The 56,396-nt window shown below is 72.2% G+C and carries 50 protein-coding genes (2 of these 50 only partly in view); 23 read left to right on the forward strand and 27 right to left on the reverse strand.

Features of this window, described 5'->3' with window-relative positions; genetic code table 11:
* The 3 genes from aceB to ACWCWD_RS25555 all read left to right on the forward strand — a co-directional run.
* Positions 1 to 519 carry the end of a malate synthase A gene (aceB, locus tag ACWCWD_RS25545; RefSeq protein ID WP_450775997.1) on the forward strand. Its footprint begins 1,101 nt before the window's first position, so 519 of the gene's 1,620 nt are visible here — the last part of the coding sequence; the start codon falls outside the window, past its left edge; the stop codon is at positions 517 to 519.
* A 151-nt stretch (positions 520 to 670) separates the two neighbouring features.
* Entirely contained in the window at positions 671 to 1,276 is a 606-nt protein-coding gene (locus ACWCWD_RS25550; protein WP_450776109.1) for an RNA polymerase sigma factor, read from the forward strand.
* Positions 1,273 to 2,403, forward strand: a complete 1,131-nt coding sequence (locus ACWCWD_RS25555) for a CU044_5270 family protein (protein ID WP_450775999.1) — start codon at positions 1,273 to 1,275, stop codon at positions 2,401 to 2,403. Before ACWCWD_RS25550 ends, ACWCWD_RS25555 begins: the two co-directional genes overlap by 4 nt.
* A 10-nt stretch (positions 2,404 to 2,413) precedes the next feature.
* Here ACWCWD_RS25555 and ACWCWD_RS25560 read toward each other — a convergent pair whose 3' ends face one another.
* Positions 2,414 to 2,896 (reverse strand): ATP-binding protein, encoded by a 483-nt coding sequence (locus ACWCWD_RS25560; RefSeq protein ID WP_450776001.1) that lies wholly within the window; start codon positions 2,894 to 2,896, stop codon positions 2,414 to 2,416.
* 141 nt (positions 2,897 to 3,037) lie between these two features.
* Here ACWCWD_RS25560 and ACWCWD_RS25565 point away from each other — a divergent pair, with 141 nt between their 5' ends.
* Positions 3,038 to 3,871: a helix-turn-helix domain-containing protein gene (locus tag ACWCWD_RS25565; RefSeq protein WP_450776003.1), complete on the forward strand. Its 834-nt coding sequence runs from the start codon at positions 3,038 to 3,040 to the stop codon at positions 3,869 to 3,871.
* Positions 3,868 to 4,077: a DUF397 domain-containing protein gene (locus ACWCWD_RS25570; RefSeq protein ID WP_450776005.1), complete on the forward strand. Its 210-nt coding sequence runs from the start codon at positions 3,868 to 3,870 to the stop codon at positions 4,075 to 4,077. The genes ACWCWD_RS25565 and ACWCWD_RS25570 overlap by 4 nt, the downstream gene beginning before the upstream one ends.
* Before the next feature lie 126 nt (positions 4,078 to 4,203).
* On the opposite strand, the gene ACWCWD_RS25575 is transcribed toward ACWCWD_RS25570, so the two are convergent.
* The 5 genes from ACWCWD_RS25575 to ACWCWD_RS25595 form a co-directional block, all read right to left on the reverse strand.
* Positions 4,204 to 5,943 (reverse strand): FG-GAP repeat domain-containing protein, encoded by a 1,740-nt coding sequence (locus ACWCWD_RS25575; RefSeq protein WP_450776007.1) that lies wholly within the window; start codon positions 5,941 to 5,943, stop codon positions 4,204 to 4,206.
* A 462-nt stretch (positions 5,944 to 6,405) separates the two neighbouring features.
* Positions 6,406 to 7,926: a YfcC family protein gene (locus tag ACWCWD_RS25580; RefSeq protein ID WP_450776111.1), complete on the reverse strand. Its 1,521-nt coding sequence runs from the start codon at positions 7,924 to 7,926 to the stop codon at positions 6,406 to 6,408.
* Positions 7,927 to 7,934: 8 nt separating this feature from the next.
* Positions 7,935 to 9,293 carry a M20/M25/M40 family metallo-hydrolase gene (locus ACWCWD_RS25585; RefSeq protein ID WP_450776009.1) on the reverse strand — a complete coding sequence of 453 codons (1,359 nt, stop codon included), beginning with the start codon at positions 9,291 to 9,293 and terminating at the stop codon, positions 7,935 to 7,937.
* Between the two features lie 203 nt (positions 9,294 to 9,496).
* On the reverse strand, positions 9,497 to 10,507 hold the full coding sequence (locus ACWCWD_RS25590) for a fibronectin type III domain-containing protein (RefSeq protein WP_450776011.1): 1,011 nt from the start codon (positions 10,505 to 10,507) through the stop codon (positions 9,497 to 9,499).
* 222 nt (positions 10,508 to 10,729) lie between these two features.
* Entirely contained in the window at positions 10,730 to 11,164 is a 435-nt protein-coding gene (locus ACWCWD_RS25595; protein ID WP_450776013.1) for a hypothetical protein, read from the reverse strand.
* A gap of 279 nt (positions 11,165 to 11,443) precedes the next feature.
* Between ACWCWD_RS25595 and argG the strand changes: the two genes are divergently transcribed.
* Complete coding sequence (gene argG, locus ACWCWD_RS25600; RefSeq protein ID WP_450776015.1) at positions 11,444 to 12,889, forward strand: argininosuccinate synthase; 1,446 nt, start codon at positions 11,444 to 11,446, stop codon at positions 12,887 to 12,889.
* A 126-nt stretch (positions 12,890 to 13,015) separates the two neighbouring features.
* Here argG and ACWCWD_RS25605 read toward each other — a convergent pair whose 3' ends face one another.
* The gene (locus ACWCWD_RS25605) at positions 13,016 to 13,699 is read right to left on the reverse strand and encodes an alpha/beta fold hydrolase (protein WP_450776017.1); all 684 of its coding nucleotides are present in this window, start codon (positions 13,697 to 13,699) and stop codon (positions 13,016 to 13,018) included.
* A 65-nt stretch (positions 13,700 to 13,764) separates the two neighbouring features.
* Here ACWCWD_RS25605 and ACWCWD_RS25610 point away from each other — a divergent pair, with 65 nt between their 5' ends.
* Positions 13,765 to 14,592, forward strand: coding sequence for a chitosanase (locus tag ACWCWD_RS25610; RefSeq protein ID WP_450776019.1), 828 nt, complete (start codon positions 13,765 to 13,767; stop codon positions 14,590 to 14,592).
* Positions 14,593 to 15,303: 711 nt separating this feature from the next.
* The gene (locus tag ACWCWD_RS25615) at positions 15,304 to 16,062 is read left to right on the forward strand and encodes a chitosanase (RefSeq protein ID WP_450776113.1); all 759 of its coding nucleotides are present in this window, start codon (positions 15,304 to 15,306) and stop codon (positions 16,060 to 16,062) included.
* A 61-nt stretch (positions 16,063 to 16,123) separates the two neighbouring features.
* On the opposite strand, the gene ACWCWD_RS25620 is transcribed toward ACWCWD_RS25615, so the two are convergent.
* The 6 genes from ACWCWD_RS25620 to ACWCWD_RS25645 all read right to left on the reverse strand — a co-directional run bounded on the left by ACWCWD_RS25620 (position 16,124) and on the right by ACWCWD_RS25645 (position 20,527).
* Positions 16,124 to 17,512, reverse strand: coding sequence for an 8-oxoguanine deaminase (locus ACWCWD_RS25620; protein WP_450776021.1), 1,389 nt, complete (start codon positions 17,510 to 17,512; stop codon positions 16,124 to 16,126).
* 67 nt (positions 17,513 to 17,579) lie between these two features.
* Positions 17,580 to 18,548, reverse strand: coding sequence for a factor-independent urate hydroxylase (gene pucL / locus ACWCWD_RS25625; RefSeq protein WP_450776023.1), 969 nt, complete (start codon positions 18,546 to 18,548; stop codon positions 17,580 to 17,582).
* A 223-nt stretch (positions 18,549 to 18,771) separates the two neighbouring features.
* On the reverse strand, positions 18,772 to 19,152 hold the full coding sequence (uraH, locus tag ACWCWD_RS25630) for a hydroxyisourate hydrolase (protein WP_450776115.1): 381 nt from the start codon (positions 19,150 to 19,152) through the stop codon (positions 18,772 to 18,774).
* A 5-nt stretch (positions 19,153 to 19,157) separates the two neighbouring features.
* Positions 19,158 to 19,667 carry a 2-oxo-4-hydroxy-4-carboxy-5-ureidoimidazoline decarboxylase gene (gene uraD / locus ACWCWD_RS25635; protein ID WP_450776025.1) on the reverse strand — a complete coding sequence of 170 codons (510 nt, stop codon included), beginning with the start codon at positions 19,665 to 19,667 and terminating at the stop codon, positions 19,158 to 19,160.
* Between the two features lie 159 nt (positions 19,668 to 19,826).
* Positions 19,827 to 20,138 (reverse strand): helix-turn-helix domain-containing protein, encoded by a 312-nt coding sequence (locus ACWCWD_RS25640; protein ID WP_327180220.1) that lies wholly within the window; start codon positions 20,136 to 20,138, stop codon positions 19,827 to 19,829.
* Between the two features lie 134 nt (positions 20,139 to 20,272).
* Positions 20,273 to 20,527 (reverse strand): hypothetical protein, encoded by a 255-nt coding sequence (locus tag ACWCWD_RS25645; protein ID WP_450776027.1) that lies wholly within the window; start codon positions 20,525 to 20,527, stop codon positions 20,273 to 20,275.
* Between the two features lie 301 nt (positions 20,528 to 20,828).
* Between ACWCWD_RS25645 and ACWCWD_RS25650 the strand changes: the two genes are divergently transcribed.
* The 3 genes from ACWCWD_RS25650 (at position 20,829) to ACWCWD_RS25660 (ending at position 22,659) form a co-directional block, all read left to right on the forward strand.
* The gene (locus tag ACWCWD_RS25650; protein WP_450776029.1) at positions 20,829 to 21,641 is read left to right on the forward strand and encodes a hypothetical protein; all 813 of its coding nucleotides are present in this window, start codon (positions 20,829 to 20,831) and stop codon (positions 21,639 to 21,641) included.
* Between the two features lie 112 nt (positions 21,642 to 21,753).
* A complete protein-coding gene (locus ACWCWD_RS25655) occupies positions 21,754 to 22,377 on the forward strand; it encodes a GNAT family N-acetyltransferase (protein ID WP_450776031.1) in 624 nt (207 codons plus the stop codon).
* Positions 22,378 to 22,386: 9 nt separating this feature from the next.
* The gene (locus tag ACWCWD_RS25660; RefSeq protein ID WP_450776123.1) at positions 22,387 to 22,659 is read left to right on the forward strand and encodes a hypothetical protein; all 273 of its coding nucleotides are present in this window, start codon (positions 22,387 to 22,389) and stop codon (positions 22,657 to 22,659) included.
* A gap of 47 nt (positions 22,660 to 22,706) precedes the next feature.
* Here the strand turns inward: ACWCWD_RS25660 and ACWCWD_RS25665 are convergent, their stop codons facing one another.
* Positions 22,707 to 24,401: an AMP-binding protein gene (locus tag ACWCWD_RS25665; protein ID WP_450776033.1), complete on the reverse strand. Its 1,695-nt coding sequence runs from the start codon at positions 24,399 to 24,401 to the stop codon at positions 22,707 to 22,709.
* A gap of 91 nt (positions 24,402 to 24,492) precedes the next feature.
* Positions 24,493 to 25,659, reverse strand: a complete 1,167-nt coding sequence (locus tag ACWCWD_RS25670; protein WP_450776035.1) for a winged helix DNA-binding domain-containing protein — start codon at positions 25,657 to 25,659, stop codon at positions 24,493 to 24,495.
* Between the two features lie 181 nt (positions 25,660 to 25,840).
* On the opposite strand from ACWCWD_RS25670, the gene ACWCWD_RS25675 reads away from it, so the two are divergent.
* The gene (locus ACWCWD_RS25675; protein ID WP_450776037.1) at positions 25,841 to 26,206 is read left to right on the forward strand and encodes a hypothetical protein; all 366 of its coding nucleotides are present in this window, start codon (positions 25,841 to 25,843) and stop codon (positions 26,204 to 26,206) included.
* 134 nt (positions 26,207 to 26,340) lie between these two features.
* Positions 26,341 to 27,213, forward strand: a complete 873-nt coding sequence (locus tag ACWCWD_RS25680; RefSeq protein ID WP_450776039.1) for a DMT family transporter — start codon at positions 26,341 to 26,343, stop codon at positions 27,211 to 27,213.
* Between the two features lie 107 nt (positions 27,214 to 27,320).
* Here ACWCWD_RS25680 and ACWCWD_RS25685 read toward each other — a convergent pair whose 3' ends face one another.
* Entirely contained in the window at positions 27,321 to 28,847 is a 1,527-nt protein-coding gene (locus ACWCWD_RS25685; RefSeq protein ID WP_450776041.1) for an MFS transporter, read from the reverse strand.
* A gap of 268 nt (positions 28,848 to 29,115) precedes the next feature.
* On the opposite strand from ACWCWD_RS25685, the gene ACWCWD_RS25690 reads away from it, so the two are divergent.
* Both ACWCWD_RS25690 and ACWCWD_RS25695 read left to right on the forward strand, forming a co-directional pair.
* Entirely contained in the window at positions 29,116 to 31,611 is a 2,496-nt protein-coding gene (locus tag ACWCWD_RS25690; protein ID WP_450776043.1) for an endonuclease/exonuclease/phosphatase family protein, read from the forward strand.
* A gap of 190 nt (positions 31,612 to 31,801) precedes the next feature.
* Positions 31,802 to 32,398 (forward strand): hypothetical protein, encoded by a 597-nt coding sequence (locus ACWCWD_RS25695; RefSeq protein WP_450776045.1) that lies wholly within the window; start codon positions 31,802 to 31,804, stop codon positions 32,396 to 32,398.
* Positions 32,399 to 32,437: 39 nt separating this feature from the next.
* Here ACWCWD_RS25695 and ACWCWD_RS25700 read toward each other — a convergent pair whose 3' ends face one another.
* The 3 genes from ACWCWD_RS25700 to ACWCWD_RS25710 are packed head-to-tail and all read right to left on the reverse strand — an operon-like array spanning position 32,438 to position 34,963.
* The gene (locus ACWCWD_RS25700; protein ID WP_450776047.1) at positions 32,438 to 33,442 is read right to left on the reverse strand and encodes an alpha/beta fold hydrolase; all 1,005 of its coding nucleotides are present in this window, start codon (positions 33,440 to 33,442) and stop codon (positions 32,438 to 32,440) included.
* A 19-nt stretch (positions 33,443 to 33,461) separates the two neighbouring features.
* On the reverse strand, positions 33,462 to 34,733 hold the full coding sequence (locus tag ACWCWD_RS25705; protein WP_450776049.1) for a beta-ketoacyl-[acyl-carrier-protein] synthase family protein: 1,272 nt from the start codon (positions 34,731 to 34,733) through the stop codon (positions 33,462 to 33,464).
* Complete coding sequence (locus tag ACWCWD_RS25710; protein ID WP_450776051.1) at positions 34,730 to 34,963, reverse strand: acyl carrier protein; 234 nt, start codon at positions 34,961 to 34,963, stop codon at positions 34,730 to 34,732. Before ACWCWD_RS25710 ends, ACWCWD_RS25705 begins: the two co-directional genes overlap by 4 nt.
* 276 nt (positions 34,964 to 35,239) lie before the next feature.
* On the opposite strand from ACWCWD_RS25710, the gene ACWCWD_RS25715 reads away from it, so the two are divergent.
* The 3 genes from ACWCWD_RS25715 to ACWCWD_RS25725 all read left to right on the forward strand — a co-directional run bounded on the left by ACWCWD_RS25715 (position 35,240) and on the right by ACWCWD_RS25725 (position 38,740).
* Positions 35,240 to 35,971: a nitroreductase family protein gene (locus ACWCWD_RS25715; RefSeq protein WP_450776053.1), complete on the forward strand. Its 732-nt coding sequence runs from the start codon at positions 35,240 to 35,242 to the stop codon at positions 35,969 to 35,971.
* A gap of 225 nt (positions 35,972 to 36,196) precedes the next feature.
* Complete coding sequence (locus ACWCWD_RS25720; RefSeq protein WP_450776055.1) at positions 36,197 to 37,759, forward strand: peptidoglycan-binding protein; 1,563 nt, start codon at positions 36,197 to 36,199, stop codon at positions 37,757 to 37,759.
* A 189-nt stretch (positions 37,760 to 37,948) separates the two neighbouring features.
* Complete coding sequence (locus tag ACWCWD_RS25725) at positions 37,949 to 38,740, forward strand: class I SAM-dependent methyltransferase (RefSeq protein WP_450776057.1); 792 nt, start codon at positions 37,949 to 37,951, stop codon at positions 38,738 to 38,740.
* 158 nt (positions 38,741 to 38,898) lie between these two features.
* On the opposite strand, the gene ACWCWD_RS25730 is transcribed toward ACWCWD_RS25725, so the two are convergent.
* The 5 genes from ACWCWD_RS25730 to ACWCWD_RS25750 all read right to left on the reverse strand — a co-directional run bounded on the left by ACWCWD_RS25730 (position 38,899) and on the right by ACWCWD_RS25750 (position 47,944).
* Entirely contained in the window at positions 38,899 to 42,582 is a 3,684-nt protein-coding gene (locus ACWCWD_RS25730; RefSeq protein ID WP_450776117.1) for a S8 family serine peptidase, read from the reverse strand.
* Between the two features lie 170 nt (positions 42,583 to 42,752).
* Positions 42,753 to 43,973, reverse strand: a complete 1,221-nt coding sequence (locus ACWCWD_RS25735; protein WP_450776059.1) for an XdhC family protein — start codon at positions 43,971 to 43,973, stop codon at positions 42,753 to 42,755.
* A gap of 97 nt (positions 43,974 to 44,070) precedes the next feature.
* Positions 44,071 to 46,470, reverse strand: a complete 2,400-nt coding sequence (gene pucD / locus ACWCWD_RS25740) for a xanthine dehydrogenase subunit D (protein WP_450776061.1) — start codon at positions 46,468 to 46,470, stop codon at positions 44,071 to 44,073.
* Positions 46,471 to 46,472: 2 nt separating this feature from the next.
* Positions 46,473 to 47,054 (reverse strand): (2Fe-2S)-binding protein, encoded by a 582-nt coding sequence (locus ACWCWD_RS25745; RefSeq protein ID WP_450776063.1) that lies wholly within the window; start codon positions 47,052 to 47,054, stop codon positions 46,473 to 46,475.
* 2 nt (positions 47,055 to 47,056) lie between these two features.
* On the reverse strand, positions 47,057 to 47,944 hold the full coding sequence (locus ACWCWD_RS25750) for an FAD binding domain-containing protein (protein WP_450776065.1): 888 nt from the start codon (positions 47,942 to 47,944) through the stop codon (positions 47,057 to 47,059).
* 332 nt (positions 47,945 to 48,276) lie between these two features.
* Between ACWCWD_RS25750 and ACWCWD_RS25755 the strand changes: the two genes are divergently transcribed.
* Both ACWCWD_RS25755 and ACWCWD_RS25760 read left to right on the forward strand, forming a co-directional pair.
* Positions 48,277 to 50,019 carry a PucR family transcriptional regulator gene (locus ACWCWD_RS25755; protein WP_450776067.1) on the forward strand — a complete coding sequence of 581 codons (1,743 nt, stop codon included), beginning with the start codon at positions 48,277 to 48,279 and terminating at the stop codon, positions 50,017 to 50,019.
* Between the two features lie 173 nt (positions 50,020 to 50,192).
* Entirely contained in the window at positions 50,193 to 50,978 is a 786-nt protein-coding gene (locus ACWCWD_RS25760; protein WP_450776069.1) for a hypothetical protein, read from the forward strand.
* Between the two features lie 65 nt (positions 50,979 to 51,043).
* Here the strand turns inward: ACWCWD_RS25760 and ACWCWD_RS25765 are convergent, their stop codons facing one another.
* Complete coding sequence (locus ACWCWD_RS25765; RefSeq protein WP_450776070.1) at positions 51,044 to 51,910, reverse strand: GntR family transcriptional regulator; 867 nt, start codon at positions 51,908 to 51,910, stop codon at positions 51,044 to 51,046.
* A 142-nt stretch (positions 51,911 to 52,052) separates the two neighbouring features.
* Between ACWCWD_RS25765 and ACWCWD_RS25770 the strand changes: the two genes are divergently transcribed.
* Together ACWCWD_RS25770 and ACWCWD_RS25775 are read left to right on the forward strand one after the other, a co-directional pair.
* The gene (locus ACWCWD_RS25770; RefSeq protein ID WP_450776072.1) at positions 52,053 to 52,904 is read left to right on the forward strand and encodes a (2Fe-2S)-binding protein; all 852 of its coding nucleotides are present in this window, start codon (positions 52,053 to 52,055) and stop codon (positions 52,902 to 52,904) included.
* Positions 52,905 to 53,097: 193 nt separating this feature from the next.
* A complete protein-coding gene (locus tag ACWCWD_RS25775) occupies positions 53,098 to 54,192 on the forward strand; it encodes a DUF2637 domain-containing protein (RefSeq protein WP_450776074.1) in 1,095 nt (364 codons plus the stop codon).
* A gap of 50 nt (positions 54,193 to 54,242) precedes the next feature.
* Here ACWCWD_RS25775 and ACWCWD_RS25780 read toward each other — a convergent pair whose 3' ends face one another.
* On the reverse strand, positions 54,243 to 54,596 hold the full coding sequence (locus ACWCWD_RS25780; RefSeq protein WP_450776119.1) for an ATP-binding protein: 354 nt from the start codon (positions 54,594 to 54,596) through the stop codon (positions 54,243 to 54,245).
* A 292-nt stretch (positions 54,597 to 54,888) separates the two neighbouring features.
* On the opposite strand from ACWCWD_RS25780, the gene ACWCWD_RS25785 reads away from it, so the two are divergent.
* Positions 54,889 to 55,350, forward strand: coding sequence for a ribonuclease domain-containing protein (locus ACWCWD_RS25785; protein WP_450776076.1), 462 nt, complete (start codon positions 54,889 to 54,891; stop codon positions 55,348 to 55,350).
* Positions 55,351 to 55,447: 97 nt separating this feature from the next.
* On the opposite strand, the gene ACWCWD_RS25790 is transcribed toward ACWCWD_RS25785, so the two are convergent.
* Positions 55,448 to 56,396, reverse strand: partial view of a pyruvate dehydrogenase gene (locus ACWCWD_RS25790; RefSeq protein ID WP_450776078.1) — the 3' portion only. 794 nt of this gene lie beyond the right edge of the window; the window shows 949 of its 1,743 coding nt (coding positions 795-1,743); its start codon lies off the right edge, out of view — the gene reads right to left on this strand; the stop codon is at positions 55,448 to 55,450.

The following is a 56,396-nucleotide window of genomic DNA, read 5'->3' on the forward strand; positions in this document are numbered from 1 at the left end:
GGCTCCTGGGTCGCCCACCCGGACCTGGTCCCGATCGCCCTCGCCTCCTTCGACGCGGTGCTGGGCGAGAAGCCGAACCAGAAGGACCGGCTCCGCGAGGACGTCTCGGTGGCGGCGGGCGACCTGATCGCCGTCGACAGCCTGGACGCCCGCCCCACGTACGAGGGTTGGCGCAACGCCGTGGCGGTCGGCATCCGTTACATCGAGGCGTGGCTGCGCGGCACGGGTGCTGTAGCCATCTTCGGCCTCATGGAGGACGCGGCCACGGCGGAGATCTCCCGCTCGCAGATCTGGCAGTGGATCAACGCGGACGTGGTCTTCGAGAACGGCGAACACGCCACCGCCGATCTGGCCCGTAAGGTCGCCGCCGAGGAGCTCGCCGCCGTCCGCGCCGAGATCGGCGAGGAGGCGTTCGCGTCCGGCCGCTGGCAGCAGGCCCACGACCTGCTGCTCCAGGTGGCGCTGGACACCGACTACACGGACTTCCTCACCCTGCCCGCGTACGAGCAGCTGCGCTGAGCCGCGTACCGCTCCCACCCGGCCGCCCCCGGCGCACCACGCCGGGGGCGGTCGCGCGCGTGCGCGTGGCGAGTCGGCATGACCCAGGTCACAGGAACCCGGCCCGTGCCGCGGAGAGATGACAGGTGTGAGGGAACAAGAAGACGACGACCTGCGCCGACGCGTACGCGCGGGTGAACGCGAGGCGTTCGCCGAGCTGTACGAGGCGTGCGCGCCACAGGTCCACCGGCACGCGCTGCGGCTGACGGGCGACCGCTCGGCCGCCGAGGACATCATGTCGGAGACCTTTCTGACCGCCTGGCGCCGACGGGAAACCGTGACGGAGGAGGGTGGTCCGCTGCTCCCCTGGCTCCTCGGCATCGCCACCCACAAGTGCGAGAACGCCCGGCGCGGAGCCCGCCGCCGCATCGCCTTCCTCGCCCGCGGGCCGAGGCCCGAAGTCGTGCCCGACTTCGCCCCGGAGACGGTGGACCGCCTCGACGACACGCGTCGGCTGCGGGCGGTCCAGGACGCGCTGGGGAGACTGCGCCGGCACGAGCGGGAGGTGCTCTCCCTGTGCGTGTGGTCCGGCCTCGACTACGGGCAGGCGGCGCAAGCCCTCGGCGTGCCGGTCGGGACGGTCCGCTCGCGCCTCTCGCGCGCCCGCAAGAGGCTGGCCCGGCTCGTCGAGGAAGAGCGGGAACCACGCGGCGCCCGCGGAGAGGTGACAGGTACGGCCGCACTCGCGGCCCTGCCCGTACGGGAGGAGACCCGATGAGCCAGAACCACGACGACACCGGCCTGTCCCAGGACCGGCGCGGGGTCCGGGAGTTGCCGGACGCGGACGCCCGGGAGATCGCCCGGCTGATGCCGGCCCCGGACGTCGACGCGCTCTCCCCCGAGCGGCACCGTCACCACAAGGAACTGCTCATGAACCTCATCGACCACGACACGGCCGAACAGGCCGGCACCACCGCGACCGAGACCGGAACCACCGGGTCCGCCCGGCCCGCCCTTCGCCGTCTCCTCCGCCCCGCCGTGCTCGTACCGCTGTCCGCGTGCGCTCTCGTCGGGGTGGTGGTCGCCACCCTCGCCGTCGCCCCGGGCCCGGACCGGCCCACCGCGTCCGCCTCGCCCACCGCCGACGCCACCGGCCGTGGCGGTCCGGCGCTGCTGCACCGCATCTCCGCGGTGGCGCTGCGCACCGGCGTCCCCGCCGTCCGCGACGACCAGTTCCTCTACACCCGCTCCACGGTCCGGGGTGCGGACCTGACCAGCGGAAAGGCGGTGGTCGGACCGCTGGAGGAGCGCGAGGAGTGGGCCGCCCAGGACCCGCGCCCGCTGCGGAAGCTCGGTCTGGTCCGCACCGGTGGGGAGACGTTCTCCGTCAACGCGGAGCTGGGTGACACGGAGGGCACCGCCGCCGGGCTCAGCCGTCCCACCTACGCCTGGCTCGGCACGCTCCCGACCGACCCCGAGCGGCTGCTGACGTATCTGTACGCGCACACTCCCGATTCCCCGGACCAGGAGCGCGCCCAGGCCGTCTTCGACCGGATCGGCGAGCTGCTGACCGCGGTGATGCCGGCTCCCACCGCCGCCGCCCTGTACGAGGCCGCCGCCAGACTCCCGGGTGTCGTCGAAGCCCCGCAGGCCGCCGACGCCCTCGGGCGGCACGGGCTCGGCATCGCCCGCGAGGACACCCGCTACGGCACCCGCACCGAGTGGGTCTTCGACCGGACCGACCTCTCCTTCCTCGGTTCGCGCAGCTATCTCACCGAGGACACCTCGTACGGGGAGGCCGGGACCCTCCTTTCCAGCCTCGCGCGGACCGGCTGGGGCGTGGTCGACCGGGCGGGCGAGCTGCCGTCGAAGGCGGCGGGAGGGAAGGACACCGAGCAGAGCTGACACCGCCCGGTCAGGCGGTGCCGGACGGGCTCTTCTCCCCGTACGCCTCCGCCCACACCGTCTTGCCGGGCGCACCCGAGCGGGGCAGGACGCCCCAGCGTTCCGCGAGCCGGGAGACGAGGAGGAGCCCCCGGCCCGACTCCTCGTCGAGGGCCGGCTCGCGCGGATCGCCGGGTGACGGACACCGCTCGGTACGGGTGTCCGTCACCTCGATCCGCAGGGTGCCGCCCTCCCCTTCGGTGAGCCGCACGTGGAAGTCCCGTCCCGCCACCCGCCCGTGCCGCACCGCGTTCGCCGTCAACTCGGCGGCGATCAGCGACAGGGTGTCGTTCGTCTCCGAGCCCCAGGGGTGGCCCCACTCGTGGAGCCGGAGCGACACGAGACGGCGGGAGAGACGGGCGCCGCGCGGTGTCGAGGTGAACCGCATGGCGAACTCCCGCACCGGGGCGCAGGTTTCAACCAATCCCACGGGAGAGGTAATTGCTTCGTTCATGAGGAAAACCCTCGTGCCCTCCCCCTACCGTTGACCAGGAGTGACGCGCTGACGGCCCGGGGCTGTACGCGACGGCACGCACCCTGTACACGCGATGGAGCGTGAAGCGGCAGGGCGGGAAAGCGACCGTGGAGGCAGGTCATGCCGGAAGAGCAGCAACCGCATGAGGCGCACGAGAGCGGGACGGGCATCCTGGCCGTCTTCGGGCGCCAGTTGAAACTCCTCCGCGTGGCCGCCGGTATCGACCGGGCCCAGCTAGGCGCCCTCACGGGCTACTCCGCGTCCACCATCGCCGCGTTCGAGCAGGGGCGGCGGGTGCCCCCGCCGAAGTTCATCGACCAGGCGGACGACATCCTGCGGGCTCACGGCCTGCTGAGCACCAGCAAGCAGGAAGTGGCCCGAGCCCAGTATCCGGCCTTCTTCCGGGATGCCGCCAGGATCGAGGCGGAGGCGGCGGAGCTCTCCGTGTACGACACCGTAGTGATCAACGGCCTCCTGCAGACGGAGGAGTACACCCGTGCGCTGCTGAAAGAGCGGCGCCCGCTGCTCGACGAGGCCACCATCGACCAGCGGGTCGCCGCACGGCAGGCGCGTCAGGAGATCTTTCCTCGCTGGCCCGCCCCACTGCTCAGTTTCGTCATGGAGGAGTACGTCGTCACCCGGGGGCTGGGAGGCCGCGAGGTGCGGCGAGGGCAGCTGGAACATCTGCTGCTGATTGGGCAGAAGCGCAATGTCGAGATCCAGGTGATGCCTGCGGACCGGGAGGACAACGCGGGCGTGGACGGCCCGTTCACCGTCCTCACCCCTCAACACGGCGAGCCGGTCGGCTATCTCGAAGTGCAGGGCCGGAGCACACTGGTGACGGAGCGCAGAGAGGTCCGCGCCCTGGCGGCCCGCTATGGGATCATCCGAGCCCAGGCCCTCACCCCGCGTGAGTCCCTGGCCTTCATCGAGAAACAGCTGGGAGAGGTATGAACGTCCACGTCACCACAGGCGGTTCCGACGCGGAGCTGCGCTGGTTCAAGAGCAGCCACAGCGGCGCCGAGGGCGGGCAATGCCTTGAGGTGGCCACCTCCCCCGGCACCGTCCACGTACGCGACTCCAAGCAGCACACCGGCCCCACCCTCACCCTGACCCCGGACGTCTGGGCCGCGTTCGTCGCGGAAGCCGCACGCGGCTGACCCCCATAGCCGCGTGCCCGTACCCGCGCGCCCGGTCGGAAAAAGCCGTCCGCCCGGCTCCCCGCTGGTGTGCGGGGGCCGGGCGGACGGGTTGCGGCGCTCGGGGCGCCGCGGGTGGGTCAGCGATCAGACCAGGTCGGGGTACTGGTTCCAGCCCCCGGTGCCGATCTGGACGCGGGCCTTGAACGGGGTCTTGGCGACTCCGGTGCCCGCGTAGAAGAACAGCTGGCCCTTGGAGTTGGACGCCAGGAGGTCGGCGATGCCGTCCCCGTTGATGTCGCCCGGGGCGGCGAGGTTGGAGTACTGGCTCCAGCCGGTGCCGCCGATCTGGATGCGGGTGCCGAGCGGCGTGGACGACTTGCCGGTGCCGGGGTAGAAGAACAGCCCGGCGGAGCTGCGGGCGATGACGTCCGCACGGCCGTCGCGGTTGAGGTCACCGGCGCCGACCAGCTTGTTGTACTGGCTCCAGCCGCTGCCGCCGACCTGGACCCGGCCCTTCATGGAGAGGCCGTCGCCGTTGCCCGCGTAGAAGTACAGCGCGGTGGAGCTGCGGGCGATCAGGTCGCTCTTGCCGTCACCGTTCAGGTCACCGGGGCCGACGACCAGGTTGTACGACTTCGAACCGGCCGCGAGATCGGTGTCGTTCTCCGCGTACGTGGCCGTGTTGTACAGGTGGCCGTCGTACGTGCTGTGCGCGATCAGGTCGGAGCTTCCGTCCGACCGGAGCGAGACACTGTGGGTGAGACGGCTCTCGGAGCGGGTCCAGCCCGATCCGATCAGGTACTTCGCCGACAGCTTCCCGAGTCCGGTGCCGTCGTAGTAGTACAGGGTGCCGTTGCTGGTGCGGGCGAAGACCCCGGACTTGCCGTAGGCGGCGTTGTTGCCGGCCCCGGCCAGCTGCGAGACCGTGTTCCAGCCGGGGCCGGAAAGCACGCGGGCCTGGAAGAATCCGGTGCCCTTGCCGTCGTAGAAGTACAGCTTGCCGTCGTAGCCCCGGGCCGCGAGGTCCGCGGTGCCGTTGCCGTTGTAGTCGGTGCCGCCGGTGATCTGGTTGTACTGCGCCCAGCCGGTGCCCCCGATCTGGAACTGGGTCTTGAACGGGTACCCGGTGACCTTGCCGTTGCCGGGATACACGTAGACCCCGGTGGCGTTGCGGGTCACCAGGTCGGCGATGCCGTCGCCGGTGAGGTCGTCCGCGCCGACCAGCTGGTCGAACTGGCTCCAGCCGGTGCCGCCGACCTGGATGCCCTTGCCGAAGTTCTTGCCCGTACCCGGGAAGAGGAACAGTCCGGCGGTGCTGCGGGCGAGCAGGTCGGGCGCGCCGTCACCGTTCAGGTCACCGGGGACGACGAGCTTGTTGTACGCCTGCCAGCCGCTGCTGAGCGTGGTGTACGAGCTGAGGCCGCCGTCGACGGCCGCGTTGGCTCCGCTGTAGAGCCGGAGCGATCCGGTGGGCGTCACCACCAGCAGGTCGGCCTTGCCGTCGCCGGTCATGTCGCCGGGCAGCAGCAGGTCCTTGACCTGGGCGGTCTCGCCGGAGAGGACGTCGGCGTAACCGTTGCCCCAGTCCGTGTAGACGTCTCCCCAGCCCTCACGGTAGGCGAGGTCTCCGGCGCCGTCACCGTCGAAGTCGGCGCGCTGGGCGGCCGAGGAGTCGACGGCGGCGGAACGGGCCATCAAGTTGCGCGGCTGGGGAGCCACGGCGTTCTCACGGCCCGGCACCGTGAAGGTGGGGCGCGCGGAGGACGCGTGCGGCACGGTCACCGTGCCCGGGGTCGCGGCGTCGTTCCCTGCCGCGTGTGCGGTGATCGTCATCGAACCGCTGACCAGCAGACCGGCGCAGACGACCGCTGCCGATGTGGCCATCCTCCGGGTCCGCCGGGACCCGGGTATTGCGGGGTTGGGCATTCTGCCTCCTGTGGAAAAAGACGACTCCACGGGGAGCGGCGCGCATGCCGGTGCCGAGCCGCACGTGTGCGGTCTCGGATGAATGGCGTCCGTCGACGTGCCTTCGGTATCGGTCATGACACCGGCGCACGGCATGACGGAGCAGAATCCCCCCACCAGAGGTGGCGCCCCTCCCCAGGGTCGTGGATTAGATCTATCTCCAGAAGGGCTCGTCCGGCAAGTCCGTTGTCCGGCCGGTACCGGTTACTGACGCTTCCTTGATCCGGCGCCGCCCGGGCGCCGGCGGGAAAACGAGTCGTGGAGAGGGAAAGAAGATGGCGTGAAACCGACGTGTACGCGCGACGGCGGAACGGTGCACCGGCCGTACGGCCCGGCCACGGATGGCTGGGGCCGGGTGTGTTCGGGCACCCGCGGGACCCGTCAGGTCCACACCGCGCCCAGCGCGACGAATCCGCAGATCAGCACGAAGAGAATGGCCAGCAGCGGCCAGACGAAGCGCAGGTACTTGTCGTAGCCGATCTTCGCCAGCGCGATTCCGCCGATGGTGACGGCGGTCGTCGGCACCCAGAGGTTCATCCAGCCGCTCGCCGCCTGCCAGGCGGTGACCACCACGGCGCGCGAGACGCCCGCGAAGTCGGCGAGGGGCGCGAGGATCGGCATGGCGAGGGTGGCGTGCCCGGAGGTGGAGGGGATCAGGAACGCCAGCGGCAGGTTGACGATGAACACGACGACGGCGAAGAGGCCGGACGAGACCCCGGAGACCGCTCCCTCGATGGAGTGCAGCACCGTGTCGGTGATCCGCGAGTTGTTCATGATGACGGTGACCCCGCGCGCCAGCACGATGACGAGCGCGGGCGAGATGAAGTCCGCCGCGCCCTGCACGATCGTCGCGCTCAGCCTCTGTTCGCCGAACCGGGCGACCACGCCGACGACCACCGCGGCGACGATGAAGAGCGCGGCCAGTTGCGGGAAGGACCAGCCGAGTTCGAAGCCGTACGGAGTGGCGTCGGCGTCCCCGCTGATGGCGCTGGACCACGGCACCACGGAGAAGATCATGAAGGCGAAGGTGAGTCCGACCAGCACCAGGACGATCTGGTGCAGCGGGGTCAACGCAGGCGGTTCCTCGGTTTCCGCCGCCGACTGCTCGCGGTCGCCGGGCAGGAAGCCGGAGAGGGAGCGGGCGGGGTCCTTGCGGACCCGGGAGGCGTACCGGACGACGTAGGCGATGGTCACGGCCGTCAGGACGATCCACATGACGCCGCGCAGCACGATGCCGTCGCCGAGGGAGATGTCCGCGGCGGACGAGGCGACGCCGGTGGCGAAGGGGTTGACGGTGGAGCAGAGCACCCCGATGCCCGCGCCGAGGATGATCGTGCCGGTCGCGACCATGCGGTCGTAGCCGAGGGCGAGCATCAGCGGGACGATCAGCCCGTAGAAGCCGAGGGTCTCCTCGGCGAAGCCCTCCACCGTGCCGAGCAGCGAGAAGACCACCATGACGCCGACGATGAGCAGCGCGCCGCGCTCGCGCAGCCGGTGGGCGAGGCGGCCGATGCCCCGGTCGAGGGCCCCGGTGGCGAAGACGACGGTGATGAACGCGCCGATCGCGATGACGAAGAGGAAGACGCCCGCGCTGCCGTACAGCTCGCCGGTCAGATCGGGCCCGACCTGGCCGGTCTTCGTGTCCCGGATTCCGTAGAGGCCGTTGACGGGCGAGAGGAAGAGGTCGTCGAGCCGGTCGACGAAGCTCTGGTCGGAGGGGACCCGGTGGTAGGTGCCCTGGACGGGGGCGCCGTCGGCGTTGCGGTCGTACGCCCCGGAGGGGATGAGGAAGGCGAGCGCCCAGACGGCGAGGGTCACCAGGGCGAGGATCGTGAGCGCGCTCGGGAAGGTGAACTTCCGCTTCTCCGGGTGGTCCTCTCCGGGAGTGGCACCGCCCGTCACCTGGGTGCTCACGCCGTGCCTCCGGCCCGGTGGCCGGCCGCGAACTCCCGCAGGAAGGCGGCTTCGGCGATCACCGCCGACCTGAGCTCGGAGAAGAGGACGCGTTCGTTCGGGGCGTGCAGGTTGCACATGTTGTCCTGGGCTCCGAAGAGGAGCACCTCGGCTCCGGGCACGGCTCTGGCCAGGCCGTTCACCAGGGGGATGGAGCCACCGCTCGCGATGTACGCGGGCTCCTCGCCCCACCCTTCGCGCAGGGCGGTGAGGGCCGCACGGTAGGCCGGGCCGTCGGTGCGGGCCTCGTATCCGGGGCCGGTGTCTCCGGCGGTGACGGTCAGCGCGATACCGAACGGGCGGAGTGCCTCCAGGTGGGTGACGAGGAGCCCGCGTGCCTCCTTCGGATCCTGAAGCGGGTGGAACCGGAGGTTCAGCTTGGCGCGCGCGTAGGGCACGACGGCCGAGGCCGCGTGGTCGACGCTCGGGGCGTCGATCCCGATCACGGTGATGGCCGGTCCGCTCCAGAGCCGTTCGCCGAGGCTGCCGGATCCGGTCAGCGGCACGCCGTCCAGCACCCCGGCCAGGGAGCGGAACTCCTCCTCGGTGAAGGTGGTGCCGGTCCACTCCTCGCGCCGCAGGCCCTCGACCGCCACGTCGCCGTGCACGTCGTGCAGGGTGGCGAGCGCCGTGAGCAGCGCCAGCAGGGCGTCGGGGGCGGCTCCGCCGAATTCGCCGCTGTGCCGGGGCTCGGCGAGGGTACGTACTTCGACCACGACCTCCGCCGCGCCCCGCAGTCCGGTGGTGAGGGTGGGGCTGCCGGGTCGGATGTTGCCGAGGTCGGCGATGACCATGGCGTCGCAGGCGAAGCGGTCCGGGTCGGTGGGCGGGTACTCGTCGAAGGCGCTGCCGTACTCCTCCTGCCCCTCCAGGACGATCTTCAGCCCGACCGGGGGCACGCCGCCGAACGCCCGCAGCACGCCGAGGTGGACGATGACGTTCGCCTTGTCGTCGGCGACGCCCCGGGCCCTGAGGCCGGTTCCGTCGTCGAGGGGGGTGGGCTCGAAGGGCGGCGACCGCCAGAGACCGGGGTCGCCGGGCGGCTGGACGTCGTAGTGGCCGTAGAGGAGGACGGTGGGCGCGTCGGGGGTGGGTGGCGGAACCTCCGCCACGATGACCGGCGCGGTGTCGGGGAGGTCGAGGCGGTCGATCCGTGTGACGCCGGCTCCTCGCAGCAGTTCCACCAGGAGGGCGTGGGCCTCCTGGACGGGTTCGGGCGGGAAGCCGGGGAAGGCGATGGACGCGATGGCCGTCAGCCTTTCCAGGTCGGCGGTCAGACCGTCCATCAGCGCGTCGACCCGGGTGCTCAGGTCCATGGTGCACACCCCTGTTCCTCATGTACTCGCGTACTCGCGTCCGAGGTTCCGGGTCGTGTCCGTGTCGTCCCCCCGCTGTGCGCCCGGCGGGCGTCGCGGGGTGCGGGGATCGCGCGGACACGCCCCAGGGATCAATGGACCACAGGGCGGGCGCTCCCGCGCGTCCGCGACGCCGGGTGCCGCAGGCGGCGTCCGTCCGCCCGTCAGCCGCCGAGGACGAGGGTGCGCTGCGCGGAGAAGTCGCCCCACGTGCCATCGGGGAGCTTGGCCCGGATCTTGACGGAGTGCCGGGTGCCCTTCGGTTCGGTGAGCGTCAGCTCGTAGGTGGCGCGGCCCTTCGGAGGCGTACCGCCCCAGACGATGGTCGTGGTGAACTTCCCGTCCAGGTAGAGCTCGTACGCGGGAATCTCCCCGCCCACCCGCGGCTGGTCCCAGGAGAGTGCGGCGGTGTAGTCGCCGGGCCCGCCCTTCGTCTCCGCGCGCAGACCGGTGGGGGCGGTGCTCGCGGGGGCGCCGGGGGCGGATGTGGTGGTGACGTCGACGGAACGGCTGTCGGCGGAGGACTTGTCCGAGGCGTCGCGGGCGCGGACCGTGAAGGTGTAGACCGTGCCGGGGCGCAGGCCGGTGAGCCGGGCGCTGGTCACGGTGCCGGAGACGCTGTGGATGCGGGAGTCCTCCTGGTAGACGTCGTAGGAGGAGACGCGGACGTCGTCCGTCGAGGCCTTCCAGGAGAGGGTCACGCTGTCGGTGCCGACGGCGGCGGCGCGCGGCGACCCGGGGACGGAGGGCGCCGCCCGGTCGTCGGGCGGCGTGGGCTGGGTGGTGGCCGCTACGCCGGGGCCGGGCGCGGAGAGGTTGCCGGCCGCGTCGCGGGCCCGGACGGTGAAGGTGTAGGCGGTGGACGCGGTGAGCCCGCCGACGTCGATCATGTGCGTGGCCGCGGGGACGGTCTTCGCCGGGGTGCCGTCGCGGTAGACCTCGTATCCGGTGACCGCCTTGTCGTCGGAGGACGGCTCCCACATGACGTGCACGGAGGTGGAGCTGCTCACCTGGGCGGTCACGTCCTGCGGGGTGGTGGGCGCCTCGGTGTCGGCTGCGGCGGCGGGACCGCCGCCGCAGCCGGTGAGCAGAGCGAGGAGGAGTACGGCGGAGCAGGTCGACACGACACGCGTGGGGGGCAGGTGCACGGCGCTGCCGCCTTTCGTCCGGGGCATTGGTCCAGACCTGTATGGCACGGCGCACGGGCGGGCCACAAGGGGACTGCGCGGAACCTTCCGCAATGTGCGGATGTGCACCTCCCCCGGCTTGCACCGGGCCACGCGCATGTGGTTATGGAGCCCTGGATTCCGCCTCGACGACCCGGTGGATGCGGCGGGGCGCCCGGGCCACCGGCCCCGGAGCCGTACGAGCGCCCCGCCGCGGTCACCGGCGACCCATCAGCAGGCGATGGCGTACCAGACCGGGGTCCAGTTGACCGTCGTCGACTGATAGGCCGTGGAGGAGAAGAGGTAGTTCTGGTTCTTGTCGTAGAAGTAGGCGACGGTACCGGGGGTCTGGTTGTTGATGAGGGGGCCGCTGCCGGTGAGGTTGGGGAGCTGGTAGAGGGTGTTGCACTTGGTGTAGGCGAAGCTGTTGCCGTTGGAGCCCTGCCCGCACACGTAGGTGTAGGAACAGGACAGCGCCGCGGCGGCGGACTTCACCACGGCGGGCGACTCCACCGCGTGCTGCCGGGCACCCGCGAGCGCCTTCGCCGCGAGGGCGGACTCGTCGGGCCGGGCGGAGGCCGACGCCGGCCCCATCAGCCCGAAGAGCGAGCCGGCGACGAGCGTCGCGGCGGCCAGCAGGGTCGCGGCGGTCTTCCGTACTGCCATGAGCGGTCTCCCTGGATCTCCCGCCCCGAAGAGACGGGTACGAGGTGGCTTCCACTTCCGCCCCCTGGCGCCTCGCCCCTTCGACAGGAACCGAGGGGACACCGGGGGGCGACGCGAGACCTACCCCCGAGCCGATCCAGTAACCTTGCGTGACGACACGGTCACTCCAAGGAGTTTTTGGTGACACTCTGCTCGCCGTGACCCCATCGAGTGCACCGAGTGAGCTACGACTCGGCCGACCGGGTTGCATGAACATGCATCGAAGTGCATACTTTTCCTATGTCTAAGGTAATGACCTCTCTGCCCGTCGGGGAACGCGTCGGCATCGCCTTCTCGGGCGGTCTCGACACCTCCGTCGCGGTCGCGTGGATGCGCGACAAGGGCGCGGCGCCGTGCACGTACACCGCCGACATCGGCCAGTACGACGAACCCGACATCGCCTCCGTGCCCGGGCGCGCCCACGCCTACGGGGCGGAGATCGCCCGGCTGGTCGACTGCCGGGCCGCCCTCGTCGAGGAAGGGCTCGCCGCACTGACCTGCGGGGCCTTCCACATCCGTTCCGGCGGGCGCGCGTACTTCAACACCACCCCGCTCGGCCGGGCGGTCACGGGCACCATGCTCGTGCGCGCCATGCTGGAGGACAACGTCCAGATCTGGGGCGACGGCTCCACCTTCAAGGGCAACGACATCGAGCGGTTCTACCGCTACGGCCTGCTGGCCAACCCGTCGCTGCGCATCTACAAGCCCTGGCTGGACGCCGACTTCGTCACCGAGCTCGGTGGTCGCAAGGAGATGTCCGAGTGGCTGCTCGCCCACGGGCTGCCCTACCGGGACAGCACGGAGAAGGCGTACTCCACCGACGCCAACATCTGGGGCGCCACGCACGAGGCCAAGACCCTCGAACACCTCGACACCGGCCTGGAGAGCGTCGACCCGATCATGGGCGTGCGGTTCTGGGACCCGGCCGTCGAGATCGAGACCGAGGACGTCACCGTCGGCTTCGAGCAGGGCCGCCCGGTCACCATCAACGGCAAGGAGTTCGCCTCCGCCGTCGACCTGGTGCTGGAGGCCAACGCCATCGGCGGCCGGCACGGCCTGGGCATGTCCGACCAGATCGAGAACCGGATCATCGAGGCCAAGAGCCGCGGCATCTACGAGGCGCCGGGCATGGCCCTGCTCCACGCGTGCTACGAGCGCCTGGTCAACGCGATCCACAACGAGGACACCCTCGCCACCTACCACAACGAGGGCCGCCGCCTCGGCCGCCTGATGTACGAGGGCCGCTGGCTGGACCCGCAGGCGCTGATGATCCGCGAGTCCCTCCAGCGGTGGGTCGGCATGGCCGTCACCGGCGAGGTGACCCTGCGGCTGCGGCGCGGTGAGGACTACTCGGTCCTGAACACCTCCGGGCCGGCGTTCAGCTACCACCCGGACAAGCTCTCCATGGAGCGCACCGAGGACTCGGCCTTCGGGCCGGTGGACCGCATCGGTCAGCTGACCATGCGCAACCTGGACATCGCCGACTCCCGCGCCAAGCTGGAGCAGTACGCCGCCATCGGCATGGTCGGCAGCTCCCACCAGGCTCTGATCGGCGCGCAGGCCACGTCGACGCCGCTGATCGGCTCGATGCCCGAGGGCAACGCCCAGGAGATCGCCTCGCGCGGCGAGGCCCCCGGCGGCGACAAGCTGCTCGACAGCGCCGCCATGGAGTTCGGCGCCGACTGACGGGCGCACCACGTGGGACGGAGGGAGGCCCGGCGGATTCGCCGGGCCTCCCTTTTCGCGTCGGGCCTCCCTTTGGCGTCGGGTCTCCCTCGCGTCGATCCGCCGCGCGAGACGCCGGGCGCCGGGTCAGCTGGTGAAGAACTCGCTGATGTGCTGGGCGACCTGGTCGGCGCGGGTCTGGTGCATCCGGTGCCCGCCCGGCACGGTGATCAGACGGCAGTCGGGGATGCGCGACGCCACCTCCGGCAGGAGTGCCTGCGGCAGGGTGCTCTCGGGCCCGCCGGCGATGATCATCGTGGGTGCGACGATCTCGCCCAGTGCCTCCGCCCACTCGGGGTCGGGTTCGGAGAGCTGGGCGTGGACCTCGGGTACGGCGTTCTCGTCGTAGTCGACCGGCCCTTCGGCCCGCCCGGCCGGTCCCGGATCGCCGGGGAACGGCGCGGGGGTCTCCACCAGGACGAGCCGCTCGACCCGGTCGGCGTGCTCCTCCGCCAGCAGCAGGGCTACCGAGCCGCCCATGCCGTGGCCCACCAGCCCGACCCGGTCGAGCTCGCACTCGTCGAGGAAGCCGACCACGTCGTCCCGCATCTGCTCGAACGCGTACTCGTCCGGCCAGTCGCTCTCGCCGTGCCCGCGCAGATCGAGGGCGTACACCCGCCACTCGGCGCCGAGCAGGGACCCGGTCGCCTCCCAGTCGGCGGACGAACCGCCGAGACCGTGCAGGAGGACGACCGGCGAGCCGAAGGGGTCGCCCCACGTCCGGTACGCCAGCCGCACATCGCCGACATCCACAACAGACTGATCTTCCATGCCCCTGACGCTACAGCCGGTGGGCGGGGTGACATGCCCGCACCCCTGCCTGGCAGGCTTACGGGGTGAACCGCACCGCCCGTCCCGCCGTCCGCCGCTCCCTCGCGACCCTCTCCGTCGCCCTGCTGGCCACCGCCCTGCTGACCGCCTGCTCCGGCGCGGACGAGGAGGCCGAGAGGAATCTCGACGACCCGGCGAAGAAGCGGATCGCCATGGAGCTCGTCTCCAGCGCGGAGAACTCCACCCTGGACTGGCGGGACCAGTACAAGTACATCGAGGACATCCACGACGGCCGGGGCTACACCGGCGGCATCATCGGCTTCTGCTCCGGCACCGGGGACATGCTCGACGTGGTGGAGCGGTACACGAAGGCCCGCCCCGGCAACACCCTCGCCCGGTTCATCCCGGCCCTGCGGGCGGTCGACGGAACCCCCTCGCACACCGGTCTCGGCACGCCGTTCACCGAGGCGTGGGCCGCCGCGGCGAAGGACTCCGCCTTCCGCGCCGCGCAGGACGAGGTGCTGGACGAGGCGTACTTCGACCCGGCGGTCGACCGGGCCGAGAAGGACGGGCTCAGCGCCCTGGGCCAGTTCATCTACTACGACGCGTACGTCATGCACGGCGCCGGCGACACCGAGGGCACGGTCGGCTTCACGTCCATCCGCCGCCAGGCACGCGCCGCCGCCGACACCCCGGCCGACGGCGGCGACGAGGAGACCTACCTCAACGCCTTCCTCGACGCCCGGGTGGCCGCCATCGCCAAGGAGCCCTCGCACACCGACACCAGCCGGATCGAGACCGCCCAGCGCCGGTTCGTGACCGAAGGCAAGCTCCAGCTGGAGACCCCGCTGCGCTGGAAGGTGTACGGGGAGAGCTTCCGGATCGACCGCTGAGGCGACCGGACGCGAGCGGACCGGTCCACTCACGTCCGTACCGCCCGCCGAACACCCGCGCAAGCGGCCACAACCGTGGCCCGGCGGGCGCTCGGTGCACCGGGCACCCTTCCGTGCGCGCCGGTCCGCTCCGCCGACGCCCCCGTGCTTCCGTACGCGGTCGAACGCCTCCGCGCGCCCACGACGCATCGACGCCCCGGCCCGTTGACGATCCGGAGGCAGACATTCCGATGCCCCGGTGCGGGTGCGGGTGCCGTGCGGTACGGGTCCCGGCACCGGTCGGTGGCCGGTGCGTGTGCCGTGCGCTGCGGGTCCCGGCGTCGCAGGTACGGGTGCCGCGGGGAGTGCGGCACGCCTCTCCCCGGAACCGCCTCGCACCGCGCCAGCCGAGCGGTGCGGGGCTCCCGGGCGGGTGACATGGCGTTTCCACCGGAACGGGAGCCGGCTGAGGCACGAAAGGCCTGATAGGAAGCTCGCGACAGAGCAGATGATCAACGTTTCTCCGCTGGAGGACAGGTGTCTCACACCCAGGCCGCCGATGTCGCGTTCCGCAGAAACGACGCCTCCCCCGGTCCGGCCGGCCGGGCGCGTACCGCAGGCGCCGGCCGCCGTACCGCACTCCCCTCGGCCACCGTCGCCGTCGCCGCCGCCGTCGGACTGGCCTTCACCGTCGCCCCGGCCACCGCCCTGGCAGACTCTCCGGTTCAGGAGGTGGCGATGCGTCACGAAACGTTCCGACCGGTCGAGTCGGCCCCTACGGTCGGGCTGGACGACCCGGCGAAGAAGGAGATCGCCATGGAGCTGGTCTCCAGCGCGGAGAACTCCTCCCTGGAGTGGCGGGACCAGTACAAGTACATCGAGGACATCGGCGACGGCCGCGGCTACACCGGCGGGATCGTCGGCTTCTGCTCCGGCACCGGCGACATGCTGGGGGTGGTGGAGCTCTACACCGAGCGCGCCCCGGGCAACCTCCTCGCACCGTTCCTGCCCGCACTGCGCGAGGTCGACGGCACCGACTCGCACGAGGGCCTCGGCTCCCGGTTCACCGCCGCCTGGGAGAAGGCCGCGCTGACCGACCCGGTCTTCCGCCAGGTGCAGGACGACGAGCGCGACCGGGTGTACTTCGACCCGGCCGTGAAACAGGCGAAGGCCGACGGGCTCGGCACACTCGGCCAGTTCGCGTACTACGACGCGCTCGTCATGCACGGCGAGGGCGACGACAGCGCGAGCTTCGGCGCCATCCGCAAGAGGGCGCTCGCCTCGGCCCAGCCGCCGTCGAAGGGCGGCGACGAGACGGTCTACCTGAACGCGTACCTCGACGCCCGGGTGTGGGCCATGCGCCAGGAGGAGGCCCACTCCGACACGACCCGGGTCGACACCGCGCAGCGGGTCTTCCTGCGGAACGGCAACCTCGGCCTGAACCCGCCGCTCGACTGGAAGGTGTACGGGGACAGTTACCACATCGACTGACGCGTCGGCACTCCCCGTCCCGCCGGGGTCGGGCCCGGCCGGACGGGGCGCGCAGGGGAGGTCAGTCCCCGGCGGCGAGCCGCGCGAGGCGTCTGGCCTCGTCGCGGGTGGCGACGGCGACGGCGTCCTCGTCCACGGTCGTCAGGCGGCCGTTCTCCACGACCGGCCTGCCGCCGACGAGCGACAGGGTGACGGGCGCCGCCGCGCCGAGGACGAGGGCCGCGACCGGGTCGGCGATGGAGGCGTGGGCGAGCGTGTCCATCCGCCAGAGCACGAGGTCGGCGAGCTTCCCGGCTTCGAGGGAGCCGATCTGGCCGGCCCGTCCGAGCACCCGGGCCCCGCCGTACGTACCGAGCCTCAGCGACTGACGCGCCGTCAACGCCCGCTCCCGGTGCGGCCCCAGACGGTTGACGAGGACGGCGTTACGGAGTTCGGTGTGGAGTTCACCGGACTCGTTCGAGGCGGTGCCGTCGACGCCGAGGCCGACCGGGACACCGGCCGCGAGCATGTCCGGCACCCGGGCGATCCCGGCGGCGAGGCGGGCGTTGGAGGAGGGGCAGTGCGCGACGCCCGTACCGGTACGCGCGAACGCGGCGATGTCGGAGTCGTTCATGTGGACGCAGTGGGCCATCCACACGTCGTCGCCGAGCCAGCCGGTTGACTCGAAATAGTCCGTCGGCCCCATCCCGAACAACTCCTTGCAGAATTGCTCCTCCTCCACGGTCTCCGAGCCGTGGGTGTGCAGCCGGACCCCCTTGGCGCGGGCCAACTCCGCTCCCTGTCTCATCAGTTCGGTGGACACGGAGAAGGGTGAGCAGGGCGCGACGGCCACTTGCGTCATCGCGCCGAACGACGGGTCGTGGTGGGCGTCCACGGCCGCGGCGGTGGCTTCGAGCGCGCCGTCGAGCGTCTCCACGGCGAAGTCCGGCGGCAGCCCGCCGTCGCTCTCGCCACGGTCCATGGAGCCCCGGGCCAGGGTGAACCGTACGCCGGTGTCCCGGGCGGCGCCGATGATCGCCCCGGCCAGATCGCCGGAGCCCCGGGGAAAGACGTAGTGGTGGTCCATCGCGGTGGTGACGCCGCCGCGCGCCATCATCGCCAGTGAACCCTGCGCCGCCGCGCGGACCATGGGTTCGTCGATGCGGGCCCAGGTCGGGTAGAGCGCAACGAGCCAGTCGAAGAGGTTGTGGTCGGTGGCCAGGCCCCGGGTGATCCACTGGTAGAAGTGGTGGTGGGTGTTGACGAGCCCGGGCGTGACCAGGTGACCGGTGCCGTCGATGCGGCGGGCCACGTTCGCCAGCCCCTCCGGAGCGCGGCCCGCACCGACGGACTCGATGCGGTCACCCGCGACGACGACGTGGCCGTCGGCGTACTCGGTGTCGTGCGCGTCGACGGTGGCGACCGCGCAGTTCTCGATGACGAGGCGCTGGGGCCCTGCCTGATCGGTCATCGTGCTTCCTTCGGTAAGTGCGGTGCGGGCGACTGGTGTTGCGCGGCAGACCTGGCCCCGCCGCCGCTCAGAGGTTGGTGAGGTCCGCCGGGATCGACTGCGCGGCGCCTTCGCGCAGCACGGTGGCCTCGATCAGTCCGTAGGGGCGGTCGGCGGCGAGGTAGACGGCACCGTCCTCGGAGGCGTTGCCGAGTCCGAACGGCTCCAGGTCGACCAGGAAATGGTGCTTGTTCGGCAGCGAGAACCGGATCTCGTCGATCTCGTCGCGGTTCTCGATGACCCGGCTGCCCATCTGATGGAGCGTCTGCTGGAGGGAGAGGGAGTAGGTCCCGGCGAACGCCCGGAGCAGATGGGCGCGGGCCTGCTCCCAGGACTCCTCCCAGTGGGGCATCTCCTGCGTGTCGTCGGACCAGTTGTACCGCCAGCGGGCGGACACGTCGGTGGCGAGGATGCGGTCGTACGCTTCCTTGAGGGTGGTGTACCGGTCCTTCGCGTAGCCCCAGAACTCGGAGTCGGTGGAGTTCAGGACGGTGAGGTCCTTCACGCCGGAAATCACCTCCCAGCGCTCGCCGTCGTAACGGATCTGCGTGGTGCGGACCTCCTGCCCCTTCCGTACGAAGGAGTGGCGCGGGGCGTCCGGGCCGGTAGCGGCGGGGTCCTCGATGCGTTCCCAGGCGTACTCCTCGATGCGCACGCGCGCCCGGGCGATCGCGGGCTGGGAGCGGACGAAGTGCCGGGCGAGGTGGATGCCGAACTGCTCGGCGGAGTCGATGCCGTGTTCCTTGGCGAACGCGTACACCGTGTTCTTCATGGTGTCGGTCGGCAGGACGTGGGCGTTGTCGCCGGAGATGTGGACCTCGTCCAGGTCGCCGGAGAGGGAGACCGAGACGTTCAGGTCCTTGATGTGGTGGGTGGTGCCCTCGCGCACGATCTTGACGACCCGGTTCTCGGCCTTGCCGTACTGGTTCTGGCCGAGCACCACGGTGCGCGGCCGGGGGGCGGTGGCCTCGGGGGGCTGCTGGGCGTGTGTGGTCATGGGTGCCGGGACCTTTCTGCGGGAAGCGGGAAGCGGCGCCGTCAGGGGTGCGGGCCCGGGGCGTACGGACAGGGCGTGGTTCGGACGTGGTTCGGACGTGGTTCGGGCGGGGTGCGTAAGGGATGCGCACGGGGTGCGTACGGGGTGCGTACGGGTACGGCGAGCCGCCCCGCCGCGGAGGTGATCACGTCAGCGACGGGGTGGGCCGCAGGCCGGCGGGACCTCAGCTGCCCCGGTAGACGGAGTAGCCGAACGGGCTGAGCAGCAGGGGTACGTGGTGGTGCTCGCCGGGACGGACGGTGAAGGTGATCGCCACCTCCGGAAAGAACGTTCCGCCGTCGGCGGACGGAGCGGCCGGTCCCTCCGCCCCCGGGGCGAAGTAGGCCCCGGTGTCGAAGTCGAGCCGCACCTGGACCGCCCCCTCGGGCAGGGCGGGCAGGTCCGCGCAGCGGCCGTCCGCGTCCGTCACCGAGCCGCCGAGCGGCGTCCACCCGGCGGTGGCGTCGGGGCGGGTGGCCAGGCGGACGGGGACGGAGGCCGCGGGGCGGCCGATGCTGGTGTCCAGGACGTGCGTGGACACCGAGGCGGTGGTGTCGGTGCTCAGGACCGTCACTCCCCTTCGGTCAGGAGGCGGGTCAGCCGGATACGGTTGATCTTGCCCAGCTCGGTGCGCACGATCGTGCTCTCCCGCTCGGGCGTGTTCCCCGTACGGGCCCGCAGCGCGTCGCGCATCTGCCCGGCGGTCGCCCCGGTGGCGCAGATCAGGAAGACATGGCCGAAGCGCTCCTGGTAGGCCAGGTTCAGTTCGAGCATCTCGGCCCTGAGAGCGTCGGAGGCGCCCGCCATCCCGCGCTGTTCCCGCGCGGAGACGGGGTCGCCGGGCTGGGGCCGCCCGATCGGCGGATGACCGGCCATCGCCTCGGCCAGGTCGTCCACGGACAGCGCGGCGGTGGCCGCGTCGCTCGCGGTGAGCAGGTCGTCGGCGGTGGCGAAGGGGTGCCGCGCGAGAAGGGCGGCGCCCCAGGCACCGCTGGAGCAGATCTCGGTCAGTACGTCGGCGACGTCGTCGTGCGCCAGGGCGTTGAACCGGGCCAGGCCCGGTGGGGAGCTCGATGTCACGGAGCCTCCGCGCTGATCGTCGCTGTTTCGTGCTGTGCGCCGTGCGGGCTGCGAACAGCTAACGCCTCCGCGCGACGCTGCGTCAACACTTTGTTGAAATTGGCCTGTCGGCGTCGAGGGGGGCGGCCCCGCGTGCCGCACGAGCGGCTCCCTCGGGCCTCAGGCTCCCTTCTCGCGGTTGAGGTAGTTGTAGACGGTGAAGCGGCTGACCCCGAGGGCGCTCGCCACCGTCTCCACCCCGTGCCGTACAGCGAACGCGCCCCGGGCCTCCAGGGTCCGGACCACGGACTGCTTGGCCCGGCGGTCCAGTCCGGCCAGCGGGCCGCCGTACGTCCGCTCCATCGCGGAGAGGATGTGGTCCAGGGATTCCGAGAGCTGCGGCAGCCGTACGGCCAGGACGTCCTGGCCCTCCCACGCGAGCACCACGTCGTCCGGCCGTGCCCGTCCGACGTCCAGCAGTTCGGCGCCCATCGCGTCCACCAGCGGTTTCACGGCGGCGACCAGGGGGTGGCCGGGGGCGAGGTGGCCGGCGGCGGGAAGCCCCGGAGCGAGGTGGTCCGGGGCGGGATGGCGCTCGGCGGGGCGGTCAGGGGCGGGGCCGGCACTCACCGCTCCTCCCCCTCGGCGATCACGTTGACCTGGAACGAGATCCGGGTGGCCCCGGCCGCGAGGGTGCGCCGGAGCAGCGTGTCCACGGCCGCCAGCACCACGTCCGCTCCGCCCTCCGCCGTGTTGCCGAAGGGACCGACGTCCACCGCGTCCAACGGGGCCGCGCCGATGACCTCGCGTGCCACCACCGCGTGCGCCGGGGCCTCGTCGAGATCGAAGGGTTCGGTGGTGAATTCCACCCTCAGACGCACGGTGCCTCCCCAGGAGTTCCGGCCGGTGTGCGGGCCGGCTCGGCCCCGACTGTAACTCGGCCCGATAACGGCTCCGACGGCCCGGATCGGCCGAAAACCGCGCCAAACGCCTTACCGGGGGCCGGTCTCTGGAGGACGATGTGCGGAGGCGGACGCCGGGCGGGATGCGGAACGGTCCGAGCCCCCGCCCTCCGTCCACCCCTGCCCCACGCCCCCCATTCACCCGCTCCCCCTCACCTCACCCACCCACTCCCCCACAGAACGCCGCGTCGGTACCCGGGCGCCGGCGGAAGGAGACGCTGTGGAACCTGTGCACGTGCGCTGCCCCGCCTGTCTGCGTGACCACGCGTTCGTGATCCCGGTCTACTCGTGTCCCTGCGGCGCCCCAACCGCCCTGCGAACCGTGCGCGGGGCACCCGCCACCGTGATCACCCGGCGCGTCTGGGCGGACTGCTGGGTCACCGCACGCTGCGCCGCCTGCGGGCGCGACGACCACTGGCCGCAGCCGGAACTGGGCTGCCCCTGCGGTACGGTCCTGCGCGTCCCGGTCCGTACGGAGCCCCCTGCCGTCCCCGTACCGGAAGCCGGGACGGAACCCGGGACAGGAACCGGGACGGGAACCGGGGCGGAACCCTGGACGGAGCCCGGCGCGGCCCACGGCCCCCGCGCGGAACCGGAAGCCGGCGCCGCGCCACCCGCGCACATCCCGCTCCCGCGCACCGCGCCCCCTCCGCGCCCGCCCTTCCGGCCCGTGCCGGTCCGCACCGCGCGGGACGCGGTGACGGCGGCCGGGCTGTATCTCGGCTGGCTCGGCTTCCAACGGGTCGTCCAGCCGCTCGAACGCCCCGCCTCACGCGTCGACCTGCGGGCGGACGGGGCACTCGCGCAGGTCGAGACGTCGACCTGCGCGACCGGGGTGCGCGAGATCGAGTGCCTCTGGCTGAACGCGCTGAGCGCGTCGGTCTCCGGGGTCTTCTTCTCGCTCGCGGGATACGAGGAGGCGGCCGTCCGGCGCGCGGACCTGGTGGCGATGCCGCTGTTCGCCATGGACCTCACCGGCACTCCGCGGCCGGTCAACGGCGCCGCCGAGGATCTGCTGGGCAGGGGGGCGTAGGGAGCCCGGCACGAGGACATGAGGGGCCCGGCACGGGCGCCGTCGGGTGCGGCCGGCACCGACTTCCGGAGTCCCGGCACCCCGGCGGCCCGGCGCTCGCCATACTGGCCGTATGCGCATCCGCTCCGCCAGACGCTCCGATCTCCGCCGCCTCCAGGACATCGAGCGCGCCGCAGGGGAACCGTTCAGAGCCCTCGGAATGGCAGACGTCGCCGACGACGAACCGCCCTCCCTCGAACTGCTGGAGAGTTACCGGGCCGCCGGACGCTGCTGGGTGGCGGCCCATCCCCACGCCCCCGCGGACGAGAGACCCGTCGGCTATCTGATCGCGGACCCGGTGGACGGCGCCGCCCACATCGAACAGGTGTCGGTCGATCCGTCCGCGGCGCGGCTGGGCATCGGCCGGGCGCTCATCGATCACGTGGCCGTGTGGGCGGAGGGGCAGGGGCTCACCGCGCTCACCCTGACGACCTTCTCCGGCGTCCCGTGGAACGCGCCGTACTACGCGCGCATCGGGTTCACCGTGCTGCGCGAGGACCAACTCACCGAAGGACTGCGGCGGATCAGGGCCGAGGAGGTGGGCAGCGGGCTGGACCGCCGCCCCCGCGTCTGCATGCGCCGCGAACCGGCCCGGATCGTGCTGCCCCGGCCCGTCACCCTGACGACGGTCGCCCCGCCCCCTTCCCGGGGGCCGGTCCTCGCCCCTCGGACCGACGTTGTCAGTGGCGAACGCTAGCGTGTGGGCATGGATTTGACCTCTCGTCACGCAACCTCCGGCGCTCCTCGACCGTCCGGTCCCGCGAGCACGGCCGATCCCACGAGCCCGACCGGCGCCACGTCCGCACCCGGCGGCGAGCACCCCGCGAGCCCCTCCGCCGCCGAGACCAACGACGCCATCCGCGCCCTCGTGGACTCCCGTGCCGGACGCGACTGGTCCTCCGAGGCGTACGAGGTCCTGCTCATCGAATGGGCGGCGGCGACCCGGGGGCCGGCGCCGGAAATAGTCGAGGCCGCCTGAGGCACCACCGGCCGCGACCGGCAGGGTTCGCCGGTCGCGGCCCCGGGTCACCGCAGGTCGCCCTCGGCGTACTCCGTGCCGGCCGCGCGGGCGGTCCGCTCGCGCAGTTCGACCCGGCGGATCTTGCCCGAGATGGTCTTCGGCAGCTCCGCGAACTCCAGCCTGCGCAGGCGCTTGTACGGGGCGAGGACGGCCCGGGAGTGCTCGAACAGCACCTTCGCGGTGTCCGGCCCGGGCTCCCAGCCCTCGGCGAGCACGACGTACGCCTTCGGTACCGACAGCCGGACCGGATCGGGGGCCGGCACGACCGCGGCCTCGGCGACGGCCTTGTGCTCCAGCAGGGCGCTCTCCAGCTCGAAGGGGGAGATCTTGTAGTCGGAGGACTTGAAGACGTCGTCGGAGCGTCCGATGTAGGTGATGTACCCGTCCTCGTCGCGCGAGCCGATGTCGCCGGTGCGGTAGTAGCCGCCCGCCATCGCCTCGGCCGTGCGTTCCGGGTCCCCGTGGTAGCCGGCCATCAGACCGACCGGGGCCGCGGAGAGATCGAGGGAGATCTCCCCTTCCGTGGCGCCGGGTTCACCGGTGACCGGGTCGAGCAGCTCGACCCTGTAGCCCGGGGTGGGGCGGCCCATCGAGCCGACTTTCACCTGCTGGCCGGGTGAGTTGGCGACCTGGACGGCGGTCTCGGTCTGGCCGAAGCCGTCCCGGACGGTCACGCCCCACGCCCGCCGCACGGTCTCGATGACCTCGGGATTGAGCGGCTCACCGGCGGCGACGACCTCACGCGGCGGGTTGGCGAGCTGGGTGAGGTCGGCCTGGATGAGCATCCGCCAGACGGTCGGCGGCGCGCAGAAGCTGGTGATGCCCGACCGGTCCATCTCGGCCATCAGCCGACTCGCGTCGAAACGCTGGTAGTTGAAGATGAAGACGGTCGCCTCGGCGTTCCAGGGGGCGAACAGGTTGGACCAGGCGTGCTTGGCCCAGCCGGGCGAGGAGATGTTGAGATGGACGTCTCCGGGGCGCAGCCCGATCCAGTACATCGTCGCCAAGTGACCTACGGGGTACGACACATGGGTGTGCTCCACCAGCTTGGGGCTGGCGGTCGTGCCGGAGGTGAAGTACAGCATCAGCGGCTCGTCGGGGAGCGTCTCCCGGTCCGGTACGTACACCTCGGAGTGCTCGTCGGCGCCCGCGTAGGGGAGCCAGCCTTCGGGGACCCGGGCTTCGTCGCCCGCACCGCCGACCGCCATGCGCGTGTAGGAGCCGGGCACGTCGTCGAACTTGCCGGTGTCCTCGGCCCGCACGATCACATGGCGGACCCGGCCACGGTCGACCCGGTCGCGGAGGTCGAGCGGCCCGAGCAGCGGGGTGGCGGGGATGACCACGGCGCGCAGCTTCATCGCGGCGAGTGCGGTCTCCCACAACTCGACCTGGTTGCCGAGCATGACGAGGATGCGGTCGCCTTCGCGCACCCCCTGGGCGGCGAGCCAGTTGGCCGCCTGGTTGGAGCGGGCCGACATCCGGGCGAAGGAGGTCTCGCTGCGGCGGCCGTCCTCCTCCACGATGTGCAGGGCGGTACGGTCGTTGCCCTCGGCGATCACATCGAACCAGTCGAGTGCCCAGTTGAAGCGGTCGGCCCGGGGCCACCGGAATCCCTCGTAAGCGGTCGCCCAGTCCTCGCGGTGCTGGAGCAGGAAGTCCCGGGCGGCCCGGAACGTCCCGGTCGCGCTGGTTGCCGACATGTGTCCTCCTCGTTGTGGACCCGAACCGGTCGCCTCACCCGATTCAACCAGCCCCTCCTGTCACCGGGCCCCGTCCGTCACCGGGGGAGATTCACCCGCCGGAGTCCCCGAAGTCAACGAAGTCGGCGAAGCGGACGTCGTGCGCGCCCGCGTCCGTCATCACGGTGAGCAGGCGTACGGCCTCCTCGGCGACGGCTTCCCGGTCCGCGCGGCCGAGCCGGCCCAGCGGCTGGACGGTGGCGGTCGCGGTGTCGTCCGTACGGTCGAGGCGCCAGATCGCGGCGAGGAATCCGTCGACGAGCACGGTCCCGTACGCCTGGTTCCCCTTGCCGTTGCGCCCGCTGAACACCGCCGGTACGACCCGGGTTCGGTCGGCGTGGCCGAGGAGCACGTTGTCGAACTCGGGCAGGAAGCGCGGCGGGGCGGGGAGGTCCGGGTCGGGGCGCGGGGCGTCGGGGAGGTCGAAGAGTTCGACGCCGTTCTCGTCGCGGAAGGTGACGAGTTGTGGCCGCAGCCGGTCGAAGACCTCGCGCATCCGGGTGAGTCCGGCCCAGCTCTGGAGGTCCTTGACGGAGGCGGGGCCGAAGGCGGCGAGGTAGCGGAGCACCAGGGTGTCGGGTTCCGTGGCGGCCTGCGCGGAGCGGCCGAGCCAGTGCTCCAGCGTGGTGAGCGTGACCTGCCCGCTCCGCTCCCAGAGGCCCCGGGGGGTGGTCTGCGCCAGGGGAAGCGCGCAGCGGGCCGCCACGGTGAGGGCGAGCGGGTCGGCGTCCGGCCATTCGGCGAGGAGCGCGGTGCGCAACTCCTTGACCGTGCGGGGCCGTTCCTCGACGAGTTCCCGGCTGATCTCCTTGAGCCGGTCGAGGTCCACCCCGGTGAGCCCCTGCCGGAAGAGTTTCAGTTCGCGGTCGCGGGCCGGCTGGACGAGCGGGCGGACGGTGAGGGCGTCGTCGGCGGTGTGGGTGTGGATCGTGGAGCGCAGGGTGACGATGCGTACGACCTCGCGCGACTCCATCAGCGCGGAGAGGTCGGCGGGGTCGAAGTCGGCGAGGCGCGAGAAGAGCTGGAAGTAGGGCGGACGGGTGTTCTGCGCCTGGAGTCCGACGAGGTGGGCGACGGCGTCCTTCGGGGACATCTCCGAGCGTTCGAGGAGGAGTTGGCGGTGGAGCGTGGCCCGGTTCAGCACGCGGGCGGAGAGCACGGCCGGGCGCACCGGCCCGGGGGCGGGGCGGGGTCCGGGAGGGGTCTTCTGGGCGGCCATGTCCGGCACGGTACGCGGACTCGCGGACAGTTCCTGTCCGCGAGGAGGGTCGCCGGCCCGATGTTCCACCGTGCGGGCGGTGAAGGGGCGGCTCGGGCGGGCCCATGCGGCCGGCCTTCGACGACACGATCCGGCCGGAGGCTGTCGCGTCAGAATGGGCGCCGAGGGAGAGGAGACACCCATGGGCGCCTACGTGTCGATCAGAGGGTGGCTGCAGTGCGACGAGAGGCAACTCGTCGCGATCCAGGAGATCATCTCCGCGTACGAGGACGGCCACTACACCGACGGATGGGGCACACCCCGTCGGCATGTCAACTGGATCCACTACGTCTTCTACGGCGCCGACATCCGCGAGTCGTCCCTGGGGTGGTTCACCGACCAGCTCAGGGAGATCGCCCGGATCCCCGCTTCCGACGGCGACCTGGACCTCGTCCAGGGATTGTTCCTCGCGGGCCACGAGACCGACGGGACAACCGAGTGGCAGGTCCGCGACGGCCAACTCTTCATCACACCGGCCGACGTCAGACATGAGTACCTCGGTACGTAGTCCGGTGGCCGGGGCTGCCGTTCCGGGGGGGGCGCCCTCCCGGATATGGACCGGCCGGGGTCACCGGAGCCGCCGACACACTCGGGCAGCCCGTGTGACCGGGGCGGGAGCCCTCCCGCCCGCATGATGGACCGGTGATCAGCGTCCTGTTCGCCGTCCTGACCGCGCTCAGCAACGGCGCCGCCTCGGTCCTCCAGCGGCGGGCGGCCGTCAACGTGCCGGACTCCGCGGCGATGCGGCTCTCCCTCTTCGGCCATCTGCTGCGCCAGAAGGTGTGGCTCGGGGGGATCGCGCTGGTGATCGTCGCCGCCGTCTGCCAGGCCGTGGCGCTCGCGACCGGACCGATCGCGGTGGTGCAGCCGATCTTCGTGATCGAGCTCCCCTCGACCCTGCTGCTGGCCGGGTTCGTCATGCGCGTCCAGGTCCCGCGTCAGGTCTGGTACGGCGTCGCGGCCGTGACGACCGGCCTGGCCCTGGGCATGGCGTCGGCGGCCCCGGGCGGGGGGCACGACACCGTACGGGGCACCGCCTGGGTCGTGGCGCTCCTGGTCACCGGGATCTTCGAGGCGGCCCTGATCGTGGCGGCCCTGGCCTCCCGGCGCAACGTCCGTGCGGCGCTGCTCGGGCTCGCCGCAGCCTGCGGGTACGCGCTGACGGCGGCCCTGATGAAGGACGCCATGGGCCGCCTCGACGGATCCGGCGGGGTGACCCAACTGCTCGCCGCCTGGCAGCTCTACGCCACGGCGGCGGCCGGGGTCGGAGCGCTGTACCTGCTCCAGAACGCCCTTCAGGCAGGCACGCTGGTGGCGGTCCAGCCGATGCTGACGCTCGGCGACGCGCTGATCAGCATCCTGTACGGGGTGACGCTCTTCGGCGAGACGCTGCGCACCGGATGGTGGCTGCTGCCGGAGCTGGTGGCGGTCGTCCTGATCGGCGCGGGCTGCCTGGAGCTGTCGCGGTCACCCCTCGCCTCCGGCAACCCGCTGCCCCCGCGCCGCGTGAAGTAGACGGTTCCCCGCCGGACCCCGGTCCCGCCCACCGGCCCGGCCGGGCGTCGGTCGCACCCTGCCCGTCACGCCCCGCCCGTCGCGCCCCGCCGGACACGTACCGCCCGTCACGCCCCGCCGGTCGCCCCCGCCCCCTTGCCCGTACGCCGGCCGTGCCGGCGCCCGGCCACCACGTCGGCGATCGCGGCGACGAGTCCGGCGAAGACGAAGGCGACCGAGACGATGAGGCCGTGGTCGTACGCCGTGGCCCACCCGTCGTCGGTGACCTGGGCGAAGAAGACGGACCCGACCGCGGCGATGCCGATCGCGGAGCCGACGCGCTGACCGGTCTGCAGGGTGCCGCCCGCGCTGCCCGCGTGGGCCACCGGTACGTCGGAGAGGGTGAGCGTCTGGTTGGGGGCGATGACCAGCCCGCTGCCGATGCCGCCGAACAGCAGGGGGGCGGCCATCGCCCATCCCGCGTTGTGCCCCGGTACCTGGTGCACGGCGAGGGCCGTTCCCGCCAGACCGACCGCGACCATGGCCAGCCCCACGACGACCAGCGGGCGTCCGAACCGCCCCACCAGCCGGCCGCCGATCATGGCCGAGAGGCCCGAGCCGACCGCGAACGGGGAGATGGACAGACCCGCCTGGAGGGCGCTGTAGCCCAGCCCGGCCTGGAGGTAGAGCGTGGTGACGAAGAAGATCGAGGTGAACCCGGCGAAGTACAGCAGGATCAGCAGACAGCCCAGCCAGTACGAGCGCAGCCGGAAGAGCGAGAGGTCCAGGACCGGCTGCGTACCCCCGCCCGCGCAGCGTGCCTCCCAGGCGACGAAGGCGGCGAGCAGCGCGGCGGCGCCGAGGAGCAGCAGCCACTTCTCGTCGCCGTGCCACTGCTGGGCCTGGACGAAGGGCAGCAGCAGGCAGAGCACGCCCGCGCCGAGCAGCAGCACGCCGAACGGGTCCAGGTCGCGGGCGCGGACATGGCCCGCCGACGGGGTGTCGGGCAGCAGCTTGCGGGCCAGCAGGAGGCAGACGACGCCGAGCGGAAGGTTGACGTAGAAGACCCAGCGCCAGCCCTCCTCGGCACCGGCCAGCTGGATCAGCAGCCCGCCGAGCAGCGGTCCCACGGCGGTGGAGATGCCGACGACCGTACCGAACATCCCGAAGGCCCGGCCGCGTTCGCGCCCGGAGAACATCTGCTGGATCAGGGCGGAGATCTGCGGCGAGAGCAGGCCGCCCGCGAGCCCCTGGACCAGTCGGGCGACCACCAGCCAGAGGCTGGACTGGGCGGCGCCGCAGGCGGCGGAGGCGAGCGTGAAGAGGGCGAGCCCGAGCATGAACACCGGGCGCCGTCCCCGTGCGTCGCCGAGCCGCCCGGCCGGGATCAGGAAGAGCCCGAAGGCGAGGGCGTAGCCGGAGAGCACCCACTGGAGGTCCGATTCGGGGGTGTGCAGGCCTTCCTTGATGGAGGGCAGCGCCACGTTGACGATCGAGACGTCCAGCAGGGTCATGAACCCGGCCACCAGGCAGACCGCGAGGGCCCGCCACCGGTGGGGGTCGGGTTCCTCCTGCCCGGAGCCGCGGGAGCCGGAGGGGGAACCGGGGGGTGTGCCGCGCCCCTGCGGACCGGGACGCGCCGCGCTCGGAGTCATGCTTCGGACCCTACGGGGTGTCCCGCCGTCCTCGGCGGATCAGCGCGCGGCGTCGGACGCGGTGCGTCACCCGGTCCCGGCCGTGCCGTCCGTACCCGCCGGGTGTCCCCCGCCGTCCGCTCCCTCGTGCTCGAACACATCACCGTCGGGTACCCGCCGCACCGGCAACTCACCCACACGATGCGGGGAATTAACCTCTGATGCCTTGTCATGCATGTTCTACGCGCATAGCTTTCTGCTCTCACTACACACTTTGGGGGCAGTACCCGTGCAGATATCCAGAGCCCGTTCGGCCGCGCTGGCCGGTGTCGTCGCCGTCGCGCTGTCGGTGACGGCCCTGCCCGCAGCCTTCGCCGCCCCGTCCGCGAGCGCCGTGATCTCGGAGGTCTACGGCGGCGGGGGCAACTCGGGTGCCACGCTCACCCGTGACTTCATCGAGCTGGGCAACGCGGGCGGCGCGGCGTTCGACCTCTCGGGGTACAGCGTCCAGTACCTGCCCGGGACCCCGTCCGCCGGCTCGCTCTGGCAGGTGTCCCCCCTCGCCGGCTCCGTCGCCCCCGGCGGCCGCTACCTCGTGGCCGAGTCCGCCGGTACGGGCGGCACGGTCGCCCTGCCCACCCCGGACGCCACCGGCACCGTCGCGATGGCCGCGGGCAGCGGCACGGTCGCCCTGGTCTCCGGTACCACCCCGCTCACCTGCAAGACCGCGGCCGACTGCGCCGTCGACACCCGGATCGTCGACCTCGTCGGCTACGGCTCCGCCATCGTCCGCGAGACCGCCACGGCTCCCGCCCCGTCCGCCACCGCCTCCGTGGCCCGTGCTGCCTCGTTCGCCGACACCGACGACAACTCCGCCGACTTCGCCGCGGGCGCCCCGACCCCGGTCAACACGGCGGGCCAGACCTCCGGCGGCGGCTCCACCGACCCCGGGGAGCCGGGCGGGCCTACCGAGCCGGGCACCGTCCGGGTGCACGACATCCAGGGCACCACCCGCCTCTCGCCGCTCGACGGCCAGTCCGTCACGGCGGTACCGGGCGTCGTCACCGGGGTCCGTACGAGCGGCTCGCGCGGTTACTGGCTCCAGGACACCGCCCCGGACGCGGACGCCCGCACCAGCGAGGCGGTCTTCGTCTTCACCGGCTCCGCCGCTCCCGGCGTCATCGCCGGTGACTCGGTCCTGGTCAGCGGCAAGGTGGACGAGTACTACCCGGGCACCGGCACCCAGTCCGTCACCGAGATCGGCACCCCGAAGACCACGGTGCTGTCGCACGGCAACGCCCTGCCCGCGCCGGTCGTGCTCGACGCGTCCTCGGTACCCGCCGCGTACACGCCCACCGCGGGCGGCGGCTCGATCGAGTCGCTCCCCCTCCAGCCGGACACCTACGCCCTCGACCTGTACGAGTCCCTCGAAGGCGTCCGCGTGCAGATCGCGGACACCCGGGTCATCGGCGCGACGAACTCGTACGGCGAGATGTGGGTCACGGTCAAGCCGGACGAGAACCCGAGCGCACGCGGTGGCACGCTCTACACCTCGTACACCGACCAGAACACCGGGCGCATCGAGGTGATGTCCCTGGACACCGCCAAGCCGGTTCCCACCGCGAACGTGGGCGACGTGCTCTCCGGTACGACGACGGGCGTCCTGGACTACGTCTCCTTCGGCGGCTACGCCCTCCAGGCCACCGAGGTCGGCACGCGGACCGACAACGGGCTGAAGCGCGAGGTCACCCGCAAGCAGAAGAAGAAGGAACTCGCGGTCGCCACGTACAACGTGGAGAACCTCGACGCCCTCGACGACCAGGCGAAGTTCGACACCCTCGCCTCGGGCATCGCCGTCAACCTCTCCTCGCCGGACGTGGTCTCCCTGGAGGAGATCCAGGACGACAACGGCGCCACCAGCGACGGCACCGTCGGCTCCGAGGCGACCCTGAAGCGCTTCACCGACGCGATCGTCGCCGCCGGCGGACCGAGCTACTCCTGGCGCTACATCGCCCCCGAGGACGGCGAGGACGGCGGTGAGCCCGGCGGGAACATCCGCAACGTCTTCCTCTTCAACCCGAAGCGGGTCTCCTTCGTGGACCGCCCGGGTGGCACCGCGACGACCGCCGTCACCGCGGTGGACACCCGCAAGGGCGTCGAACTCTCCGCCTCGCCCGGCCGGATCAACCCGACGAGCGCCGCGTGGGCGGACAGCCGCAAGCCGCTGGTGGGTGAGTTCCGCTTCGACGGCGAGACCGTGTTCGTCATCGGCAACCACTTCGCCTCCAAGGGCGGCGACCTGCCCCTGCACGGCAAGAACCAGGAACCGGAGCGCAGTTCGGAGGTCAAGCGCATCCAGCAGGCGACCGAGGTCAACACCTTCGTCAAGTCGCTGCTGGCGGCGGACAAGTCGGCCAAGGTCATCACGCTCGGCGACCTCAACGACTTCGCGTTCTCCCCGGCGGTGACCGCGCTGACCGACGGCAAGGTCCTCAAGCCGCTGATCACGACGCTGCCCGCGAACGAGCAGTACAGCTACGTGTACGAGGGCAACTCCCAGACGCTGGACCACATCCTGACGTCCCCCGGCGTCCGCCGGCTCGACTACGACGTGGTGCACATCAACGCGGAGTTCGCCGACCAGGCGAGCGACCACGACCCGCAGATCGTCCGCGTGAAGCTCGGCGGCGGCTCGGCCAAGGGCAAGAAGCACGACGAGAAGAACCACGGCAAGGACAAGAGCAAGAACGACGGCAAGGACAAGGGGCACGGGAAGGGGAACTGATCCCCGCCACTGACCCGTACCGGTGATCAAGGGGGCCGTCCGTTCGCGGGCGGCCCTCCGCCGTGCACGGCACTCGACGCGTGTGTACGAATTCCTCCCCGGCTGCAACCGAACGGCTCCCCCGGCGCACTCAAGAGGTGACGGGCGGCGATCGGCCGCTCCCGTCCAGAGCTGCACCACGGGGGGAATCATGATCGGCACTACGCGAACGGCCAGACGCACGGCGGGGATCGTACGGCGGTACGCCCGGGGCGGGCCGGCGGCGCTCGGCATCGGCATCGCCCTGCTCCTGGCCGCCACGGGGTGCGAGAGCTCCGGGAGCGAATCCACGCCCGCGGCACCGTCGGCCACCGCACCGGCGACCGCCGCGTCGACCCAGTCCGCCGCGACACCGACCGGGACGGCCACCGCCTCGCCGTCCTCCGGACAGTGCCCCGGAGCGGCCGGCGAGACCCTGCGTCTGTCCGGCCACCGGATCGAGCACGACATCATCTATCTCGCCACCGAGGAAGGCGGGTGGGACTGTTCGGACGCCGCCACGCCCCGGTGGAAGGGGACCGGCGCGAAGCGCGACATCCGGATCGCGGAGACGGCCGGGGTCGCCGTCGCACGGCCCTTCAACTCCTCGGCCACCAATCAGCCGATCGAGTTGTCCCGCTTCCTGGAGCGGATCGACACCCTGGCCCGGAACTCGGCCGATCCGCTGGTGTTCAGCTACTCCACCGACCCGGCGAGCGGCCTGCTGGTCCAGCTGACCCAGGAGCAGGCACCCGAGCCGACGGGCTGACGGGCTGCCCCACCGGCGGCCTGAACGCCCCGTGGCGCCTCAGGCACCGGCCCGGCCCGGCGCGGCGTACTCCTGCGGGATCGCCGGGCCGGGCCTCCGGTCGGCGGGGAGCGGGCGGTCCGTGAAGAAGCGGGCCGCCAACTCGGCGACATCATCCGCGCGTTCCAGGACCACCCAGTGATCGGCGTCGGCGAGCGTGAGGAACCGGCTGCCCTCGACGGTCGCGGCGAACTCGCGCTGCCGCTCCGGGGAGGTGACCGTGTCGTGCTCACCCGCGAAGACCAGCGCGGGCACCCCGGTGAGCCCGCCGGAGAAGTCGGGCCGGTCCCCCAGGGCGCGTACCAGCGAGTCCGCCGCGTGCGGCGAGGTGCGCAGCGCGGTCAGGAAGGACCGCCGCACATAGCGCTGGGCCAACGCGCCCCGGTGGACGTACCGTTCGGGGTCCATGCACATCAGCGCCTCGGCCGCGAGGGTGGCGAGGCCCTCCGGGTCGCCGGCGGTCATCCGCTCCACCGCCCGCTGCCAGTGGTCGCGTTGGGCCGGTGAGATGTGCGCGGGGACCCCGCCGAGAGCGATCCGGGCGACCCGGCCGGGATGGTGACGGGCCCAGTCGAAGGCGATCGCGGTGCCGTACGAGAAGCCGAAGAGGTTGACGCGCGGGGCGCCGAGGTCGTCGACGATCCGGGTGACCGCCTCGCGGAGCAGTACGGCGCTCGGTCCGGGCGGCAGCGCACCGGCGCTTCCCATGCCGGGGAGGTCGGCGGTCACCACGTCGGCGAGAGAGCCGAGGTGGTCGTCCATCTGGGGCCACCCGTACATGCCCTGGAGCGCGCCACCGAGCACCACCACGGGCTCGGTCACGGTCACCGGGCCCGGGACCACGACGGCGCCCTCGCCTCCCGGTGCGCGAGCCGCGTCCGGCCCGGAGCCCTGCCCGGGTACAGGTGCGGATACGGGGCCGTCGGGGCCGCCGCCGTGCTTCAGCAGGCGGTAGGCGAAGGGCACCCCCTCCACCGCCAGCGTCCGGATGATCTCCTCGCCCATGGTTCGGTCTCCTCCCGCCTCAGGCCCGGGTCAGAATGAGGGCCGCGTTGTGGCCGCCGAAGCCCAGCGAGGTCTTCGCCGCGTGGTCGAAGGTGTGCCGCCTGGCCTCCTTGCTCACCACCTCGACCGGGATCTCCGGGTCCGGCGCGTCGAGATTGACGGTGGGCGGGACCAGTTGGTGCTGGAGCGCGAGGACGGTGAGGGCCGTCTCGATGCCTCCGGCGGCCCCGAGGGTGTGCCCGGTCATCGCCTTCGTCGAGGTGACGAGGGCCTGGTCGCCGAGGACCCGGTGGAGCATGGTCGCCTCGATCAGGTCGTTGGCGACCGTCGAGGTGCCGTGCGCGTTGACGTGGCCGATGTCCGCGCCGGTGAGCCCCGCGTCCGCGAGGGCGGTGCGCAGCGCGCGTTCGACGCCGAGGCCGTCGGGCTCGGGTGCGACGGTGGAGAAGGCGTCGCTGGCGGCGCCGTAGCCGCTGACGTGGGCGCGGACGGCGGCGCCCCGGGCGCGGGCGTGGTCGGGGTGCTCCATGACCAGCAGTCCGGCGCCCTCGCCGACGACGAACCCGTCGCGGTGGGTGTCGAAGGGGCGGCAGGCGGAACGCGGGTCGTCCCGCCGGGTGGAGACCGCCTTCATCTGGCAGGCGCTGGCGATCAGGAGCCGGGAGCAGACCGACTCGGCGCCGCCCGCGATCACGATGTCGCAGGCCCCGGTGCGCAGGAGCTGGTGCGCCGTGCCGATGGCGACGGTGCCGGAGGAGCAGGCGGTGGAGACGGCGAGGCTGGGACCGTGGACGGTGAGGTCCAGGGTGACGCTGCTGGCCGCGCCGTTGACGACGACGAGGGGGGCGAGCTTCGGCGAGACCCGGCGTGCGCCGCGTTCACCGAGGGCGGTGTGCTGTTCGTCGTAGAACGGGAGTCCGCCGTGGGCGGAGCCGATCACGACGCCGACCCGGGAGCTGTCCCAGACCGAGGGGTCGAGTCCCGCGTCGGCGACGGCTTCGCGTGCGGCGATGACCGCGAGTTGGGAGAAACGGTCCATCAACCGCTGCGCCGCGATGCCGAGTTCGGCCCGGGTGTCGAGGCCCGTGACGGTGTAGAAGAAGTCGCAGGGCAGGCCTTCGAGTTCGCTGCGGTGCAGCACCGAGGGCTCGTCCCCCTCGCCGCGGACGCCGCGCCACGAGGCGTCGGTGCCCACTCCGGCGGCGGTGATCAGGCCGATGCCGGTCACGGCGGCGTGGAACGGTTCCGGGCGGGGGCGCGGCCAGGGCCCGGGGACCGGCCGGCCCGTCATGCGGTGACCTTGTCGTGCACGGCGGAGACGAGCCGGCCGACGGTGTCGCGGGAGGTGATCTCGACGTCCTCCAGGTCGACGTCCATCCGGTCCTCGATGAGCAGCCTCAGCTCTTCCAGGGCGAGGGAGTCCAGACGTAGCCGTCGGAGCGGCACATCGTCCCCGATCGCATCGGGGTCGGTACCGAAGTTCGACACCAGCAGGTCGGTGATGTGTTCCGAGGTGCTCATGGGGCGCTCCTCCGCTCGGGGACGCGGTGACGCCTGCCGCGTGGGGATGAGGTGGGCCATCGGGGGACGCCGGCTGCTCCGAAGGGCCCTTTATACGCCCTCGCGGAGCATGATCGGCCCCGCGTTCCCCCGTGCGGAGGGGGTCTGGGCAGGTGTACGAATCCGTGGCCGCCGCCCGGGTGAACGCCGCCGCCGGACGGCCTTGCGGTCCGGGCCCGCCGTGGACGCCCAACACCCCTGTCGGGGTCGCCTCTTGGGCCCGTACACTCCGCGATCATGACAACGGAAACACTGAGCACGGACGCCTCCGCGACCGAGGATCCCGCCCTCTTCGCGACCATGTCCACCGTGCGTGCCATGCGCCGCCTCTCGCCGGAGCCGGTGCCGTACGAGACGGTGGAGCGACTGGTCCAGGCGGCGGTCTGGGGGCCGAGCGGCGGCAACATGCAGGCGTACGAGTACGTCGTGGTGACCGACCGCCAGGTCATGGCGGAGCTCGCGCCGCTGTGGAAGCGGTGCGTGGACGCCTATCTGGCGACGACGGGGAAGTACGCGCCGAAGGGCATGGACGACGCGGCGTACGGCCGGATGGTCGCGGCGATCGAGTACCAGCGCGACCACTTCGCCGACACGCCCGCGCTCGTCGTGCCGTGTTACCGGTTCCCCGAGCCCCGCCTGGACGAGGAGGGCCTGATCGCCTCCGCCGTGGCGCTGGGGCCGGTGGCGAGCGAGCAGCCGATGGCCTCGCAGGAGCGCTTCCAGGCCCTGGCCGAGGGCGCGTGCGTCTATCCGGGGGTACAGAACCTCCTTCTGGCGGCGCGCGCTCTGGGTCTGGCCGCCAACGTCACCATCTGGCACCTGATGCTGGAGCAGGAGTGGAAGGAGGCGCTCGGCATCCCCGAGGAGATGCGGACCTTCGCCGCGATTCCGGTGGGGTGGCCGAAGGGGAACTTCGGCCCCGTCCGCCGCCGCCCGGTCGCCGAGGTCGTGCACCGCGACCGCTGGTAGCCCCTGCTTCCCCCGGAGCCCGCCCCCGTTCGGGAGGCGGGCTCCGCCATGTGCCGACGCTTCGTCAGCATCCTTGCGCCGATGGGGTGTTGACCCGGCGCGCCGGACCGGTGCGTCATTGTCATGCATTCCTCACATGGATAGCCTGTGCCCGCTCTGCAGCCCTGCGTCCACCCCACCGGGCCCAGGGCTCCCTCTCCCCCCCACACACACGCAGGAGCAGACATGCCCAGACGCCCCGTGGCCCCCGTGCGCCGTCGCGCCTCCGCCGCCGCCCTGGCGGCCCTCACCGTCGCGGCCGTCGTAGCGGCGGGACAGCCGGCCCTGGCGTCGGCCGCGCCGGACCCGGCCGCCGGTTCCCTGAACGGGGCCTTCGCCCGCGCCGCCAACGAGTACGGAGTGCCCCGCGACCTCCTCGCGGCGGTCGGCTACGGCGAGACGCACTTCGACGGGCACCAGGGACGCCCCAGCCAGGACAACGGCTACGGCGTCATGCACCTGGTGAGCAACCCGACCAACCGGTCCCTGGAGAAGGCCGCCGCCCTCACCGGAGCCTCCGCCGCGCAGCTGCGCGAGAACACCGCGACGAACGTCCTCGGCGGCGCCGCCGTGCTCCGCTCGTACGCCGACTCACTCGGGCTCGACCGGGACGAAAGGCTCGACGTCGACTCCTGGTACCCGGCCGTCGCCCGGTACGGCGGTGCCGACGGGCCCGCCGCCGCGCTCTACGCGGACACGGTCTACTCCTTCCTGGCCGGCGGTCTGCGCGGCAGGACCCCCGAGGGCGAGGAGATCACCGTCACCTCGCGTCCGGTCTCCCCGGAGAAGGGCGATCTCGCCCCGAGCGACGTGAGCACCCGGTCGGCGGACTACCCCTCGGCGCTCTGGGTTCCCGCCAGCACCACCAACTACAAGTCGGGCCGCACGGCGGACATCGACAAGATCGTCATCCACGTCACCCAGGGCTCGTACGCCGGCTCCATCAGCTGGTTCCAGGACCCCGCGGCCGTGGTCAGCGCGCACTACGTGATCCGTTCCTCGGACGGCCAGATCACCCAGATGGTGCGCGACAGCGACACCGCGTACCACGCGAAGAGCGCCAACGCCTCGTCCCTGGGCATCGAGCACGAGGGCTGGATCGACGATCCGACCTGGTTCACCGACGCGATGTACCGCTCCTCCGCGGCCCTCACCCGCTACCTCTGCGACCGGCACGGCATCGTGAAGGACCGGGCGCACATCATCGGGCACAGCGAGGCGCCCGGCAACGACCACACGGACCCGGGCCCCTACTGGGACTGGACCACCTACATGCAGCTGGTCGACGGCTCCACCGGCGGGACCACGGACACGCTGAGCTTCTCCTCCTACACGACCCAGCAGTCGGGCTCCAGCGGCGCCCAGGTGAAGGCCGTGCAGCAGCTCCTCAACACCCAGGGCTACGAGGCGGGTTCGGTGGACGGGGTGTTCGGCGCCGCGACCACGTCGGCGGTCCAGGCCTTCCAGCGGGCCCGCGGGCTGAGCGCGGACGGAATCGTGGGTGCGAAGACCTGGACGGCCCTGCTGTCGGCCGGTACCACTCCCGACCTGCGCCAGGGCAGCGCCGGTGAGGACGTCAAGCGCCTCCAGCGCTCGCTGACGGCGGCCCTCGGCTCGACCGTCTCCGTCGACGGGGACTTCGGATCGGGCACCGCCACCGCGGTACGCACCTTCCAGACCGACCACGGCCTCTCGGTGGACGGCATCGTCGGTACGGCGACCTGGACGGCCCTCCAGTCGGGCAGCTGACCCACCGGCCTCGGCCTCGGCCCCGGCCGGGGTCGGGGTCGGGGCCGGGGCGCCGGGCGACGCCTACGGGCCGGTGGACACCTCGACGACCGCCCATTACGTTGATTCCCCACCCTGCGCTCGTGTTGGCCGACGGCACCGAAGCGTCGATACCGCAGGTGTCCGCCCGGCCGTAGCAGGGAGTCGTACGTGCAGGACTTCGTCGTCGACCCCGCCGCCCACAATCGGGCGGCCTGGGACAAGTACGTCCAGGAGGGCAACGAGTGGTCGAGGCCGGTCAGTACTGAGGTTGTCGAGCGCGCCCGCACGGGCGACTGGTCGATCGTTCTCATCGGGCACGAGCCGGTCGACCGCTCCTGGCTGCCGGCGGACCTGACCGGCAAGGACGTGTTGTGCCTGGCCTCCGGCGGTGGTCAGCAGGGTCCGGTCCTCGCCGCCGCGGGGGCTCGGGTCACCGTGTTCGACAACTCACCCCGCCAGCTCGGCCAGGACCGGATGGTGGCGGCGCGCGACGGACTCGACCTGCGCACCGTCCTGGGCGACATGCGCGATCTCGGCGCCTTCGGCGACGCGACGTTCGACGTCGTGTTCCATCCGGTGTCCAACCTGTTCGTGCCGGACGTGGCACCGGTGTGGCGTGAGTGCTTCCGCGTCCTGCGACCGGGCGGAACGCTGCTCGCGGGCTTCCTCAACCCCGATGTGTACTTGTTCGACCCCGAGGTGCTCGACGAGCGCGGCGAGCTGGTCGTCGCGCACAAGCTGCCCTACAGCGATGTCACGCAGTACTCCGCCGAGGAACGCGCCGCGAAGTTCGGCGCGGATGCCGCTCTCGAGTACAGCCACACCCTCACCGGCCAGATCGGCGGGCAGCTCGCCGCGGGGTTCGTCCTCACCGGCTTCGCGGAAGCCCCGCACCAGTCCGACGCGTCCGCCGCTTACATGTCGGGCTACTTCGCGACGCGGGCCGTCAAGCCGGGCTGAGACGGCCGTTCGGGCCCGGCCGGGGTGGCCTTTTCTCCGGACAGCCGGGGAGTCGGCGGGCCACGAGAAGGTGGCTCCGCACCCCCGGCGAGGGTGCGGAGCCACCGGTACCGCTACTGCCCGGCGCCGCAGCCACTGGGGCTGCCGACGCCTGGAGGTCACTTCAGGCCGAAGGCCCGGATGATCTCCTGGTCCACGGCGAGGCCGTCCGGGCCCTCGGCGTGCGCCTTGAGGGAGACCGAGGAGGCCCCCTTCTTCGGCGGGGTGAAGGCCGCGGCCCACTGGCCGGACGCGGTCCTGCGCAGCTTGACGGCGGACCACTCGGCGCCGTCGTCGTAACTGACCTGCAGCGAGGCGGACGTCGCCTTCACCGCGCCGTCGAGCCAGGCCTGCGTCCCGGCGCCGAGGCCGAGTTCGACCTCCTTGCCCGCCTTCACGTCACCGGCGAGGTCGGTGTCGACGTCGAAGTCCAGCTGGATCAGCGGGATGTCGCTCTGCGCGTACCCGGCCTCGCCCGCGTCGAGCTGTCCCGAGACGAACGACCACTCGCTGTGCGTGCGGGTGGAGGACTTCCAGATACCGGCGTCGCGGCCGGAGTCGAGAACCAGTCGGTACGGCAGCTTCTCGGGCGAGAGGTCCCACGCGTAACCGGCCCGGCCCGCACCCTTCTTGATCAGAGTGTCGCCCTGGTAGAAGGCGTAGCTCGTGGTGTCGTACTCGTCCGAGGGCATCGAACCCGAGTGGCCCTCGCCCGAGTCGGTCCACGCGCTGATGTTGAACTGCATGTCGTTGTACGAGGTGCGGAACGGGCCCCAGTAGCCGGTGCCGAGGCGGGGGCTCGTCACCGGGGCGAACCAGTCGTCCTTGTAGGTGCGGCCGGCCGTGTAGTCGAGGTCGGTGCTGCGCATCTCGGCGGCGGTGTCGGTGGCGTCGGCGTTGAAGACGGAGTGGTTCTCGTACCAGAAGGAGTCGCCGGGGAGCGGGGTGACCCACTCGTCGCGGACGCCCGGGAACTGCTCGTACTCCTCGAAGCCGACGCCCGGTCCGTACTCCGGGATGTCGTAGCGGTAGCCGGCGCCGAGCGTCTTCCTGGCGCCGTAGAAGGTGTTCTCCACCTTGGCCAGTTGGCGGACCGACGGGGTGAACTCCAGGGAGCTGTCGGGGATGTTGCCGTCGTGACGGTCGACGAAGTCGTAGACGTAGTCGGCGAACTTCTTCTGGTCGACGCTGATCTTCCTGCCGCGCTGGGCGGCCTTGATCAGGGCCTGGCCGGCGAGCTTCTGGGCGGAGGCCACCGGGATGGCGGTCTCGGTGCCCCAGTCGGTGTAGGTCTCCAGGAGGATCCCACGGCCGTCGTTGACGACGAGGAGCGCCGAGGCTCCCGCGGCGACCGCGTTGGCGAGCCGGTCGGCGGGGGCGACGGCGTCGCTCCGGGTGATGACCACGGCCTTGCCCTTGGCTCCGATCCCCTTGTAGGCGGCGGCACTTCCGTCACCCGCGTAGACGGCGTCCAGCTTCTGCTCGCGGTCCTCGGCGACGACGGAGCCGCCCTGCGCGGTGACGGGGACGTCGGTCCCGTCGGCCGTGACGTCGATCAGCTCCTCGCCCAGGCGCCAGCGGGTCAGGAAGCTGAAGGTGCCCTGAGTGACCTTCTTGGTGGGTGCGGCCCACAACTCGTCGTAGGCCAGGGGGATCTGGTAGAGGTCGCGTTGGACCATGCCGCTCGGGTCCGTCCGCGCCATGTCGTACCGCAGCTGGCGCGTCTCGGACTCCTGCGGGGCCTTCGCGCTCACCTTGTGTGCCCTGGACGCGTCGAGCGTGATGGTCCGCGGGCCGTCGGTGAGGATCGTCTCGGGCGCGGCGAGGAAGGCGAGGGCCTTGGAGTCGGAGCGGTCACCGTCGACGTCGAGCGCGGTCCAGGCGGTGTAGTTGCCCGGGGGCAGTCGCAGGGTGGTGTCGCCCGCGACGCTGACGACGTTCAGCTGGGGGTCGCCGAGCGCGGCGAACACGACCTGACCGTCGGCCGGTTGGCCCGCGCGGTCGCGGAGCTGGATGGTGAGGTCGTAGCGCTCCTCCTCCTTGCTGACGGCGAAGCCCGTGTGGGCGACGGTGGCGCCGGTGGCATCGGTGGCGAGGACCTGGCCCGAGAAGAGGGTGCCCGCGTCGACCTCGGAGGGGTCGATCGAGAGCACGGCCGTCGCGGTGGAGCCCGCCGGGACGGTCAGCTCCGGGGTGGAGAGGGTGTACGCCGCGGAGTCCGTGTCGGTCGCCAGGTGCAGGGTGACGTCCTGCTTGCCGCTGTTGGTGTACGTGAGGGTCCGCCGCGCCACCTCGTCGGAGGCGTCGTGCGGCCAGGCGTAGTCGGCGACCTCGACGGAACCGGTGGCCTCGATCGTGGCGTCGACGGCCGCCCCGACGTCCACGCGGCCGGTGCCCTGCTCGTACGGGGTGTACGCGGGAAGCCGCTTGGACGTGCTCATCAGCGCGTCCTTGAGCCGGCTGCCGGACCAGTCGGGGTGGCGCTGCTTGAGGATGGCGGCGGCGCCGGCGACGTGCGGGGTCGCCATCGACGTACCGTCCATCGACTGGTACATGCCCTCGATGCCGGGGACCGACTGGGAGGCCGCCGCGTTGATGCCGACGCCGGGGGCGGACAGGTCCGGCTTGAGGCCGTGGTTGTTGATCAGCGGGCCCATGGAGGAGAAGGCCGCGCGGTTGTCCTGCTTGTCGACGGCGGCGACGGTGAGCGCCTCGGCCGCCGAGCCGGGGGCGCTGATGGTTCCGGCGCCGTAGGAGTTGCCGGCCGCGATGACGAAGAGCGGTCCGCCGTCGGCCGAGAGGGCGTCGACCGCCTGGGCCATCGGGTCGGTGCCGTCGTCCGGAACCGGGGCGCCGAGGCTCATGGAGACGACGTCGGCACCCTCGGCCTTCGCCCACTCCATCGCCTCGATGATGCCGGAGTCGGCGCCCTCGCCGCTGTTCCCGAGCACCTTGCCGATCAGCAGGTCCGCGCCCGGGGCGACGCCCTTGTTGAGCCCTCCGGACGCCGCACCCGAGCCGGCGACGGTCGACGCCACGTGCGTCCCGTGGCCGTTCTTGTCGTCCACGTCCTCGCCCGGGACGAAGCTCTTCGACTCCAGGATGCGGTCCTTGACGTCCGGGTGGTCGGCGTCGATGCCGGTGTCCAGGACCGCGACCTTGATGCCCTTGCCGTCGTATCCCTCCGCCCAGGCGGCGGGGGCGTTGATCTGTGGCACCGACTCGGAGAGCTGCGCCTTCGAACGGCCGTCGAGCCAGAGCTTGCTGATGCCGGCGTCCAGCGAACGGGCGTTCCCCTCGCGGGAGATGCCGGCCCAGAAGGTGCGGGCATCGGCCTTGTCGGCCGTGAGCGCCGTCCCGTGGATCGACTCCAGGGTGCGCGTCTTCTCGGCGCCTTCCGGTGCGGCGGGCAGTGAACGCGCCGCGGACCGCGGGTAGGTGGCGATCAGCGGGATGCCGCCGGTCCGCTCGTCGTCGTACCCCATCCCGACCAGTGCGGTGATGTTGAAGAGCCTGCGGTCGAGCGTGCCCGCGGCGAGGAGGGGGGTGGCCTCGTCGGGCAGCACGTAGAGGTCGTCGCCGGCCTGCTGCACGTGGACGCCGCCGGTCGCGCCGTCCGGGCGGTCGACGGTGACGGTGCCGTGGTCGCCGGCTCCGGCACCCTCGACGTAGTGCACCACGTCGCCGGTGACGAGGGTGACGTCGTGGCTCTGGGGTTCGGCCGCCTGCCGGGTGTGCGCGGCCGGGGCCTGGGAGGTCGCCGAGTGGGGGGTCGCGGAAGCGGAACCGGCGGCGGGAAGCATGACACCGCTCACGAGCGCGACGGAGGTCGCTATGAGGAGGAGCGTGCGTCCCTGACGAGCGGGTCTCGCCCGGCCGGAAACGGAGGGGGCTGAAAATGTCATGGTGCTGATCTACCGGTAAATGGCAGACGGCAAAGCGGTTTCACGGTGGCAGGAATCCGCCGTGGCGGTTAACCGCCCGGCGTGGAAAGGGCGTTCAGGGAGGCGATGTCCAGGGATGCGACGTCCAGGGGGCCGACGCCCGGCGGGATGCCACTCGGCGACGGGGCCGGCTCGTGATGGATCGGGGTACGGGCGCCGGTGAGCCGCGCGCCGGTGCCGCCGTGCCGCTCGGCGACGATCTCCGCCATGATCGACAGGGCGGTCTCCTCGGGCGTACGGGCTCCGAGATCCAGCCCGATCGGCGAGTGCAGGCGGCCCAGTTCGCGCACGGTGAGGCCCTCTTCCCGCAGCGCCGCCGTACGGTCCAGATGGGTGCGCCGCGAGCCCATGGCGCCGACGTAGCCGACCGGCAGCCGCAGCGCGGCCTTCAGCAGGGGCACGTCGAACTTCGGGTCGTGGGTGAGGACGCAGAGGACGGTACGCGCGTCGACCTCGGCCGTGGCGAGGTAGCGGTGCGGCCAGTCGACGACGATCTCGTCGGCCTCGGGGAACCGGGCGGCCGTGGCGAAGACCGGCCGGGCGTCGCAGACGGTGACCCGGTAGCCGAGGAACACGGCCGCCCGGGTCAGCGCGGAGGCGAAGTCGACGGCCCCGAAGACGATCATGCGGGGCGGCGGCACACTCGACTCCACGAACAGGGTGACGGGCCGGCCGCACCGCGAGCCGTCCGCGCCGACGGTGACCGTACCGGTGCGCCCCGCGGCGAGCATCGCCCGCGCCTCCGCGGTGGCGCTCCGTTCGGCATGTGACGCATTGTCACTGTCACTCTCCGACCAGGCACTTGCGGCATTCTCGCCCACCACCAGGGCCCGGCCGAGGAGTTCGTCCGGCCCGTCGACGACCCGGGCGAGGGCGGCCGGCCGCCCGGCGGCCGCCGCCGCGAGCGCGACCTCCACGACCGGCCGGACGGCGTCGTAGGACCGCACCGGGGTGACCAGCACCTCGATGGTTCCGCCACAGGTGAGGCCCGTCGCGAAGGCGTCCTCGTCGCTGTAGCCGAACCGCTCGCGCACGGTGGTCCCGTCGTCCAGGGCCTGGCGGCACAGTTCGTACACCGCCCCTTCGACGCAGCCGCCCGAGACCGATCCGACCGCCTCGCCCGCCCGGTCGACGGCGAGCGCGGCGCCCGGCTGCCGGGGTGCGCTTCCGGTGACCCGGACGACCGTGGCGACGGCGAAGTCCCGCCCCTCCAGGGTCCATCGGTGCAGTTCTGCGGCGATGTCCAGCACGGGTTACTCCTCTCGGCGGTGCGGCTCCCGGGCGGTAGCGGCTCTCGGGCGGCGTAGGAGCGCGCGTACGGCGGTGTCGCCGCGCCGCGCGCCGTGATCAGGTGCCGGTGAGGTGCTCCGGGCGTACCGGGGCCCGGTTGAGCTCCAGGCCCGTCGCCGCCCGGATGGCGGCGAGGACCGCGGGGGTGGACGAGAGGGTGGGCGCCTCACCGACGCCCCGCAGCCCGTACGGGGCGTTCTGGTCCGCGAGTTCGAGCACGTCGAGGGGGATGGGCGGGGTGTCGAGGATGGTCGGGATCAGGTAGTCGGTGAAGGACGGGTTGCGGACCTTCGCGGTCACCGGATCGACGAGGATCTCCTCCATCACGGCGATACCGAGCCCCTGGGTGGAGCCGCCCTGGATCTGTCCGGCGACGGAGAGCGGGTTGAGCGCCTTGCCGACGTCCTGGGCACAGGCGAGTTCGACCACCTTCACGAGCCCCAGTTCGGTGTCGACCTCCACCACCGCCCGGTGGGCGGCGAAGGAGTACTGCACATGGCCGTTCCCCTGGCCGGTGCGGATGTCGAAGGACTGGGTGGGCCGGTGGTGCCACTCCAGCTCGACTTCGATCGCCTCGTCCCCCAGGACCTCGGCCAGGCCGGCGAGGGCCTCGCCGCCGTCGGTGACGACCTTGCCGTTCTCCAGCAGCAGTTCGGCGGTGGCCCAAGCGGGGTGGTACGTACCGAACTTGCGGCGCCCCAGCGCCAGCACCTGCTCCCGGACGGCCTCGCAGCTGTTCTTGATCGCGCCGCCGGTGACGTACGTCTGGCGGGAGGCGGAGGTGGATCCCGCCGAGCCGACCCGGGTGTCGGCGGGCTGGATGGTGACCTGGCCGACGCCGAGTTCGGTCCGCGCGATCTGGGCGTGCACGGTGATGCCGCCCTGTCCGACCTCCGCCATCGCGGTGTGCACGGTCGCGACGGCCTCGCCGTTGATGACCTCCATCCGGACCCGGGCGGTGGAGTAGTCGTCGAAGCCCTCGGAGAAGCCGACGTTCTTCAGCCCGACCGCGTACCCCACACCCCGTACGACGCCCTCGCCGTGCGTGGTGTTGGAGAGCCCGCCCGGCAGCGCGCGGACGTCGACCGAACCCGCACCGCCCGCCGGGTCGGCGGCCAGCCACTGCCGTTCGGGCGGCAGTGGGCGGGCCTTGACCCGGCGGAGGAGTTCGGCGACCGGTGCGGGAGAGTCGCAGGGCTGGCCGGTAGGCAGCAGGGTGCCCTGCTCCATCGCGTTGATCCGGCGCAACTCCACCGGGTGGAGCCCGAGTTCGGCGGCGAGCTTGTCCATCTGCGCCTCGTACGCGAAGCAGGCCTGGACGGCGCCGAAGCCGCGCATCGCCCCGCAGGGAGGGTTGTTGGTGTAGAGGGCGAGCGCCTCGATGTCGACGTCGTCCACGGCGTACGGTCCGACCGAGAGCGAGGCGGCGTTTCCGACGACGGCCGGGGAGGACGAGGCGTAGGCGCCGCCGTCCAGCACGATGCGGCACTTCACATGGGTGAGCCTGCCGTCGCGGGTGGCGCCGTGCTCGTAGGTGAGCTTGGCGGGGTGGCGGTGGACGTGTCCGAAGAAGGACTCGAAGCGGTTGTAGACCATCTTCACCGGCTTGCCGGTACGCAGTGCGAGCAGGCAGGCGTGGATCTGCATGGAGAGGTCCTCGCGGCCCCCGAAGGCGCCGCCGACGCCGGAGAGCGTCATCCGGATCTTCTCCTCGGGAAGGCCGAGGACGGGCGCCATCTGCGCCCGGTCGTTGTGCAGCCACTGGGTGGCGACGTAGAGGTCCACGCCGCCGTCCTCGGCGGGGACGGCGAGCCCGGACTCGGGACCGAGGAAGGCCTGGTCCTGCATGCCGAAGACGTACTCGCCGCGCACGATCACGTCCGCGCGCGCCGCTGCCGCCGCCGCGTCGCCGCGCACGATCGGCTGGCGGTGCACGATGTTGGGGTGCGGGACGTGGAGGCTGTGGTGGTCGTCGCGGCCCTCGTGGAGCAGGGGCGCGCCGGGTGCGGTGGCGGATGCCTCGTCGGTGACGACGGGCAGTTCGGCGTAGTCGACGCGGATCTTCGCGGCGGCGCGGCGGGCCGTCTCGGGGTGGTCGGCGGCGACCAGGGCGACCGGCTCGCCGTGGTGGCGGACCCGGCCGTGGGCGAGAGCGGGGGTGTCCTTGATCTCCAGGCCGTAGTTCTTCACGGCGGCGGGCAGGTCGTCGTGGGTGAGGACCGCGTACACGCCGGGGGTGGCGAGCGCCTCGGCGATGTCGATCGACCGGATCTCGGCGTGGGCGGTGGTGGAGCGCAGGGTGTGGCCCCAGAGCATGTCCTCGTGCCACATGTCGGAGGAGTAGGCGAACTCCCCCGTGACCTTGAGGGTGCCGTCGGGGCGGAGGGTGGATTCGCCGATCCCGCCCCGGGTGGGTGAGCCCTGGGTGAGGCCGACCGGGGTGCCGGTGGTCGCCATGGTCAGGCCTCCTGTCCGGAGCGGGCGGCGGCGAGGCGGACCGCGTCGAGGATTTTTTCGTAGCCGGTGCAGCGGCAGAGGTTGCCGGAGAGCGCCTCGCGGATGTCCTGGTCGGACGGGGAGGGGTGCTGTTCGAGGAGTTCGTCGGCGGCGACCAGCAGCCCTGGGGTGCAGAAGCCGCACTGCACGGCTCCGGCGTCGACGAAGGCCTGCTGGACCGGGGAGAGCGGGGGGCCGTCCGGTCCGGGGGCGGCCTGCCAGGCGCGGGCCTCGTCGAGGCCGGTGCCGCAGCCGCCGGCCGCGCAGCCGCTGCCGGGGTGGGCGTCGTCGCGGTGGCGGGCGTAGTCCGCGAGTCCTTCGACGGTGACGACCTCGCGGCCCTCGGCCTGTCCGGCGGCGACCAGGCACGCGCAGACGGGCACTCCGTCGAGGCGGACGGTGCAGGAGCCGCACTCGCCCTGTTCGCAGGCGTTCTTGGAGCCGGGCAGGCCCAGGCGTTCCCGCAGGACGTAGAGGAGGGACTCGCCCTCCCATACGTCGTCCGCCTGCTGCGGCCTGCCGTTGACGGTGAAGTGGACGCGCATGGTCAGCGGGCTCCTTCGAGTGTGCGGCCGGTGCGGTACTGCTCCCAGGTCCAGCCGAGGGTGCGGCGGGCCAGCACGCCGACCGCGTGCCGGCGGTAGCGGGCGGTGCCGCGGACGTCGTCGATCGGGTTGCAGGCGCCCGAGGCGAGGGTGGCGAACTCCCGGGCGAGGGAGGGGGTGATGGTGTCGCCGTTCTCCCAGAAGCCGCCCTCGTCGAGCGCGGCGTTCAGGAACTCCTCGGCGGCGGTGGCGCGGACCGGGGTGGGCGCGGCGGAGCCGATGCCGGTGCGCACCGTCCGGGTCTCGGGGTGCAGGGCGATGGAGAAGGCGCAGACGGCGATGACCATGGCGTTGCGGGTGCCGACCTTGGAGAACTGCTGCGGGCCGTCCGCCCTGGCGATGTGCACGGCGCGGATGAGTTCGTCAGGGGCGAGCGCGTTCCGTTTGACGCCGGTGTAGAAGGCGTCGATGGGGATCATCCGGGTGCCGCGTACGGAGACCGCTTCGACCTCCGCCCCCGCGGCGAGCAGCGCCGGGTGCGCGTCCCCGGCGGGGGACGCGGTGCCGAGGTTGCCGCCGACCCCGCCCCGGTTGCGGATCTGCGGGGAGGCGACGGTGTGCGCGGCGAGGGCCAGCCCGGGGAGCTCGTCCCTGAGGTGTTCCATGATCGCGCTGTACGGCACCGAGGCGCCGAGGCGTACGGTCCGCTCGCCGACCTCCCATGCGGAGAGTTCACCGATCCGGCTCAGGTCGAGGAGGTGGTCGGGGCGGCGGTGGTCGAAGTTGATCTCGACCATCACGTCCGTACCGCCCGCGAGCGGGACGGCCGCCGGGTGCTCGGCCTTGGCGGCGAGCGCGTCCTCCCAGGCGGCGGGGCGAAGGAAGTCCATGAGTGGCTCTCTTCTCGATGGGCTGCGCAGGGTGGAAGGAGGAAACCCCAGGGACCCCTCGCGGGACCCCCGCGTGGGGCCGGGGAGCGTTCCGTGCGGGTCGGGGAAGACGGTCCGCGTGGGGCCGGGAACGGTCGCCCTTCATCAGTTGTTGACGCAGGGTGGCCTCCAGTACACAAGCCGTGCTCCAACCGGTGCAGTCACCGAAACAATGAAGGAGTTGGCTGGTCTCCTCGCTCGTCTTGTAGATTCGAACGAATGGTGAGGGTCGGAAACCTCGCCGCAATTCACAGGACCCCTGGAACTACGAAAAACAGATCGGCGGCAACGAGATGCGGCTGCGCGCACTGCTGGACACCGACGCGCTGGGGCTGCGGCTGCTCGGCGGCGAGGACGAGCTGGACCGTCCGGTCCGGGGCGTCATGACGACGGACCTGCGCGACCCGAGCCGCTACCTCTCCGGCGGCGAGCTCGTGCTCACCGGGCTGGCCTGGCGCCACGACGCGACGGATTCGGAGCCCTTCGTCCGGATACTCGCCCAGGCCGGGGTCAGCGCGCTGGCGGCGGGCGAGGCCGAGCTCGGCCCCATACCCGAGGACCTGGTCGAGGCCTGCCGGCACCATCGCATGCCGCTCTTCGCGGTGAACGAGACGGTTGCCTTCGCAACGATCACCGAGTACGTCGTACGGCAGGTGTCCGGTGAACGCGCCGGGGATCTGGCCGCCGTCGTGGACCGCCACCGCCGGCTGATGACCTCGGGTCCGGCGGGCGGCGGTCCGGAGGTGGTCCTGGACCTGCTCGCCGGAGATCTGTCCCTGTCGGCGTGGGTGCTCTCCCCCACCGGGCGCCGGATCGCCGACGCCGGGAAGCCGCTGCCCGGCCCGGTCGCGACGGCTCTCGCCGGCCGTCATCTGGCGGCGGCCAGGACCGGCCGCCGGGGTCCGCACGCGACCTCGGTGGACGGCACCACGTACGCGCTCTTCCCGATCCGGAACAGTGGCCGGGGATCGGTGCCCGCCCCGCAGGACGCCCGGGGGTCCGCGCTCTCGGAGTGGCTCCTCGCGGTGGAGGCCGACCCGGGCGACTGGCCCGAGGCCCGGCTGGACCTGCTCCAGGGCGTCACCCAGCTGATCGCCGTCGAACGCGACCGGCGCGACGCCGCGCGTACGGTACGCCGCCGGCTCGCCCAGGAAGTGCTGGAGCTCGTGCAGACGAGCGCCGCCCCGGCGGAGATCGCGGCCCGGTTGCGGGTGGCCGCGCCGGTGCTGCTGCCGGGGCTCGGTGCCGCTCCGCACTGGCAGGTCGTGGTGGCGCGGGTGGAGTGGGAGGCGCCGGACAACGGCTCCCCGGCCCGGACCGGCACCGAGGACCCGGCGGGCGGTCCGGTGGCCCAGGCGCTGCTGGAGGAGATCCTGGTCGACCCGGCGGTCACCGGGCCGGATTCGGCGGACCGGATAGCGGTGGCGTACACGGAGGACGAGGCCATCGCGCTCGTACCGCTGCCGGCGGTCGCCCCGGCCGCGCCGGTGCCCGGCGACGGGGCACCGGACGACCGGAGCGGCGCCTACGGGGCGGACCCGGCCCTGCGCGCGGGAGCCCTGCTGGAGGCGGTCCGCGAACCGCTCTCGGCGGGACTCGCGGACGACGGCAGGCTCACCCTGGGCGTCAGCGCGGCGGTCCACTCGGCCGAGGGGCTGCGCGGGGCGCTGGAGGAGGCCCGGCACGCCCGCCGGGTCGCGGCGGCCCGCCCCGGCCGGGTCTGCGCGGCGGGCCACGACGAGCTGGCGTCGCACGTCCTGCTGCTGCCGTTCGTCCCCGACGACGTACGGCGGGCCTTCACCGCACGGCTGCTCGACCCGCTGCGGAGCTACGACGAGCGGCACCGCGCCGAGCTGATCCCGACCCTGGAGGCGTTCCTGGAGAGCGACGGCTCATGGACCCGTTGCGCGACCCGCCTCCACCTGCACGTCAACACCTTGCGCTACCGCGTCGGGCGTATCGAGCAGTTGACGGGCCGCGACCTCTCGCGGCTGGAGGACAAGCTCGATTTCTTCCTCGCCCTGCGCATGAGCTGACCTTCCTCGTCCGGCCGGGCCCCGCACGGGCCCGGCAAGGCCGACACCTGTTTGTGAAATCTTTCACCTGAACCTGGCCCGCCCTCTTGGCCGGGCTGCCGATCCGTGCTGAGATGCGCCCACACTCAACAGCTCAATGGCGCGCTCGGGGAGGCAATGTGGCGTACACCGCCATGTCTGGGTCCGGAACGACAGCCGATGACGAACCTCCCCTCCTGACCGCGGTGTGGCGGCTGCGCTCCCGCGCCTGCTGGACGGATGCCGCCGCGCTGCTCGGTCCGAGCGCGGCGACCGATCCGGCCGCCGCCCTCCAGCGCGCCGCCCTGCTGACCGAGCGCTGCCTCTACACGACCAAGGGCTGGACCGAAGCCGAGGAAGCCCTGCGGGCGGCCGAGGCGCTCGCCAAGGACAACGCCGAGCGGGGAGCCGCAGCCTGCGAACGCGGCTATCTGGCGTATGCCTCCACCCTGCTCGGCATCCGCGACCGTGCCGACGAGGCGTCCGTCGCACTCAGCCGCGCGGCGGCCCTCCTCGCTCCGGACGCGCCGGGCCGGCCCCTGCTGGACTTCCGGCGCGGGCTGATCGCGCAGAACATCGCCCAGGCGCCCGATTCCGCGCGGGCCGCCTTCCGGCGGGCGCACGCGGGCGCCACCGCCCGGGGGGACGCGTTACTGCTCTCCTTCACCTGGCGTCACCTCGCGTCCCTGGCCCTGAGCTCGGGTGAGCTCGCGGAGGCACGCCACGGCTTCGCGGAGTCGCTGCGGATAAGGGAGGAGCTGGGCTACCTGGTCGGGACGGCCCCCGCGCTGATCTCGCTCGCGGAGACCGAGACCGAACCGGTGGCCACCCGGCTGCGCGCCGAGGCGGGTCGTCTCTTCCGCCTGTTGGGCGGCGTACCGACCTGGCTCGCCCCGCTGCTCGACGAGCCGCCCGGTCCGGAGGTCGCCGCGGCGAACTGAGTGCCGGGGACGGACGGCGCACTCCGGCGGATGCCCGCGCTCGGGCGTCCGGCGGGTGCCCGGGCTCAGGCGTCCGCCGGACTCCGGTAGTGCTCCGCGACCAGGGCGCGTACGGCCGTCGTGTCGCGTTCGATCAGCGCGTCCAGCAGCGCGGTGTGCTGCGCCGCGTCGGCCCGCAGTCCGGCGGGCCGGCCCGGCGCGGTCCCGGGCAGCGGCCCCGGGCAGCGGCGGTGCAGGTCGTCGGCGAGGGCCACCAACTGGGCGTTGCCGGCGAAGCCGAGCAGGGCCCGGTGGAAGGCGCGGTCGCTCTCCGCGTAGGCCGAGCGGTCACCGGTCGCCGCCGCGGCGACCGTGGCCTCCGCCAGCGGCCGCAGGGCTCCCCAGCGGCAGGCCGATACGGTCCGGGCGAGCCGCAGCACCACGGGGGCCTCGATCAGCGCGCGGACCTCGGCCAGTTCGGCCAGTTCGCGCGGGCCGCGCTCGACGACGCGGAAGCCCCGGTTCGGTACGACCTCCACCGCGCCCTCCGCGGCCAGCCGCTGCATCGCCTCGCGCACCGGGGTGGCGGACACGCCGAAGCTCGCGCCGAGTGCGGGAGCGGAGTACACCTGCCCCGGGACGAGATCCCCGGCCGCCAGGGCGTCGCGCAGGGCGTCCAGGATCTGCCCGCGCACGGAGTGCCGGCGGACGGGCGGGGGCGCGGCGGCCTCGGCGTGGGAGTGCTCGCCCCGCTCCGTACCGCGTCCGGCCTGGGCGGGTACGCGAGGGGCCGGACCGGCTCCGAACGCCCCGAACCCGCCGGACGGACCGGACGCACCGAACCCGCCGGACGAACCGGAGACTCCGAACCCACCGGCACCGGCACCGGCCCCGGCACGCTCCGGGTACGCGGAGAACGCGAGCCCGTCCTCCCGCGCTCTGCCCTGCTCCACCGGTCCTCCTCGTCCCCGTCCGCCCCGTCCCGCACGGGCGCAGCCACCCGTGCACGATAGGCCAGGACCCCCAGGTTCACACGTCGATCACTTCGGGTAAGGTAAGCCTTGCCTGTCAGCGCTCGTGATTCGGTGGTCCCGCATGACCGTTCCCACGGTGCCCGTCGGCACCGCCCCGGCTTCCCCGGTGACGTCCGCGTACGCGCGCCTCGCCAAGGTCTTCCCCGGCATGCGCACCGACGTGCTCGACGCGGCGGCGCCGCTGCCCTCCGGCTCCGGCTGGGCGCACGCGGGCGCGCTGGCCTCGGGCGGCGCGGCGGTCGACACGTTCCTGGAGTGGGACGAGGCGCAGATCCTGCGCGACTACCAGCAGCGGGGCCGCCCGGACGTGGTGGCCGGCTTCGGGTTCCACCGGTACGCCTGGCCCGCCTCCTTGCTCGTGACCCTGCCGTGGTTCCTGCACCGGCGGGTGCCCCGGGTCCCGGTCGAGGACGTGGCGTTCCAGCGGGCGCTGGGCCACTTCGCCGTCCGCGCGCGCGAGTTCTCCTGCCTGCCCGACGACCCGGCCGCCTCGCACCCCGACGCGCGCGTGGTGCCCGACGAGGCGGCGCTCCGGGCCGAGGTGCTGGCCTCCGTCGCCGCCCACATGGGCCCCGTCCTCGAGGGGTTCGGCCCCCGCATGCGGCGCGGGAAGCGGGCGCTGTGGGGCATGGTGACGGACGAGATCGTCGAGGCCCTCTGGTACGTCGCCCACCTGCTGGGCGAGGAGACCCGGGCGGTGTCCGAACTGGAGCGCCTGCTGCCGGGCGCCACCAAGCCGTACGTCGGAGCGGCCGGCTTCCGTGAACTGACCGGCCCCAACGGCGAGTCGCTGCCGACCCGCGACCGCGCCAGCTGCTGCTTCTTCTACACGATCCGCCCCGAGGACACCTGCGTCACCTGCCCGCGCACGTGCGACAGCGACCGCGTGAAGAAGCTGAGCGCCGCCCTCTGATCGACACCACCCGCGCGAGGGAGCTTGCTTCGAATACAACTCTTTCGTCTCGCGCGGCAGTTCGACCCAAATGCGGTCACCTGTACGTTCAAAGCCCCCCGAAGGCGTGCTCTTGCCCCGAATCCGCTTGAGGCGGGCGGAAGTTCCGTCACGATGGCGTCCGAAACGACCTACGTGACCCGAGGAACCGCGCATGAGACTGACCGACATGTCGCTCGACTGGCTGCTTCCGGGCGCCGTGCTGCTCGTGGGAGTCATGGCGGCGGTGACGGTGGTCGCACGCGGCAAGCGCGCCGCCGGCAAAGCCTCGGCCGACGACACCTGGGAACGCAGCGAGGACCGCCGCAGGCGCAAGGAAGCGCTCTACGCCACCGCCTCCTACATCCTGCTGTTCTGCTGTGCCGCCGTCGCCGCCGCGCTCTCCTTCCACGGCCTCGTCGGCTTCGGCCAGCAGAACCTGGGCCTCTCCGGAGGCTGGGAGTACCTCGTCCCGTTCGGCCTCGACGGCGCCGCCATGTTCTGCTCCGTACTGGCCGTGCGCGAGGCGAGCCACGGAGACGCGGCCCTCGGATCGCGGCTGCTGGTGTGGACGTTCGCCGGTGCGGCGGCCTGGTTCAACTGGGTCCACGCGCCGCGCGGCATCGACCACGCGGGTGCCCCGCAGTTCTTCGCGGGGATGTCGCTCTCGGCGGCGGTGCTCTTCGACCGCGCGCTGAAGCAGACCCGCCGGGCCGCACTGCGCGAACAGGGCCTGGTTCCCCGGCCGTTGCCGCAGATCCGGATCGTCCGCTGGCTGCGAGCCCCCCGGGAGACCTTCGACGCATGGTCGTTGATGCTCCTCGAAGGGGTACGCACCCTGGACGAGGCGGTCGACGAAGTACGCGAAGACCGCCGCGAGCAGGAGCAGGACCGCATCCGCAGGCGGGACCAGGAGAAGCTGGACCGGGCGCGCATCAAGGCGCTCAACCGGCAGAACCGTGCCTGGAGCAGGCGGGGAGGCCGCCAGGTGGACGCCCCCGCGCTGCCCCCCTCGCCGAACTCGGACCGGCCCGCCGTAGAGTCCGCCACGACGGAACCCGGCCAGCTCCCGCTGCGCCCCCGGCCGCCGCTGCAGGCCGTCAGCGGCTCACCGCGGGCGGCGGGCGAACCCGCCCCGAAGAACGGCACGGCGGGCTCCGGCGGCGACCCCCTGACCGTCGACCTCACCGCGGAGGACGACACCCAGGCGCTGCCGCGACTCGACTCCCTGGAGCGCAAACTCAAGGATCTTGAGCAGCAGTTCGGCTAGTCCGTGAACGGGTTCCGCGGGAAGAGCGTGATACGCGCCGCCCGCGGAACCTAACCCAGGACCTCGAACCAGACCACCTTGCCCAGGACCTGCGCTTCCACCCCCCAGGCGTCCGCAAGGCTCCGCACCAGGATCAGGCCTCTGCCGTGCGTACCGTCGTCGGCGTTCGGTACGTACGGTCGGGGCATGCCGGACGCGAAGTCCCGCACCTCCACCCGGACCCGCGCCCCCTCGACCGTGGCCGTGACGGCCGCGCCGTTGCGGGTGTGGATCAGTGCGTTGGTCAGCAGTTCGCTCATCAGCAGTTCCGCCGTCTCCACGGACTCCGTGCGGATCCGGGGCCGGAGGAAGTCCCGCAGATCGTGCCGGACCTTTCCGACGACGGAGCTGTCCGTGTGCCCGATCCGGCGGTACAGGCACTCGCCCTGCCCTTCTCCGCCGCCGGGGGAACGTCCCCTGCCTCCGCGGTGACCGGCCTTGTTGTGACGTTCCATCATGTCCCCCGCCCGCACGCCGATTCAGCCTCCTTCTGCCTCGATCCCTCGAACGTCCTCACGGAATGCATGCCCCACCACCGCGCGATCACGCTTGGTCGCGCACAGTGGTGCCCGCTCGCGAAGCCGTTGGTTAACTTCCAGAAAATTCCGGGGAGTTGCCGTTGACGCGGAGGGATCTACGCGCGTCATCATAGAGCCCATGCGAATCCCCCCACGGGTCATCACGCTCGGCGGCACCGCCGCCCTCCTGTCCGCGCTCCTCGTCGGCGCCCCGGTCTCGGCCGCCGTCGCGGTCCCTTCCCCCACCTCCGCGGCGGCGTACGCCTCCTCCCCGGCGTACGCCGCCCCCTCCCCCTACGCGCTGCTCTCCGCGGCGTCGGTCGGCAGCATCTGCTACTCCGACCTGCCGCCCCAGGCGCACGACACGCTCGACCTCATCGACGCGGGGGGCCCGTTCCCCTACTCGCAGGACGGCGTGGTGTTCCAGAACCGCGAGGGCGTCCTGCCCAGCAAGGCCGCCGGCTACTACCACGAGTACACGGTCGTCACGCCGGGCTCCACCACCCGGGGAGCCCGGCGGATCGTCACCGGTTCGGCGGTCCAGGACTACTACACCGCCGACCACTACGTGACCTTCGACCTCGTCGACCACGGCTGCTGACCCTTCGGTCCCGCCGCGTCACCCGGTTCCGGTACGCGCCGCCGCCCCCCACCGGCGGCGCGTACCCCTCAACCCCGCCCTGCGAGCGGGTGTTTCCTCAGGGACGGGGCACGTTGCGCAGGTTCGACCGGGCCATCTGGAGCATCCGGCCCACCCCGCCGTCGAGCACGATCTTCCCGGCGGAGAGCGCGAAGCCGGTCACCATGTCGGCGCTGATCTTCGGCGGAATGGAGAGGGCGTTCGGGTCGGTGACGACGTCCACGAGCGCCGGGCCCTTGTGCTTGAAGGCGTCCCGCAGGGCGCTCTCCAGCTGCTTCGGCTTCTCCACCCGGACGCCGTAGGCGCCGCACGCGCGGGCCACCGCGGCGAAGTCCGGGTTCTTGTTGGTCGTACCGAACGAGGGAAGTCCGGAGACCAGCATCTCCAACTCCACCATGCCGAGCGACGAGTTGTTGAACAGCACGACCTTGACCGGCAGGTTGTACTGGACGAGGGTGAGGAAGTCGCCCATCAGCATGGAGAATCCGCCGTCGCCGGACATCGAGACGACCTGGCGGTTGCGGTCGGTGAACTGGGCGCCGATCGCCTGCGGCAGGGCGTTGGCCATCGAGCCGTGGCTGAACGAACCGATCACCCGCCGCTTGCCGTTGGGCGTGAGGTAGCGCGCCGCCCAGACGTTGCACATGCCGGTGTCGACCGTGAACACCGCGTCCTCGTCGGCGATCTCGTCCAGGACCGAGGCCACGTACTCCGGGTGGATCGGCACGTGCTTCTCGACCTTGCGGGTGTACGCCTTGACCACGCCCTCCAGCGCGTCGGCGTGCTTCTTCAGCATCCGGTCGAGGAACTTGCGGTCGCTCTTCGGCTTCACCCTCGGCGTGAGGCAGCGCAGCGTCTCGCGCACGTCTCCCCAGACCGCCAGATCGAGCTTGGACCGCCGCCCGAGCCGTTCCGGGCGGACGTCGACCTGGACGATCTTCACGTCGGTCGGCAGGAAGGCGTTGTACGGGAAGTCGGTGCCGAGCAGGATCAGCAGATCGCACTCG

This window comes from Streptomyces sp. NPDC001493 (assembly GCF_053597235.1).

Bases quoted from the DNA above. Each gene is read 5' to 3' on its own strand.
- ACWCWD_RS25675 (WP_450776037.1), top strand. From the start codon at position 25,841: ATGGGCGCCTACGTGTCGATCAGAGGGTGGCTGCAGTGCGACGAGAGG.
- ACWCWD_RS25750 (WP_450776065.1), bottom strand. From the start codon at position 47,944: ATGGACTTCCTTCGCCCCGCCGCCTGGGAGGACGCGCTCGCCGCCAAG.
- ACWCWD_RS25705 (WP_450776049.1), bottom strand. From the start codon at position 34,733: ATGACGGGCCGGCCGGTCCCCGGGCCCTGGCCGCGCCCCCGCCCGGAA.
- ACWCWD_RS25760 (WP_450776069.1), top strand. From the start codon at position 50,193: ATGTCTGGGTCCGGAACGACAGCCGATGACGAACCTCCCCTCCTGACC.
- ACWCWD_RS25775 (WP_450776074.1), top strand. From the start codon at position 53,098: ATGAGACTGACCGACATGTCGCTCGACTGGCTGCTTCCGGGCGCCGTG.
- ACWCWD_RS25605 (WP_450776017.1), bottom strand. From the start codon at position 13,699: ATGGAAGATCAGTCTGTTGTGGATGTCGGCGATGTGCGGCTGGCGTAC.
- ACWCWD_RS25770 (WP_450776072.1), top strand. From the start codon at position 52,053: ATGACCGTTCCCACGGTGCCCGTCGGCACCGCCCCGGCTTCCCCGGTG.
- ACWCWD_RS25695 (WP_450776045.1), top strand. From the start codon at position 31,802: ATGATCGGCACTACGCGAACGGCCAGACGCACGGCGGGGATCGTACGG.
- ACWCWD_RS25590 (WP_450776011.1), bottom strand. From the start codon at position 10,507: ATGCCCCGGACGAAAGGCGGCAGCGCCGTGCACCTGCCCCCCACGCGT.
- argG (WP_450776015.1), top strand. From the start codon at position 11,444: ATGTCTAAGGTAATGACCTCTCTGCCCGTCGGGGAACGCGTCGGCATC.
- ACWCWD_RS25715 (WP_450776053.1), top strand. From the start codon at position 35,240: ATGACAACGGAAACACTGAGCACGGACGCCTCCGCGACCGAGGATCCC.
- ACWCWD_RS25560 (WP_450776001.1), bottom strand. From the start codon at position 2,896: ATGAACGAAGCAATTACCTCTCCCGTGGGATTGGTTGAAACCTGCGCC.
- pucD (WP_450776061.1), bottom strand. From the start codon at position 46,470: ATGGCGACCACCGGCACCCCGGTCGGCCTCACCCAGGGCTCACCCACC.
- ACWCWD_RS25585 (WP_450776009.1), bottom strand. From the start codon at position 9,293: ATGGACCTGAGCACCCGGGTCGACGCGCTGATGGACGGTCTGACCGCC.
- ACWCWD_RS25655 (WP_450776031.1), top strand. From the start codon at position 21,754: ATGCGCATCCGCTCCGCCAGACGCTCCGATCTCCGCCGCCTCCAGGAC.
- ACWCWD_RS25595 (WP_450776013.1), bottom strand. From the start codon at position 11,164: ATGGCAGTACGGAAGACCGCCGCGACCCTGCTGGCCGCCGCGACGCTC.
- ACWCWD_RS25640 (WP_327180220.1), bottom strand. From the start codon at position 20,138: ATGGGCGCCGAACTGCTGGACGTCGGACGGGCACGGCCGGACGACGTG.
- ACWCWD_RS25755 (WP_450776067.1), top strand. From the start codon at position 48,277: ATGCGGCTGCGCGCACTGCTGGACACCGACGCGCTGGGGCTGCGGCTG.
- ACWCWD_RS25785 (WP_450776076.1), top strand. From the start codon at position 54,889: ATGCGAATCCCCCCACGGGTCATCACGCTCGGCGGCACCGCCGCCCTC.
- ACWCWD_RS25660 (WP_450776123.1), top strand. From the start codon at position 22,387: ATGGATTTGACCTCTCGTCACGCAACCTCCGGCGCTCCTCGACCGTCC.
- ACWCWD_RS25620 (WP_450776021.1), bottom strand. From the start codon at position 17,512: ATGACCGATCAGGCAGGGCCCCAGCGCCTCGTCATCGAGAACTGCGCG.
- ACWCWD_RS25665 (WP_450776033.1), bottom strand. From the start codon at position 24,401: ATGTCGGCAACCAGCGCGACCGGGACGTTCCGGGCCGCCCGGGACTTC.
- ACWCWD_RS25575 (WP_450776007.1), bottom strand. From the start codon at position 5,943: ATGGCCACATCGGCAGCGGTCGTCTGCGCCGGTCTGCTGGTCAGCGGT.
- ACWCWD_RS25720 (WP_450776055.1), top strand. From the start codon at position 36,197: ATGCCCAGACGCCCCGTGGCCCCCGTGCGCCGTCGCGCCTCCGCCGCC.
- ACWCWD_RS25745 (WP_450776063.1), bottom strand. From the start codon at position 47,054: ATGCGCGTCCACTTCACCGTCAACGGCAGGCCGCAGCAGGCGGACGAC.
- ACWCWD_RS25730 (WP_450776117.1), bottom strand. From the start codon at position 42,582: ATGCTTCCCGCCGCCGGTTCCGCTTCCGCGACCCCCCACTCGGCGACC.
- pucL (WP_450776023.1), bottom strand. From the start codon at position 18,548: ATGACCACACACGCCCAGCAGCCCCCCGAGGCCACCGCCCCCCGGCCG.
- ACWCWD_RS25700 (WP_450776047.1), bottom strand. From the start codon at position 33,442: ATGGGCGAGGAGATCATCCGGACGCTGGCGGTGGAGGGGGTGCCCTTC.
- ACWCWD_RS25685 (WP_450776041.1), bottom strand. From the start codon at position 28,847: ATGACTCCGAGCGCGGCGCGTCCCGGTCCGCAGGGGCGCGGCACACCC.
- ACWCWD_RS25565 (WP_450776003.1), top strand. From the start codon at position 3,038: ATGCCGGAAGAGCAGCAACCGCATGAGGCGCACGAGAGCGGGACGGGC.
- ACWCWD_RS25555 (WP_450775999.1), top strand. From the start codon at position 1,273: ATGAGCCAGAACCACGACGACACCGGCCTGTCCCAGGACCGGCGCGGG.
- ACWCWD_RS25570 (WP_450776005.1), top strand. From the start codon at position 3,868: ATGAACGTCCACGTCACCACAGGCGGTTCCGACGCGGAGCTGCGCTGG.
- ACWCWD_RS25710 (WP_450776051.1), bottom strand. From the start codon at position 34,963: ATGAGCACCTCGGAACACATCACCGACCTGCTGGTGTCGAACTTCGGT.
- ACWCWD_RS25670 (WP_450776035.1), bottom strand. From the start codon at position 25,659: ATGGCCGCCCAGAAGACCCCTCCCGGACCCCGCCCCGCCCCCGGGCCG.